This window comes from Duodenibacillus massiliensis, from assembly GCF_900128485.1.
GTDB classification, from domain to species: Bacteria; Pseudomonadota; Gammaproteobacteria; order Burkholderiales; family Burkholderiaceae_F; genus Duodenibacillus; species Duodenibacillus massiliensis.
Genome location: NZ_LT635860.1, coordinates 126,008 through 182,448 on the forward strand (window position 1 = coordinate 126,008; position 56,441 = coordinate 182,448).

54 protein-coding genes and 1 pseudogene (2 of these 55 running past the window's edge) are annotated in these 56,441 nt (G+C 56.2%); 34 read left to right on the forward strand and 21 right to left on the reverse strand.

The annotated features are described in order from the left end of the window. On the reverse strand, positions 1-9 hold the 5' end (the start) of the coding sequence (locus tag BQ7486_RS06120) for an ISL3 family transposase (protein ID WP_074009357.1). It extends 948 nt beyond the left edge of the window; the window shows 9 of its 957 coding nt (coding positions 1-9); it begins with the start codon at positions 7-9; the stop codon falls past the left edge of the window. Positions 10-196: 187 nt separating this feature from the next. Here BQ7486_RS06120 and BQ7486_RS12375 point away from each other — a divergent pair, with 187 nt between their 5' ends. Together BQ7486_RS12375 and BQ7486_RS06130 are read left to right on the forward strand one after the other, a co-directional pair. Next, on the forward strand, positions 197-331 hold the full coding sequence (locus BQ7486_RS12375) for a hypothetical protein (protein WP_268874076.1): 135 nt from the start codon (positions 197-199) through the stop codon (positions 329-331). After that, the gene (locus BQ7486_RS06130; protein WP_074009362.1) at positions 309-512 is read left to right on the forward strand and encodes a hypothetical protein; all 204 of its coding nucleotides are present in this window, start codon (positions 309-311) and stop codon (positions 510-512) included. Before BQ7486_RS12375 ends, BQ7486_RS06130 begins: the two co-directional genes overlap by 23 nt. Positions 513-1,322: 810 nt before the next feature. Here the strand turns inward: BQ7486_RS06130 and BQ7486_RS06135 are convergent. Both BQ7486_RS06135 and BQ7486_RS11660 read right to left on the reverse strand, forming a co-directional pair. After that, entirely contained in the window at positions 1,323-1,643 is a 321-nt protein-coding gene (locus tag BQ7486_RS06135) for a hypothetical protein (protein WP_084765730.1), read from the reverse strand. 174 nt (positions 1,644-1,817) lie between these two features. Continuing rightward, the gene (locus BQ7486_RS11660; RefSeq protein ID WP_143183076.1) at positions 1,818-2,015 is read right to left on the reverse strand and encodes a hypothetical protein; all 198 of its coding nucleotides are present in this window, start codon (positions 2,013-2,015) and stop codon (positions 1,818-1,820) included. Positions 2,016-2,537: 522 nt separating this feature from the next. Between BQ7486_RS11660 and BQ7486_RS06150 the strand changes: the two genes are divergently transcribed. Together BQ7486_RS06150 and BQ7486_RS12490 are read left to right on the forward strand one after the other, a co-directional pair. Continuing rightward, a complete protein-coding gene (locus BQ7486_RS06150; RefSeq protein ID WP_074009362.1) occupies positions 2,538-2,741 on the forward strand; it encodes a hypothetical protein in 204 nt (67 codons plus the stop codon). A 246-nt stretch (positions 2,742-2,987) separates the two neighbouring features. After that, complete coding sequence (locus BQ7486_RS12490) at positions 2,988-3,107, forward strand: helix-turn-helix domain-containing protein (RefSeq protein ID WP_420865541.1); 120 nt, start codon at positions 2,988-2,990, stop codon at positions 3,105-3,107. Positions 3,108-3,184: 77 nt separating this feature from the next. On the opposite strand, the gene BQ7486_RS06160 is transcribed toward BQ7486_RS12490, so the two are convergent. Both BQ7486_RS06160 and BQ7486_RS06165 read right to left on the reverse strand, forming a co-directional pair. Continuing rightward, positions 3,185-5,311 carry an IS1634 family transposase gene (locus BQ7486_RS06160; RefSeq protein WP_074009363.1) on the reverse strand — a complete coding sequence of 709 codons (2,127 nt, stop codon included), beginning with the start codon at positions 5,309-5,311 and terminating at the stop codon, positions 3,185-3,187. A gap of 271 nt (positions 5,312-5,582) precedes the next feature. Next, positions 5,583-6,734 carry a porin gene (locus BQ7486_RS06165; protein ID WP_074009364.1) on the reverse strand — a complete coding sequence of 384 codons (1,152 nt, stop codon included), beginning with the start codon at positions 6,732-6,734 and terminating at the stop codon, positions 5,583-5,585. Positions 6,735-7,337: 603 nt separating this feature from the next. Here BQ7486_RS06165 and tnpA (BQ7486_RS06170) point away from each other — a divergent pair. Together tnpA (BQ7486_RS06170) and BQ7486_RS06175 are read left to right on the forward strand one after the other, a co-directional pair. Then, positions 7,338-7,751: an IS200/IS605 family transposase gene (tnpA, locus tag BQ7486_RS06170; protein WP_074009555.1), complete on the forward strand. Its 414-nt coding sequence runs from the start codon at positions 7,338-7,340 to the stop codon at positions 7,749-7,751. A 109-nt stretch (positions 7,752-7,860) separates the two neighbouring features. After that, entirely contained in the window at positions 7,861-8,928 is a 1,068-nt protein-coding gene (locus BQ7486_RS06175) for an RNA-guided endonuclease InsQ/TnpB family protein (protein ID WP_235836747.1), read from the forward strand. A gap of 397 nt (positions 8,929-9,325) precedes the next feature. Here BQ7486_RS06175 and BQ7486_RS06180 read toward each other — a convergent pair whose 3' ends face one another. Continuing rightward, positions 9,326-10,357, reverse strand: a complete 1,032-nt coding sequence (locus BQ7486_RS06180) for an IS4 family transposase (RefSeq protein WP_074009365.1) — start codon at positions 10,355-10,357, stop codon at positions 9,326-9,328. Positions 10,358-10,464: 107 nt separating this feature from the next. Here BQ7486_RS06180 and BQ7486_RS06185 point away from each other — a divergent pair, with 107 nt between their 5' ends. The 3 genes from BQ7486_RS06185 to BQ7486_RS06200 all read left to right on the forward strand — a co-directional run bounded on the left by BQ7486_RS06185 (position 10,465) and on the right by BQ7486_RS06200 (position 13,031). Continuing rightward, complete coding sequence (locus tag BQ7486_RS06185) at positions 10,465-10,986, forward strand: hypothetical protein (RefSeq protein WP_074009366.1); 522 nt, start codon at positions 10,465-10,467, stop codon at positions 10,984-10,986. A 292-nt stretch (positions 10,987-11,278) separates the two neighbouring features. After that, on the forward strand, positions 11,279-12,052 hold the full coding sequence (locus tag BQ7486_RS06190; RefSeq protein ID WP_268874080.1) for a DDE-type integrase/transposase/recombinase: 774 nt from the start codon (positions 11,279-11,281) through the stop codon (positions 12,050-12,052). 502 nt (positions 12,053-12,554) lie between these two features. Beyond that, entirely contained in the window at positions 12,555-13,031 is a 477-nt protein-coding gene (locus tag BQ7486_RS06200; protein ID WP_074009368.1) for an FAD-binding protein, read from the forward strand. A gap of 28 nt (positions 13,032-13,059) precedes the next feature. On the opposite strand, the gene BQ7486_RS06205 is transcribed toward BQ7486_RS06200, so the two are convergent. Beyond that, a complete protein-coding gene (locus BQ7486_RS06205) occupies positions 13,060-14,328 on the reverse strand; it encodes a Y-family DNA polymerase (protein WP_074009369.1) in 1,269 nt (422 codons plus the stop codon). 429 nt (positions 14,329-14,757) lie between these two features. Here BQ7486_RS06205 and iscB point away from each other — a divergent pair, with 429 nt between their 5' ends. After that, positions 14,758-16,035: an RNA-guided endonuclease IscB gene (gene iscB / locus BQ7486_RS06210; RefSeq protein WP_204207002.1), complete on the forward strand. Its 1,278-nt coding sequence runs from the start codon at positions 14,758-14,760 to the stop codon at positions 16,033-16,035. 27 nt (positions 16,036-16,062) lie between these two features. Further along, positions 16,063-16,749 carry a LexA family protein gene (locus BQ7486_RS06215; protein ID WP_022373672.1) on the forward strand — a complete coding sequence of 229 codons (687 nt, stop codon included), beginning with the start codon at positions 16,063-16,065 and terminating at the stop codon, positions 16,747-16,749. Here BQ7486_RS06215 and BQ7486_RS06220 read toward each other — a convergent pair. Beyond that, positions 16,746-17,828, reverse strand: coding sequence for a hypothetical protein (locus tag BQ7486_RS06220; RefSeq protein WP_074009371.1), 1,083 nt, complete (start codon positions 17,826-17,828; stop codon positions 16,746-16,748). The genes BQ7486_RS06215 and BQ7486_RS06220 overlap by 4 nt on opposite strands. A 174-nt stretch (positions 17,829-18,002) precedes the next feature. On the opposite strand from BQ7486_RS06220, the gene BQ7486_RS06225 reads away from it, so the two are divergent. From BQ7486_RS06225 to BQ7486_RS06285, 14 genes are all read left to right on the forward strand, one after another. Continuing rightward, on the forward strand, positions 18,003-18,308 hold the full coding sequence (locus BQ7486_RS06225) for a hypothetical protein (protein WP_074009372.1): 306 nt from the start codon (positions 18,003-18,005) through the stop codon (positions 18,306-18,308). Beyond that, positions 18,305-18,769 carry a hypothetical protein gene (locus BQ7486_RS06230; RefSeq protein ID WP_074009373.1) on the forward strand — a complete coding sequence of 155 codons (465 nt, stop codon included), beginning with the start codon at positions 18,305-18,307 and terminating at the stop codon, positions 18,767-18,769. The genes BQ7486_RS06225 and BQ7486_RS06230 overlap by 4 nt, the downstream gene beginning before the upstream one ends. Before the next feature lie 467 nt (positions 18,770-19,236). Continuing rightward, entirely contained in the window at positions 19,237-19,644 is a 408-nt protein-coding gene (locus tag BQ7486_RS06235) for a hypothetical protein (protein WP_022373669.1), read from the forward strand. Positions 19,645-19,774: 130 nt separating this feature from the next. Next, on the forward strand, positions 19,775-19,900 hold the full coding sequence (locus BQ7486_RS12380; protein WP_022373668.1) for a hypothetical protein: 126 nt from the start codon (positions 19,775-19,777) through the stop codon (positions 19,898-19,900). Between the two features lie 206 nt (positions 19,901-20,106). Next, positions 20,107-20,415: an RtcB family protein gene (locus BQ7486_RS11445; RefSeq protein WP_084765735.1), complete on the forward strand. Its 309-nt coding sequence runs from the start codon at positions 20,107-20,109 to the stop codon at positions 20,413-20,415. Between the two features lie 146 nt (positions 20,416-20,561). After that, positions 20,562-20,924, forward strand: coding sequence for a hypothetical protein (locus tag BQ7486_RS06245; protein WP_074009376.1), 363 nt, complete (start codon positions 20,562-20,564; stop codon positions 20,922-20,924). Between the two features lie 85 nt (positions 20,925-21,009). Next, complete coding sequence (locus tag BQ7486_RS06250) at positions 21,010-24,531, forward strand: exodeoxyribonuclease V subunit gamma (RefSeq protein ID WP_074009377.1); 3,522 nt, start codon at positions 21,010-21,012, stop codon at positions 24,529-24,531. Next, complete coding sequence (locus tag BQ7486_RS06255) at positions 24,521-27,928, forward strand: UvrD-helicase domain-containing protein (protein ID WP_074009378.1); 3,408 nt, start codon at positions 24,521-24,523, stop codon at positions 27,926-27,928. The genes BQ7486_RS06250 and BQ7486_RS06255 overlap by 11 nt, the downstream gene beginning before the upstream one ends. After that, positions 27,925-29,793, forward strand: coding sequence for an exodeoxyribonuclease V subunit alpha (gene recD / locus BQ7486_RS06260; RefSeq protein ID WP_074009379.1), 1,869 nt, complete (start codon positions 27,925-27,927; stop codon positions 29,791-29,793). Before BQ7486_RS06255 ends, recD begins: the two co-directional genes overlap by 4 nt. A gap of 184 nt (positions 29,794-29,977) precedes the next feature. Then, entirely contained in the window at positions 29,978-31,042 is a 1,065-nt protein-coding gene (locus BQ7486_RS06265) for an ABC transporter substrate-binding protein (RefSeq protein ID WP_235836748.1), read from the forward strand. A gap of 5 nt (positions 31,043-31,047) precedes the next feature. After that, positions 31,048-31,899: an alkaline phosphatase family protein gene (locus tag BQ7486_RS06270; protein ID WP_074009380.1), complete on the forward strand. Its 852-nt coding sequence runs from the start codon at positions 31,048-31,050 to the stop codon at positions 31,897-31,899. 55 nt (positions 31,900-31,954) lie between these two features. Beyond that, on the forward strand, positions 31,955-32,812 hold the full coding sequence (locus BQ7486_RS06275; protein ID WP_074009381.1) for an ABC transporter permease: 858 nt from the start codon (positions 31,955-31,957) through the stop codon (positions 32,810-32,812). Beyond that, positions 32,802-33,620 (forward strand): ABC transporter permease, encoded by an 819-nt coding sequence (locus BQ7486_RS06280; protein ID WP_074009382.1) that lies wholly within the window; start codon positions 32,802-32,804, stop codon positions 33,618-33,620. Before BQ7486_RS06275 ends, BQ7486_RS06280 begins: the two co-directional genes overlap by 11 nt. 9 nt (positions 33,621-33,629) lie before the next feature. Then, positions 33,630-34,676, forward strand: a complete 1,047-nt coding sequence (locus tag BQ7486_RS06285; protein ID WP_074009383.1) for an ABC transporter ATP-binding protein — start codon at positions 33,630-33,632, stop codon at positions 34,674-34,676. Here BQ7486_RS06285 and BQ7486_RS06290 read toward each other — a convergent pair. The 3 genes from BQ7486_RS06290 to BQ7486_RS06300 are packed head-to-tail and all read right to left on the reverse strand — an operon-like array spanning position 34,673 to position 37,404. Then, positions 34,673-35,008 carry a putative signal transducing protein gene (locus BQ7486_RS06290; RefSeq protein ID WP_074009384.1) on the reverse strand — a complete coding sequence of 112 codons (336 nt, stop codon included), beginning with the start codon at positions 35,006-35,008 and terminating at the stop codon, positions 34,673-34,675. The genes BQ7486_RS06285 and BQ7486_RS06290 overlap by 4 nt on opposite strands. Beyond that, a complete protein-coding gene (gene rsgA, locus BQ7486_RS06295; protein WP_074009385.1) occupies positions 34,998-35,903 on the reverse strand; it encodes a ribosome small subunit-dependent GTPase A in 906 nt (301 codons plus the stop codon). The genes BQ7486_RS06290 and rsgA overlap by 11 nt, the downstream gene beginning before the upstream one ends. Beyond that, positions 35,896-37,404, reverse strand: a complete 1,509-nt coding sequence (locus tag BQ7486_RS06300; protein ID WP_074009386.1) for a M48 family metalloprotease — start codon at positions 37,402-37,404, stop codon at positions 35,896-35,898. Before BQ7486_RS06300 ends, rsgA begins: the two co-directional genes overlap by 8 nt. Before the next feature lie 94 nt (positions 37,405-37,498). Here BQ7486_RS06300 and orn point away from each other — a divergent pair, with 94 nt between their 5' ends. The 3 genes from orn to dcuC all read left to right on the forward strand — a co-directional run bounded on the left by orn (position 37,499) and on the right by dcuC (position 41,729). Further along, positions 37,499-38,065, forward strand: coding sequence for an oligoribonuclease (orn, locus tag BQ7486_RS06305; RefSeq protein WP_022373653.1), 567 nt, complete (start codon positions 37,499-37,501; stop codon positions 38,063-38,065). 83 nt (positions 38,066-38,148) lie between these two features. Next, a complete protein-coding gene (locus BQ7486_RS06310) occupies positions 38,149-40,122 on the forward strand; it encodes a DNA topoisomerase IV subunit B (protein ID WP_074009387.1) in 1,974 nt (657 codons plus the stop codon). 215 nt (positions 40,123-40,337) lie between these two features. Beyond that, positions 40,338-41,729 carry a C4-dicarboxylate transporter DcuC gene (gene dcuC / locus BQ7486_RS06315; protein WP_022373651.1) on the forward strand — a complete coding sequence of 464 codons (1,392 nt, stop codon included), beginning with the start codon at positions 40,338-40,340 and terminating at the stop codon, positions 41,727-41,729. 153 nt (positions 41,730-41,882) lie between these two features. Here the strand turns inward: dcuC and BQ7486_RS12495 are convergent. The 4 genes and pseudogenes from BQ7486_RS12495 to BQ7486_RS06335 all read right to left on the reverse strand — a co-directional run. Further along, a pseudogene (locus BQ7486_RS12495) lies at positions 41,883-42,026 on the reverse strand (IS256 family transposase); the annotation flags it as partial. A 175-nt stretch (positions 42,027-42,201) separates the two neighbouring features. Then, positions 42,202-42,804: a Type 1 glutamine amidotransferase-like domain-containing protein gene (locus BQ7486_RS06325; RefSeq protein ID WP_074009389.1), complete on the reverse strand. Its 603-nt coding sequence runs from the start codon at positions 42,802-42,804 to the stop codon at positions 42,202-42,204. Positions 42,805-42,935: 131 nt separating this feature from the next. Beyond that, complete coding sequence (locus BQ7486_RS06330) at positions 42,936-43,718, reverse strand: Fic family protein (protein ID WP_074009390.1); 783 nt, start codon at positions 43,716-43,718, stop codon at positions 42,936-42,938. After that, entirely contained in the window at positions 43,715-44,290 is a 576-nt protein-coding gene (locus BQ7486_RS06335; protein ID WP_074009391.1) for a recombinase family protein, read from the reverse strand. The genes BQ7486_RS06330 and BQ7486_RS06335 overlap by 4 nt, the downstream gene beginning before the upstream one ends. An 85-nt stretch (positions 44,291-44,375) precedes the next feature. Between BQ7486_RS06335 and tnpA (BQ7486_RS06340) the strand changes: the two genes are divergently transcribed. Both tnpA (BQ7486_RS06340) and BQ7486_RS06345 read left to right on the forward strand, forming a co-directional pair. After that, positions 44,376-44,789: an IS200/IS605 family transposase gene (tnpA, locus tag BQ7486_RS06340; RefSeq protein WP_074009392.1), complete on the forward strand. Its 414-nt coding sequence runs from the start codon at positions 44,376-44,378 to the stop codon at positions 44,787-44,789. Positions 44,790-44,898: 109 nt separating this feature from the next. Continuing rightward, positions 44,899-45,966, forward strand: coding sequence for an RNA-guided endonuclease InsQ/TnpB family protein (locus BQ7486_RS06345; RefSeq protein WP_235836749.1), 1,068 nt, complete (start codon positions 44,899-44,901; stop codon positions 45,964-45,966). A gap of 348 nt (positions 45,967-46,314) precedes the next feature. On the opposite strand, the gene iadA is transcribed toward BQ7486_RS06345, so the two are convergent. After that, a complete protein-coding gene (gene iadA / locus BQ7486_RS06350; RefSeq protein WP_074009393.1) occupies positions 46,315-47,457 on the reverse strand; it encodes a beta-aspartyl-peptidase in 1,143 nt (380 codons plus the stop codon). Positions 47,458-47,648: 191 nt separating this feature from the next. Here iadA and BQ7486_RS06355 point away from each other — a divergent pair, with 191 nt between their 5' ends. The 3 genes from BQ7486_RS06355 (at position 47,649) to BQ7486_RS06365 (ending at position 50,201) form a co-directional block, all read left to right on the forward strand. Continuing rightward, positions 47,649-48,059, forward strand: a complete 411-nt coding sequence (locus tag BQ7486_RS06355; RefSeq protein WP_022373641.1) for a hypothetical protein — start codon at positions 47,649-47,651, stop codon at positions 48,057-48,059. A 2-nt stretch (positions 48,060-48,061) separates the two neighbouring features. Continuing rightward, positions 48,062-48,844, forward strand: a complete 783-nt coding sequence (locus BQ7486_RS06360) for an enoyl-ACP reductase FabI (RefSeq protein ID WP_074009394.1) — start codon at positions 48,062-48,064, stop codon at positions 48,842-48,844. 97 nt (positions 48,845-48,941) lie between these two features. After that, complete coding sequence (locus BQ7486_RS06365) at positions 48,942-50,201, forward strand: P1 family peptidase (protein ID WP_074009395.1); 1,260 nt, start codon at positions 48,942-48,944, stop codon at positions 50,199-50,201. A gap of 114 nt (positions 50,202-50,315) precedes the next feature. Here BQ7486_RS06365 and BQ7486_RS06370 read toward each other — a convergent pair whose 3' ends face one another. Then, complete coding sequence (locus tag BQ7486_RS06370) at positions 50,316-51,800, reverse strand: FAD-dependent oxidoreductase (protein ID WP_235836750.1); 1,485 nt, start codon at positions 51,798-51,800, stop codon at positions 50,316-50,318. A 331-nt stretch (positions 51,801-52,131) separates the two neighbouring features. Between BQ7486_RS06370 and BQ7486_RS06375 the strand changes: the two genes are divergently transcribed. Beyond that, on the forward strand, positions 52,132-53,571 hold the full coding sequence (locus tag BQ7486_RS06375) for a DEAD/DEAH box helicase (RefSeq protein WP_074009396.1): 1,440 nt from the start codon (positions 52,132-52,134) through the stop codon (positions 53,569-53,571). Between the two features lie 57 nt (positions 53,572-53,628). Here the strand turns inward: BQ7486_RS06375 and BQ7486_RS06380 are convergent, their stop codons facing one another. The 4 genes from BQ7486_RS06380 to BQ7486_RS06395 form a co-directional block, all read right to left on the reverse strand. After that, positions 53,629-54,120: an acyl-CoA thioesterase gene (locus BQ7486_RS06380; RefSeq protein ID WP_074009397.1), complete on the reverse strand. Its 492-nt coding sequence runs from the start codon at positions 54,118-54,120 to the stop codon at positions 53,629-53,631. Positions 54,121-54,229: 109 nt separating this feature from the next. Further along, on the reverse strand, positions 54,230-54,847 hold the full coding sequence (ttdB, locus tag BQ7486_RS06385) for a L(+)-tartrate dehydratase subunit beta (protein WP_022373635.1): 618 nt from the start codon (positions 54,845-54,847) through the stop codon (positions 54,230-54,232). Then, positions 54,844-55,743 carry a L(+)-tartrate dehydratase subunit alpha gene (gene ttdA, locus BQ7486_RS06390; protein WP_022373634.1) on the reverse strand — a complete coding sequence of 300 codons (900 nt, stop codon included), beginning with the start codon at positions 55,741-55,743 and terminating at the stop codon, positions 54,844-54,846. Before ttdA ends, ttdB begins: the two co-directional genes overlap by 4 nt. A gap of 174 nt (positions 55,744-55,917) precedes the next feature. Further along, on the reverse strand, positions 55,918-56,441 hold the 3' end of the coding sequence (locus BQ7486_RS06395; protein ID WP_074009561.1) for an amino acid aminotransferase. 679 nt of this gene lie beyond the right edge of the window; 524 of the gene's 1,203 nt are visible here — the last part of the coding sequence; its start codon lies off the right edge, out of view — the gene reads right to left on this strand; its stop codon occupies positions 55,918-55,920.

Consider the following 56,441-nt stretch of genomic DNA (forward strand, 5'->3'; position numbering starts at 1 on the left):
CCTGATCATCCGCAACCGGTTCTACATCCTGCTCAAAGAGGAAATGCTCAGAACCGAGAAAAGAAAGAATTTTCTGACAGTGCCTGCGGCCCTGAAAGAGCTGGAAAAAATTGAACTTGTGAGACGGCAAAGCGGACTTTATGGGCTGGACCACGCCGTAACAAGAACGCAGAAAATCATCCTCAGTTGCTTTGGCATGAATGAAGATGATGTCCGCAGGGGGGCAGCATCGATAGCAGCGTCACTGGCCGCAGCGGCCGCCAATCAAAAAGACAACAATGAACCCGAAGAGGACGATGATGCCGAGAATGAAATCTGTGACGTCGATTGAAGCGAAAATTGCGTTGGCGCAGGAGAAGCTCCTGGCGGCGGAAGCTCGATACAACGCATGGGCTGAAAAGTTGCTTGCCCTGCAGAAAGAAAAGGAAGAGGTGCAGGCAGCCAACATCGCCGCGGCTCTCAGAACCAGCCGGAAGACCTATCAGGAGATGATGACCTTTTTGGGGAAATAATCACCCATGCCGGTGTTTGAGTGCAAATTTTTTGGGAAGTTCAGGTCCTGACAAAGCCACATTTGCCAAGAAAATGACAACTGAATAGCGAATTTGCCGCCGCCTCGGCTGAGGCCGGTGCGGCGGCCTGCCCACGCTCAAGAGTGTTAATTTCTGACGCACCACAGCGTTAGTTTTTACTGCACCTGCTGTGTCTCTTTTTATCAGACAGACGGCATCATTTTTTAACGCACTTCTGTATCTGCTATTGACGCCCTTTTGCATCTTTTTTAAGCGCACGTGCGTATCAGCTTTTAACGCCCATTTACCGTCAGAACTGACACAGTTAACGCACCAACTGTGTCAATTCCTCACGCTCCATAACAACTCAAAAGCCGGTTATCCAGAGCAATGACAGAGATCTGACCGCGCGGAGGAACACGGTCCCGTTCGTAGTAGTGGTTGACGTAATCCACGGGATCATCGTATTGCGTTGCATCCGGAACGGAGGCGCAGCCGGAAAGGATCAGAACCGGCAGGCAGAAAAGCCCGATTCTTGAAGAAAGTGTTTTCGTGGGGAGCAGCTGCTCAAAAGAAAAACAAGTTCTTACATTTTAGGACCGGCTTGTGGTTTGCGAAAGAACCCTGTTGTCGCTGAGCCGCAAGGTGGGAATCTTCCGCCATCCGGACAATACCTGTTATGTGGGCCGGTGCCTGAGCCCGTTCCGCAGGAATTGACGGAGCATCTGATTCATCCGTGTCTGGTTCGCCTTGCCTCCTGAACCAAACCCCTGAAGTAAGGCGTTGGCAATGCCTGAGATTCAGACTTCTTCAGAAGGCTTTTCGCACCATCAGGTTCCCCGAGGCGCCCTCACGGTCGCCGGCATAGCCCTTGATGCCCACCTCAAAGGACCAGTTTGACTGCGCCGTGGGTTTGACGGACACCGTGAGTTCGGCAATGCCGGTGTTGCCCTGACGTGCGGGGACGTCAAGGGACAGTCCGTTCACACGCGATTCGGCTTTGCTGCCCGCAACGTGTTCCCAGGCCAGGCCCGCACGCCAGATAAAGACCTTGCGCGTGGTGCCCGTGAGGCGTGCTCCGACGCGAAACGCACGCGCCGTTGTTTTGGAAAGCGTAAAGTCCGAGCCCATGCGGTCGTCTCCGCTCGTTCGTGCCGATCGCTTTTTTGTGGCAGACTGTCTCTCCGGTCTGCGTTGCCTGCAGATAGACAACGCCCCCGGTTCCTGAGTTTTAAAGCAGAAAATCGACAAAACCAGTAACCACAAGGACTAACGGCTGGTTTTGATTATTTTCTTGTTGTACTTCTACCGCTGTCCCAGTTCACGGAGCATGGGTACGGCGGAGCGATTGGTGGGGAAGCGGGTGCCGAGGCAGGAGGCAAGTTCCGGCCTCGAGCACACCCGAGGCGGCAGCGATAGGCCGCAGGCCTGCAGGATGTCAGCTTTGTGGTTGCGTGCTTTGCCGGCAACGTACTGAGCACCAAGTTCTTCTTCTGTCAGCAACTCATTTCCTTTGCGTAGCTTCGGGCCAAAGCCGCACCGGTAGAAGGTGATTTGGTTGTCATCGATGATTTGAGCCATCACGGTTGAGTCGTGCAGTTCACGGCACAGTGTGTCAATGCTGATTGGCGTTCCCTGCTTTTTCAGTTTGTCCTGCAGCAGCCTCAGCAGCAACAGGGCCAGTACACAAGCCGTANTTTTTCATTGAGTTTATTGCCCTGATCATCCGCAACCGGTTCTACATCCTGCTCAAAGAGGAAATGCTCAGAACCGAGAAAAGAAAGAATTTTCTGACAGTGCCTGCGGCCCTGAAAGAGCTGGAAAAAATTGAACTTGTGAGACGGCAAAGCGGACTTTATGGGCTGGACCACGCCGTAACAAGAACGCAGAAAATCATCCTCAGTTGCTTTGGCATGAATGAAGATGATGTCCGCAGGGGGGCAGCATCGATAGCAGCGTCACTGGCCGCAGCGGCCGCCAATCAAAAAGACAACAATGAACCCGAAGAGGACGATGATGCCGAGAATGAAATCTGTGACGTCGATTGAAGCGAAAATTGCGTTGGCGCAGGAGAAGCTCCTGGCGGCGGAAGCTCGATACAACGCATGGGCTGAAAAGTTGCTTGCCCTGCAGAAAGAAAAGGAAGAGGTGCAGGCAGCCAACATCGCCGCGGCTCTCAGAACCAGCCGGAAGACCTATCAGGAGATGATGACCTTTTTGGGGAAATAATCACCCGTGCCGGTGTTTGAGTGCAAATTTTTTGGGAAGTTCAGGNCAGAACGGGCAGCGGTGCGTCAATGATGACTCGGGCATATTGGGAGGCGAGTTTCGCGTTCATAACAATAGAGACGGCAGAAGCAGAAGGGTTAACTGCTAGCCACGGATAATTTATCCAAAGCTGTCCATTTACGGAACAATGAGACGTGTAACCTCACCAACGGAGGTTGCGATGCAAAACTCCACAGCCTGCTCAGTATAGGACAACTTGCCGCTGTTTTAGGCGTCAGCGTGAGCACAGTACGCCGCTGGTGCCGTGAGGGGCGTCTGAAAGAACTTTGCGCACGGCAGGCAACCATCGCCACTTTGCTCACCTGAGTTTTAAAGCAGAAAATCGACAAAACCAGTAACCACAAGGTCTAACGGCTGGTTTTGATTATTTTCTTGTTGTACTTCTACCGCTGTCCCAGTTCACGGAGCATGGGTACGGCGGAGCGATTGGTGGGGAAGCGGGTGCCGAGGCAGGAGGCAAGTTCCGGCCTCGAGCACACCCGAGGCGGCAGCGACAGGCCGCAGGCCTGCAGGATGTCAGCTTTGTGGTTGCGTGCTTTGCCGGCAACGTACTGAGCACCAAGTTCTTCTTCTGTCAGCAACTCATTTCCTTTGCGCAGCTTCGGACCAAAGCCGCACCGGTAGAAGGTGATTTGGTTGTCATCGATGATTTGAGCCATCACGGTTGAGTCGTGCAGTTCACGGCACAGTGTGTCAATGCTGATTGGCGTTCCCTGCTTTTTCAGTTTGTCCTGCAGCAGCCTCAGCAGCAACAGGGCCAGTACACAAGCCGTAATATGGCCGTAAATATGGCTGGAAGTCCAGACGTACATCGGGCGCAAGCCGATGTTGGATTTCATGATCCGGAAGCACGTTTCAATCTGATTCAGGCAGTGGTACATCGAGGCGATTTCCTTGCCCGTTTTCAGTATCCGTTCTCCCTTGTCAACCGGCTGATTTACCTCGGCACCTGATGCTGCTTCCCTTGCTTTGTTCTCCTGCTCGTCAGCCATTTCCGTCCGCTCAATGCAGTACTCGTCATAAACAACAGCAGCAAACCCGCAGAGCGCTTTGCGCTCTGCCAAGGCGCTTTCGTCAATACCGGTGATCACCTGCTTCTTTTCCTTAGTATCGGTGGTGGCGATACCTGCCCAAGCCGGCTTTCTTGTTTTAAGTTCCTGCCCGCTTCTTTTGCGGATCAAATCAGCCCAGATCTCAAGCAATTTTTCATCGCGGCGCTTACGTTTTTCGCTCCAGGTCAGAACCAGTGAACATTTGACTGAGCCGCTCTTGCCGGTGCGCTCCCAGTCCTCAATAACGCGGTATTTGTTGCTTTCAGGATCTTTGTCGTTAATCGATTGATAGGCCGACAGATCAAGCATCTGCTTGAGTGTTTCGTCATTGAGATTACTCACTTTTTGGGCCACCAGGTAGCCCAGCTCAAGCCGCTGGAGCATCAACAGATTTTCAGCTGAATTGAGTCCTCTGTCGGCAACAACAATGGCATGACCGATGTTGTATTTATCCTTGAGTTTTCTGATGGTGGATTCCATGGTTCTGTACTCGGAGCTGTTGCCTTTGAAAACCTCAAAGTCCATCGGAAAACCATTCTTGTCAATGACCAGAGCAATGGATACCAGCGGCAGATCCGAGCGGTGTTCCTTTGAGGGACCGCGCATTCTCAAAAATTCAGGATTGTGATCATCAGCCACGGCATCGATGAAGTCCTGCGGCAGAGTGTCCGGCAGAACGGAGCCGTCATCGTCAAAACACTCTTCCGGAAGTTCTTTTTCTGCGCGGGCCTGCTCAGCAGCAGCCTTCAGTTTGTCCAGAAAATCCTGGTGGTAGTTTTCCATCTCGGCATCTGTCAGAGGTGCCTCAAAATACGCATTGGTGACGTCATAAAAAACAAGCGTGGCTCTGTCAGTACCGTAGTGCTTGTCCATCTGACGGTTGACCCAGTTGAAAATCTCATCCTTGTTCTCTTTCAGAAAATCAAGCGTCCTGTAGCAGGCCTGCAGAGAGATTCCCTGCAGCGGAGCGCCGAGATACTCATCCTGATCATGGAAACCGGCCAACACAGAACTCGGTCTCATGGCTTTTCTGAAAATCATGAAAGAAGCGGCGGCATTGAAGCTGAACTGCACTTTCTGATTGAGCTCGCTTTGCAGGTAATCAAATTTGCGGGGCAAGCACAAGGTCTTATTCCAGATTTGCTTTAGTGCATAGTGACCATACCGAAGCAGAGGAAAGTCCTCTGCCGGACTCTCACTTTGCCCAAGGACCTGCGCCACCGCTTCGGCCGTCTGGGCCCGAAGGGCTGCAACGGCCTGCTTTTTGCTCGCACGTTCACTGCCGGACTGCTGTTTGAGATTTTCCAGATAGTCGGGATCGTTGGCTGTCAGTTCATCAAGGCGTCCCAGGGTTTTGACGGTGCGGTGCCGCACCCGGCCTTTCTCGTCCCGATACCCTTCCACGAGTTTCACATAGGAGAACTTGCCGTTGCCGCTTTTGGTGATTTTTACGAACATAGTCCTTCCCCATAGAGACCTTGATTTTCTAATGAAATTATATCAGGAAAGACAACGGAATACAACAAGAAAATAATTCAGAAAAAGGCGCAAAAATAAGAGCCCGTGCGGCTTTACGGGCTCTCAAAAAGTTAGTTTGCTTTAAAAGTCAGGTTTTGTGGCAGACTGTCTCTCCGGTCTGCGTTGCCTGCAGATAGACAACGCCCCCGGTTCTTTCGAACCGAGGGCGCTGCCTTCTAGCTAAGTCAAGCTTTTGGAGAGAACTCGACTTTTAGAAGCGGTGACGCAGACCAACCATGACCGTGGTGGCCGTGGGCTTGACGTCTTTATCGCCTGCGGCGGAAGGTTCAAGCTTGTCCTGCATGTAGGAAGCCACACCGTAGAGGTTGGTGCGCTTGCTCAGGTTGTAGGTGTAACCGGCAGAAACAACCCAGCGGGAGAGGTCGAAGTCATGAGCGGAATTGCCGTTGTCGGTCACGCTGTCAGCAGCGCTGGCGTCCGTGTAGCCGACACCGAGCATTGCATTGCCGCCGGCAACAGGAGCGCTGGCGGAAACCGTGGCGGCCCAGCCCTTAACCTTGCCCGGCTTGTTGGCGGAAGCGCCGATCCACTTGCCGGCCACTTCGTCGAAGTACTGAACACCGGCGTAGAGCTTGGCGACGTTGAAGTCGTAGTTACCGCCGAGGGTAACGGTCAGGCTGTCATCGGTATCCTTGGCGCTGTACTCACCGGTAGCATCGGGCGTCCAGGAAGCGTAGTTCGTGGAGTCAACAGCGAAGAAGAGCTTGGCAGGGCCGTTAGCGTATTCAGCGCCGATAGCGTAGTAACGATCCGTGGAGGATTCGTTTTCAACCATCGTGGGCTCAGACTGAGACTTACCCATGCTGTACTGAGCGTAAACCGTGACGCCGCCGAAGGACGGAGTCGAGTAAGCGATCATGTTGTCGTAAACGGTCGACGTTGCGAAGATCGCACCGGCCTGAGCGGCGTAGTTGCCGAAGGACGTGCCGAAGGCGGAAACAGAACCAACCTTACCCCAGGAAGACACACCCTGGACGATCGAGCCGAGCTTACCGAAAGCAACCTTACCGAAGCTGCCCTGAACGAACAGAGATGCTTCACGATCAAAGAGCGTGTCGGCGGTACGGAAAGAACCGTCGTCAACGTTGAAGCCGCTTTCAAGGATGAAGCCGACCTGGACGCCGTTGCCCAGATCTTCAACGCCCTTGAGGCCCCAGCGGGAACCGGCCTGGTTGCCGGACTTCATTTCAAACTTATCGGTGGCGTCAACGCCCTGGACGTCCTGGTCAAGATGCGTGTAGACCAAACCGGCATCGACCACACCATAGAGCGTGACATCAGCAGCGAGAGCAGAACCGGCGAAAGCGCCGAGAACAGCGACTGCAGCAACTGTCTTTTTCATAATGAGGAGATCTCCAAACTAAATTCTTTTGTGCCGCCGGTGTAGTCATGTTCCTTAAAACTCTTGCGGAATGAAAAAGGAACCGCCGGCGGGCCTTTCAACTCAGGCAACCTCATTATCGGTTTAGTTAATTTGCCTTAACAAGAAAACCGCAAAAATCAATAGCCTGGGGGGGGGTTATCCCTGAGAATAAAAAGGAACAAGACCGGAAAACCAAGGTGCCAGAAGAGGTCCGGAACGCCCGCCGTTCATGACTTTGCGGGTGTCTGCGCGTGGTTTTCGCTGGTTTGCTGTTTTGAAAAGGAATGCTTATTGATTGGCTGTCCGGGGCCGGTTCGGCCATGGTTTATACTTTCCGCCAACTGAAGTTCTTTCCTGTGCTCCTTTGTGAGTGCACGTTGATAAGCCTGTAACCAACGTTAAGTTCAGGCGGGACTGAAGTACCCGGCGCGATGCCGCAACACTTCAACCAAAGCGGTCGCAGCCGCTGAATAAATGTGCCGTATCCGGGGTTTCATAGAATTTCCGCGAGGAAACCTGCGGCTTGAGCCGCAGGAGGAATCGCGGCTGTTTTTATTTTAAAAAATTGGTACCATACGCACTATGCTAAACATCGTTCACAGCAGAAACTGCGTCTATCAGACAGCTTACCATATGGTATGGTGCCCCCGGTACAGGAAATCCGTTCTCAGGGGTGGTGTTGCGCAGTCTCTGCGTGAGTTGCTTGAAAGCATATGCGCTGAAAGAAAGTATGAGATTCTTTCTTTGGAGATTCAGCCGGATCACCTGCACCTGTTTGTCAGTTTTCCGCCGTCCGTCAGCATTGCCGTCGCGGTGAGAGTATTGAAGGGTGCCAGTGCAAGGATGCTTCTGATGCGGCATCCGGAACTCAAAAATGAACTTTGGGTAGGCCATCTTTGGTCGCTTTCTTACTACGTCGGAACAGCTGGCAGTGTCAGTGCAGAAACGATCAAAAGCTACATCGAAAGGACTGAACACATCCGCGGACGGCGTTAGACGCGTTGAGGGGAGCGGCAAGTGTGTCCGCACAGCCTGCGTTCGGCTGGAACTACTCGATCCGGCAGCACACGAAAAGCTCGTAGCGACGCAGAGACTCTATGCGCAGGTGTGTAACTTTGTAGTTCCGACAGTAGCGGCGGACCGCACGAAGAGGCTCTGGCAGCGTTTCACACTGCATCACGCAGTTTATGACAAGATCAAGGCAAAATTTCCGGATCTCGGCAGCCAGTATGCCTGTAACGTCATCCGCTCGGTGTCGGCAGCCTACAAGACGGAGCTTGCCAATCATCCGGCGCAGCTCAAAAGTAAGGACAAGAAGCTCAAGACGCTGGTGTTCAGGCACCCCTCGGTTCACGTCGACAAGAACACGCTGACATTTTTCCCTGACGGCACTGTTTCAATTTCAACCATCAGCGGTCGGATTCGGGCACGTCTGTTCCCCGGCCCTTTTCAAAAAGAGTTGCTGGCTTCGGGAAAGCGTAAGGAGTGCAACCTTGTTCTGCATCCCCGGAGAGGCCGGAAAGAAGCGTTTTGGGAGCTTCACATCGCTGTGGAGTCCCAAGGTTGTTCGGGCGAAGAGCATTTAAAGAATCTGAAAGCCGACGAGATCATGGGTATTGATGTCGGCGAGAACAATATTGCGGCCGTCAGCACGGGCCGTATTTGGAAAGCAGGAGCATTAAAGGATAAAAGAGACCGATATATGAGTCAGAGAAAGCGTCTTCAGCGCAACGGCTCTCAGAGTGCCAGACAGCACCTGAAAAAAGCCTCAGGCCGAGAAAGACGCCATGTGACGCATGTCAATAACGTTGTAAGCAAAGAGATTGTGCAGGAAGCCGCAAAGCGGGGTATCAAGTTAATCGCCCTGGAAGACCTGACGCATATCCGGGATCACATCAAGGCCGGGAAACGCATCAGAAGCCGACTGCACCGCTGGTCTTTCCGTGAGTTGCAGGAGATGATTGTTTACAAAGCGGCAGCCGCTGGAATCCGGTGTGTTTTCCTGGATCCGCGCTATACAAGCCAGACATGCTCACAGTGCGGGGCACCGGGCAAACGCCATAAGCACGGGTTCCGATGCAGCCAATGTGGTCACCTTGCGCACAGCGACTTGAATGCGAGCCGCAACCTGCAGGGTCTGTGCCGACAGCTGTCAGCACAGGGGCTGATGTAAACCAGCCTTATGTTGGGCCGTGTGATGCGGTTACAATAAAGCCCCCGTCTTCAGACGGGGTGTTGTTTACAAAACCCTGCAAAGCTTTTTACCCCGCCTTCCTTAACCAGGGCAAGGCAATAAATCCGACGGGAAGAAGTAAATTCTTTCACTACTGTCCAAAACGGATTTGTGCATCAAAAAATAGTTTGTTGATTTAAAAGAGAAAACGCAAATTTTCGGTTTTAGGGGGCCTACTTTTCCGAATGGAAGCTCCATCTGCGGAGATTCCTCACAGGAAGCCTCTGGCTCATCTCGGCCGAGGATTGACGGATTCAGGATTTGTTCCAAGCGGATGTATTTCCAAAGACTCTGCCTCACAACCCAGTTAAAAGTGCTGAAATACCTGTGGTCACGGCTACGCTGAAACAAGATTTGCAGCAACAATGTCGCAATCAAAGCAATCCACACCTGACTGTGGACAGCGTTTTCCGTTGTTCCGAAGTATGCCTTGACCACCGTGTTTTGCTTGAGCTTTTTTCAAGAAGAGCTCCACCTTCCATCTCTCGCGGTAAAGCTCTGCAATCGTTTCAGCAGGGCTGTCGAAATCATTCGTAATGAATTCAAACCAACGATCTTCGATCGTATTGAAGTACCGAACCACCCGCCACTTCTTTTCGCCGCAGACTTCCTTGGCGGCCTCGCCGGTAAAGGTAATGTGATAGTCGGACCAGTAGTTGCCTTCTCCGACCATGGTGCTTTCATCGATCGGTGTATGAGCAGCGTTCTTTTTTAGCCGGGTAACAAACACCGTATTTCTTTTGTCAATCCAGTTGAACAGGCGGTAATCGTTATATCCCCGATCCATTACGATAATGGCCTCCTGAGGCAGTTGCTCGATGACGGCTTCGGCGCACCTGACGTCCGCTTTCTTGGCCACCGTCATAACAACGACTTCGGGGAGTCCCAGCTCATTGGACAGTCCGGTATGGACTTTGATTCCCTTCTTGTGCCGCCGAAAGTTCGCCCAGCCATAAAGCTTGCAGCCGAGGCTGATTGTTGAGGACTCAATCGAGAAGAGCGGCTTATCAAATTGAGCTTGTTTTTTATGGCCAAGTTCGCAGCGAAACTGCTCCAGAACAGCAAAATAGAAGTCCTTGAAGATCAGGGGATTGGAGTGATTGTTGTTATAAGCCAAGGTGGTTCTTTTCATGAACTTAGCCCCGGTGTGAACAATCTTTTCACCGGCTATTGCCATGCCGAGCACCACTTCCCGCAAGGAACTGGCTCCTGACAGTTGTCCAAACAACATGGCCGTGAAATAATCCCGTGGCGTAAACTTCCGCGAGTTACAAGGCTTGAGCGGATACTTTGCCGCAATGGCTTCAAATGTGTCCATGGGCAACACCTTCAGTAGTTGCGCAAAGACATGCAGTCCGACCGAATTCATGGTGGCGCGCTAATTTGTAGTGTGGAAGCTTCAAATATACGCGACCACCCCATTAGATGTCATACTACCTTTCGCCACCCCTTCAACCTTTCACGGAGTGGCAAAACATGCGATATTCGCAGGAGTTCAAAGACAACGTCGTAGCGCGCCTGCTGAGCAAGGAGCTCAGCATCTCTGAAGCCGTGAAGCGGTACTCGATCGGCAAATCAACGATCTCGTACTGGCTCAAGATTGCCAGAGAGCAAGCAGTCTGCGGCACGCTGCCCAACAAAGGAAATCCCAAGCTCATGACCAGCCTCAAGCTCCCTAAAGGAGTGACCTACCTTCAAGCCCACACCGCAGTCGTTGCCAAAGAAATCATGAGCGAGACTGCCTTCGGCCAGTTCTGCCGCAAGCATGGCTACCTCGCCTCCACAGTCGATGCCTGGGCCGAATGGTTTAACAATCATCCGGATGCGGTTGACAAGAAGCTCCATGATGCTCAGATGTCGGCCATGTCTGAACTCAAGAAGGAAAATGCCAGGAAGGACCGAGAAATCGCCAGAAAAGACAAAACATTAGCCGATGCTGCAACGATGCTGATGTTGTCAAAAAAAGCCGAGGCGATCTGGGGGGTAAAGGAAAGTTGATCAGTGCCCATGATCGCCAGGAAATCGTTTCGCTGGTCGAACTCGGTCAATCGAAAGGACTGTCGCAGAGGCAATCCTGCGAGGCAGTCGGCATTACCCCACGGACGCTGCAGAACTGGCGGCATGCACCGGATGGTGATGGCCGGCTAGACCGCAGCAACTTTACGAGCCCACGGCAAATCCCTGAGGACCTGCGTGAGCAGATCGTAGATCGCTTCTGCAAAGCCGATGTGCGGGATCTTAGTCTGACGCAGGCCTTCTACAAGCTGCTCGATGAAAACAAGGAGTACTGGTGCTCTCTCTCAACGCTTTACCGTCTCTTCAGGGCACGGGGATTGAACGCACGCCGTGCGCCTACCCGGGAAGCCCGCCGGCGCAGCAAGCCGACTGCCTACAGGCAGAGAAGCCAAACGAGGTGTGGACCTGGGACATCACCTATCTGCGCTCGAGCAAGTACACAGGCAGGTTCTACTACGCGTATGTCATTGTCGACGTCTACAGCCGCATGGTTGTGAGCGCCAGGGTATTCGAGGCTGATAATGCCGACTTCGCCGCGCGCTTTCTCGGGGATGCCTTCAGGCGGTACGGAATCAAGCCTGGACAGCTTGTCGTGCACTCAGACAATGGTGCGAGCATGAAGGCCGCTCCCACTTTGGCTTTGCTTGAGAAGAACGGAATTACCTTCTCGCACAGTCGTCCGCGAGTCAGCAACGACAATCCGTATTCGGAGTCCTTCTTCCGTACGCTCAAGTACAGCGGCGATTACCTGTACCCTCGTGACGGCTTCGACAATGCTGAGGAAGCTGAGCAATGGGTGCAGGGCTTTGTAGACCACTACAACGAGCACCACAGACACCGCGGCATCCGCATGGTAACGCCGGGGCAGCGCTATCGCGGCGAGGACGCGGAGGTGCTGCGCCGACGCAGGGAGACGATGCTGGAGGCTCGCAGACGCCATCCGGAGCGCTGGATCACCAGGAGAGTGCTGAACTGTACGCCGATCAAAGAGGTGTGGCTTAACCCCGAAAATGGGCAGTTGGAGGAAAAGCATGCCAAGGCAGCTTGAACAAACGCCCCGCTGTTGCTGCAACAGGGCGTTCAACGGTTTCCCGCGGGCCTCAGGCTCGGACTCCTCCTGCCTGAGGAGGCTCATTCTGCCGGCCTGCCGACCTCTCCGAGCGAACGGTGCAGCACAGCTGCATCAAAGGTTTTTCTACGGGCCAAAAAACTCTGGGTGAATCCGCCGAAGGCGGAGAGGGCAAAGCCCTCACTGAGCTCAGACTACAACCTACTTTTTAAGAACAAAATCGGCGAAAGATCACTTGACATTCACCGCCACCATGATTCTTTTCAGCGCACCTTTCCCATTGAGATCCGATTTTTTCTTACCCTAAAAAATTGGCCCCAGTTGTTAGCTGAGGCCTCGCGCGCGCTTTTAACTTGTTTTCGTTTTGGACAGCAGTGTTTTTTTAAAATAAAAACAGCCGCGATTCCTCCTGCGGCTCAAGCCGCAGGTTTCCTCGTGGAAATTCTATGAAAATGTCATCTACACCCAGACCAACATCGATATGCTCAAGCAAAAGACGGTCTGGGAAATTGTGACGCCCGAGCTGCACCCTGTGGTCGCGAAGATGATCGAAGCGGGCGTAGCCGCAAAGTGCGATTCCTACGAGGCGCTTGCCAAACACATCGGCTGTCCGGTAGATGGGCTTAAGGCCGATATCGAAGAGCACAACGCCGTTACGCGGCTGCCGGCAGAGAAGCGCCGCGACCGCTTCGGCCGCACGGTCTATCAGAAAGAACTCAAGGCGCCGTTTTACGCTCTGCAGGTTAAGCCCGTGATGATCGAAACCGTGGGCGGCATTACGATTAACGAAAAGAGCGAAGTGACGCCGCTTGGCCGACCTATTGCCAAGGGCATTTTTGCGGGGGGTGCCGTTGCCTTCGGTGAACATTTCGGCACCGGATGCCGCTCGGGCGAAGCCTATGTCTACGCGGGTGTTACCGGCATGGTGGCGGGAGAGCAGGCTGCTAAGCTGAAGTAAGACAAAAGCGGGCAACGTGCCGGCGTGCTTAATTTGCCGTGAGCACGTCGGCAATACGCGTCGTGTAGCAGCGTGAGAGCCGCTCACGGCGCATGGCGGCGCCCGAGGAGAGGGTGCTGACGGCGGTTTTAAGGGGACTTACGCCGTAGCGCGACGTCAGGCTGTCTAATACCTGCATGAGTTTTTCCCGCCGCTCCTGCTCCGGGGACGGTGTGTCAAAGAGATCGAGGGGCTCAGGTGTGCCCTCGGGCATAAGTTCGGAGAGAATAATCCCTGCCTTTTTGTACCCCACGCCGCGCACAAAACGAGCGCGCATCATCTCGCACGCGGCGTGCGTGATGCGCGCGGTGTCGGCGGTGGCGTACTTAAACACCGTCGTTGCGTGAATCACGTGTTGCTTCTGGCGGGGGTTAAAGGTGTTGGAAAGGACAAACACACTGACGGCCAAAGCCCGGCAGTGCTGCTGCCTTAAGCACCTTGCGGCCTGAGCGGCGTGAACCGCAAGCGCCGAGGCAACGGCATCGGCGTCACTGCAGTTTTGTGCAAAAGAGCGTGAGCAGCAGATCTGTTTGCGGTCGGCGGCAACGGGTTCAAAGCCGATGCAGGGCGTGCCCGCAAGTTCCTTTTGGGTTCTTATAAGCGTCACCCCGAAGCGCCTGCGGATGAGGGCTTCATCGGCGTTTTTAAGATCAAGGGCGGTGGTGATGCCCATCGTTTCAAGTGCCGCGGAAATCTGACGGCCCACGCCCCAGACGTCGCCCGCGGGGATCGTGGAGAGCGCTTTTTCCTGCCGCTCGGGCGTGAGTTCCGTCCAGTTAAAAACACCCTCAAAGATGCGGTAACGTTTGGCGATGTGGTTACTGAGTTTGGCGAGTGTCTTGGTGGGGGCAATCCCCACGCAGGTGGGAATGCCCACCCACTTTAAAACGCGGCTGCGGATCATCCGCCCGAGTTCGGTCACGGATTCAATGCCGGTGACGTCGGCAAAACATTCGTCAATAGAGTAGACCTCAATGGCGGGCACAAGCGATGCGATCGTGCGCATCATGCGCGAGGACATGTCGCCGTAAAGCTCGTAGTTACTCGAAAAGACTTCGACCGCATTTTTCTCGATGACGTCTCTGACCTTAAAAAGCGGTGTGCCGCGTTTGAGCCCCAGGGCCTTCGCTTCTGCGGTGAGCGTCACGATGCAGCCGTCGTTGTTGCTTAAAACCACGACGGGCCGGCCTCTGAGCGCCGGGTTAAAGACGCGCTCGCAGGAGGCGTAGAAGGTGTTGCCGTCAATGAGCGCGTACACGGTTGCTTCTGTCCTTACGGTTAATCTTTTTCAAGTTTACCTCCGGAAGGTTGTTTTGAAAAGGTAGTGCATGGATGCAAAGGACTGAAAATTCGGATATTATTTGAAAGTTAAGGGCTTATTCAAAAATCGACGGGCAGATTACTGTCAACTACCCCTGACTGAAGTCAGAGGCTTGGCAACAAGTCTTGGTTGACTAGCCTCAGTCCGTTTTCGGACGGACTCCGCTGGTTGGGAATCCGTTCCGTCGCAAGACGGGACGCAAACAGGCACCGCGGGATGTCGATCCTAGTCCCGCGCTCTGCGGTCTGCGGTTAAAAGCTCTGAGAGGTAGGAGCGGTGCTTCAGACAACAAACCCCTTCCAACATTGGCGAAGGATCAGCACCGACCGCAAGGTCGAGCAGACGGAGCCCGTGAGGTATCCGTCAATGGAGAACACTTTGAAAGTTTTTGTGTTGAATATGCGCGGGCAACCGCTCATGCCGTGCTCCCCGCCCAAGGCGCGTAAGCTCCTTCGGGCCGGGAAGGCCGTGCCTGTGCGCCGAACGCCCTTTGTGATTCAACTGACGGTGCCGACGGGCGAAACCAAGCAGCCGATCACCTTGGGTGTGGATGCGGGCTACAAGCACGTCGGCCTGAGCGCAACGACCGCCAAGGAAGAGTTGTTGGCTTCCGAGGTCGAGCTGCGGCAGGACGTGACGGGCTTGCTCTCGAATCGCTTGACACTTCGCCGCGCCCGACGCAACCGCAAGACCCGCTGCTGTGCGCCGCGTTTTGATAATCGCGTTCGATCGAAGCACAAGGGGTGGCTTGCGCCATCCGTGGAGAACCGCATTCAGGCGCACATATCGCGCATTGAAGCGGTTTGCCGAGTGCTTCCGATCACCAAAATCGTGATTGAAACCGCATCCTTCGACATTCAGAAGATCAAGAATCCCGAAGTCGAAGGCACGGACTATCAGCAGGGCGAGCAGCTTGGCTTTTGGAACGTGCGCGAATATGTGCTGTTCCGCGACGGTCACGTTTGCCAAGCCTGCAAAGGCAGATCGAAAGATCTGATTCTCAACGTGCATCACATTGAGAGTCGGAAAACGGGAGGCGACGCGCCGGGTAACCTCATCACGCTCTGTGAAGCGTGCCACAAGGCGTATCACGCAGGCAAGTTGAAGCAGTTCAGTCCCCGGCGCGGCGCTTCTTTCAGGGCAGAGACTTTCATGGGCATCATGCGTTGGACGGTGCTCAACCGCCTGCGCGAGCGCCATCCCGAATTGCCTGTCACGAATACCTACGGGTATCTGACCAAACACAAGCGCATCGTCGAGGGCTTGCCGAAGACGCATTGCGCGGGCGGTTTCTGCATTGCTGGCGTCCTCGACGCAAAACGTCGGGGCGAATACCTGTTTCAGAAACAGACGCGCCGCCACAATCGCAAGATCCACAAGCAGACGATTCTCAAAGGCGGTGTGCGCAAGCGCCATCAGGCTCCGTACCTAGTGCACGGCTTCAGGCTCTTTGACAAGGTGCTGTGCAAAGGGGAAGGCGGCTTTATTTTTGGCAGACGCTCCTCGGGTGCATTCGATGTGCGCTATCTGGACGGTACAAAGATTTCTGCTGGTATTTCCTACAAGAAACTTTCGCTTCTTGAGAAGCGAAAGATGTTTTTAACTGAACTGAGAAAGGAGGGCCGCGATTCCTCCCGCGTCTGAAGACGCGGGTTTCCTCGCGGAATTTCTATGAAACAGACAACCGCAAAGGCGCAGGCCAAAACGATCAGCAAGACAACCGGACGCGTGAAGGGGACCTGGGGCGGACGCCGTCCCGGCGCAGGCCGCAAGCCCATGTGCGACAAGGCCATGACCGAAACCGCGACGGTGCGTTTAAGTGTTGAGCAGGTTACGAGTTTCAGGGCACTGGGCGGCGCCATCTGGTTCCGTGATGTGCTTAATCAGGCAATGGCAGCTGATCCCAAGCTCGCCTCAGGCGTCTCTAAGCCTGACGGTCTGATTCCGGTGAAGGTGAAGACTCATGTGAAGGTGCCTTCGGGGTACTCCGCGGTGCAGGCCGGTTTCCCGTCGCCGGCCGAACAGTATCAGGGTGAGAGTATCGACTTTAACGATCTTCTGATCACCAATGCCGCCTCGACCTTTGTACTGAAGGCCAAGGGCGAATCGATGATTGAAGCGGGAATCGATGAAGGGGATCTGCTTGTCGTGGACCGCAGCGTCACGGAAAAGCCCGGTGACATCGTGATCATGCAGGTCAACAACGAATTCACCGTGAAGCGCTTCATGAAGAAAAGAGGAAAGATTTACCTGCACCCGGAAAACAGCTCCGGTCTGTACGACGACATCTTCCCCGGTGACGGTGACGAATGGGTCTGCTTCGGGGTTGTGAAGCACGTCATCAAGTCGATCGGCTAACTGCTTTTTTCGGTTGCTTTTTCGGGCCGCCTTCTTATCAATCGGAAGGCGGCTTTTGTTATCCAGAGAATCCCTGTGAGCGCTGAGAAAAGCCAGGAGGCCACGGACAAAATGAGTCCGAGCGTTTTCCAGGCGGCCTTCGTGGTGATTTTCGTGTAGTGCGCGGCGTCTTTCATAAGCCGAGCGGCGGGCACTTTGTCAAGAAGCCTCACGGCGCCGTCGCCGTAGACCGCCGCCTCTTTGACGGCCGTCTTTCCGCAGCGGTTGACGGCCGCAAAAACGTCGGGCCCGCCGAATTTAAGAAGGCCCGGCATATCTTCGCCCAAGCTCAGCGCCGAGCGGATCGCGCGCGGCGCGTCTTCAAGCCTCGGCGTACGGGCGAGAACTTCCAGTGCCGGCGCAACGCCGTACTTTCGGGTAAAGGCCGCGATTTCCGCTAAAGGCCCTGCCAGTGTTTTGAGAACAGCCGGTTTGGCTGCGGCAGCGGAAAGCTCCCGGATAAAGCCCGCCGAGAGTTTGCGGGCGCGGTTGGCGACCTTTAAAACCGCAATCCCGCCTTTGGCGGCGGTTCCTGCAGTTGCCTGTGGGCCGATACTGGCTGCGGCAACGGCAAGGCTGACTGCTGAAAGCGCGGCCGTAAAGCTCTCAGGTTCCGTAAGGCTTTGGTTGCCGGCGAGTTTAGTACCGGCCGTGTAAATGTCGCGGATGTCGCCCACAAGGAAAAATTCGCTGGCGGCCTGAGCCGCTCTCCCGTAGTCCTCATGACTTTCTCCCAGGAAAAAGCCGGCCGCTGTTTCTTTGGCGATATAGGACGGATCACTGCGGATCGCTTGGGCTTCTTCCGCGAGTTTTTCCATTGCGGGTGTCGGGGTGAGGCCCGGCACCGAGGCGTAAAACGCCACGTAGTCAGCGAAATCCCTGTAATTCTTTTCCGTAAAAAGCGTCTGACAGTAGTTTTCCGGATCACGCACGGCAGCCTCCGCCAAATAGTCATAGCGGTCAAAAAGCACGTAATGCGCGCCGACGACCGCGAGGGCTGTGGCCGGAGAAGCAATGAAAAGAAATTTCAGAAGGCGCATGACGGGCTGTTAGTGCGGGAAAAACCGGGACGGCTGCAGTGTAGCCAAAGCCCGGTGCAGGCGTTACAGAGTCCTTGAGCCCGCTTCAAAATTTTCCGCGTTTTCACGCGACATTTTGTGTCGCAGTCCTTCAGATAATGATTGTCCATAGAAAGGAAAAAAGTGACACATTGAATGACGACAGACAAGCGTTTGAAAACGGGGTTTGATACCCGTGCGGTTTTGGCGGGCCTCTCGCTTCTCGCGTGTATCGGCGCAACAGAGGTGCAAAAGCGCGTGCTCGCTGCTTTTCTGCCGGGCATGAGCACAGACGCGGAGACTGAGAAAGACGCCCGGGCCGTGAAAGCAGCACTGACCTCAGGTGACGTAAAAGCTGCACAAAACCTTCCGGAGCAGTCCTGCGTCGTTGCCTTTGTGCTCGATTACTTTGAGACGGCTTACCGGCCCGGGCCGAGGCAGCGGATGCCTTCGGCTTTTTGACGCGCGTATCGGACGAAAAGCAGGCGTTATGGAAGAGACTCGCCTCAAAAAGCGGGTTTTATTTTGACGGCCTGATTACGGACAGGGCGAGGAGCCAGCGCTGGCGCGTGCGCTCAACGTATTTTGCGGAAGTACGGTTGCTGCGGAGGTTTCTGGCGCATTTCGGTTTTTCATTCCCGGGGACCACGGATACGAAAGGGATCTTTCTGGTTGAAGACACCGGGGATGCCGGAGGCAATGCGGTTGCCGTGATGGCCTCGTTGGCGGCACATACGGCCGGCATTTTTCAGATTGAACGGGTGAACGGCGCAACGACTGGCCCTGAGTCCGGCAGGGAACCTTTGTGCAATGAAGCGCCGGATCCTCTGGCGGCATATTTTCTGCCGGAAAACGACCGTCGCGGCACGGACTTTGTCTCGGTTTTGACGGTGGTCGGCTGGGCGGTGACGGTCATTACATGAGAAGAACAGCCGGACGATGCAAAGAGAGCGGCTGCTGCGGCATGCCGCTGCGATTTCCGGGCGGAGGATCAGTCTTACGACTGGGAAGCTGTGACGGAAGCCCTGTTCTCCCGGCCCGGAAAGAAGCAGGACGCGCATTTTGCAGCGCTTGAAGTGCTTTTGTCAGAGCAGGATGCAGACGAGCGGATTCCCGCTTACTGTCGGGCCGCCGGCCTCATTGACGGAGCAGAGGATTCCTGGCGGGAGGCGTTTGAAAGTCTCATTGCCGCGAAATCCTTTGCCGCGGACGCCGTGGCGGTTGAAAGCGTGCCGGCAACTGTGCTTGAAGCGTATGCCGCGTATTTTTGGGCAGGATCGTCTGCAGTGAAAGAGCGCGCTGCAGGCTCGGTGCAAAAAGCAGAAATGCCGTTCCTTTTGCTGCGGATGAGGCGGTTTGGGTTGCCCGTTTTTTTGAAGAAACCGCAAAGATGCATGATGCCCCGTGTGCTGGCAAGGTTGCCGGTTATGCCCGCTCCCTTGCTGCAGTTTGCTGCGGCGTTCCCTATGAGGTTCAGTGCAGCAGCGAAACGGATGCGGCGCTTGTCTCTGAGATTCTGCGAAAGTTTCTGTTTCATTATGAATGCCCGGAGAAGAACCTCTTTGTATTTTGGGTGAGAACCGCTGACAAGTGGATTCTTGCGGCGCTTGCGGCACATCTCTCGGGAGCTGCCTTCGTCCGCCGTGACCGGGCTTCCGACACGAAGAAAGTGCCCCGGCACCCCTTCCTGTCCATGGGGCAGGGCCAGGTGCTCACCCTCAGGGCGCAGGCGCTAAGACGCACGGTCGACGCTGATCCCCTGGCGTCCTTTTTCCCGTTGCCCGCGGGCTTGAGCTGATTTTGCTCAGAGTGCGGCTTTGTTGTGTTATGCAGTGTTTGTCGGAAAGAATGATGCAGACAATGATCGTTAAGGGGGCTCAGACATCGGCCCTCATTTATCGGGCGCAGTCAGAACGGACGGCTATGAGATGCCGGAAGCTTCCGTTCTCGGGCAGGTGGGCTGGATCTGTGATCAGTTGCCGCATCACGGAGCGCGTGTGCGGATGATGCCCGATATGCACCCGGGGAAAATCGGTCCGTGGGCCTCACAATGACGGTGAATGACGCCGTCATCCCCGGGCTTGTTGGCGTGGATATCGGCTGCGGTGTAACCTGTGCTCAAGTAACCGGCGTGAGGGCTGAATGCGGAAAACTTGACCGTATCGTTTCGGAAAGAATCCCCGCGGGAACGTGGATAAGGGATAAAGCACTGCCTCAGGCTGCGTCGGTCGATTTGTCAGCCCTCAGATGAGCCGGACACATCACGGCAGATGTTGAGCGGGCCTTCGGAACGCTCGGCGGAGGCAACCACTTCATCGAGCTCGGCCGTGACGGTGAGGGGCGGTTCTGGCTGACGGTTCACAGCGGCAGCCGCTCATTGGGTTTTCAGACTGCGCAGTGGTACATGCGGCTTGCCACTGAAGAAGGTAAGGCTCAGGGCCGGGCTATTCCCTTTGAAGCGGCGTGGCTTACCGGTGAGAACCCTGAGAATTACCTTGCAGATACCTCGCTCGTCTCAGCCTGGGCTGCTGCAAACCGCCGGGCGTTGGGAGGCGGTATGTCCGACTGATTTCTGAAGGGGGCGAAAGTCCCGTGACCGCCTTCTTTGAGGCGGTTTTTTAACGCCTGAAAAGAACATGGAAAACCGTCCGTAAGCGACGTTAAATGATGCAGTGTGCCTCACAATAACACTTGTACAAAACGTGAGGTAACCGGATGAAAAAGACAGAAGAAACCAAAAAGAACAAGCCGGCAGACGAAGCCGTACAGGCTCCGTATGTGCCTGCCTCCGTCATTCTTTTCGGCAATGAGCACGATCCCTTGACCGAAAACGAGGAAGCTCAGGCCGGTAAAGACGAAGAAAAGTTCCATGAGGACGAAGAAAAACCCGATGACGATGAGGAAACGTTCGATGACGGCGGGGATGACGTCTTCGACCCATGGAAGGACGATGATGAGGATGAGGACGAGGACCTCCCCTGGGCGTATGGGGAAGACGATGACGAAGATTGTGACGCGGCTTTTGGCTCAGGGCGTGGTGGACGGCGTTTTTGTCCCGGAACTCGTCATGATCCGTGAAAAGCAACCCTAAACCATTCAAAGCGCGGGAAACCTTCGTAGAATCGGATGTTTCCCGCTTTTGTTTTTGCTTCTGGTCGCCGACATGCTTTATACCGTTTTCAGTAATTCTTTTGAGGTCCTCAGGGAAAGCCTGGCCGTGAACCTCGCGGCAGACAATAAAAAAGACACCGGATTTGTCTTTAAGGACACAACGGTCGTGGTCCCCTCGCAGGCCGCGGGCGACATGCTGCGGCGTTTTTTCGCCGATCGCACGGGCGTGTGCGCGGGGCTTTCCTTTAAAACGCTCGGCCAGTGGTTTATTAAGTTCGGCAGACCCTTGATCGGCCTCGGGGAAGCGGGAACGGAACTTGAGTTTCTGATCTGGGATATCTGTCATTCGGATCTCCCCGAAAGGCATCCGCGGCTTAAAAAATTTCTGGACGGCAAAACCCCGGCGGAGCGCTTTGAGTTTGCGATGCACTGCGCGGCCGTGTTTTCGCGCTATGCAACATACCGCCTTGACTGGGTATTGCGCTGGATGGGGAAACCACCCCGGGCGCATGCTGAAAATGATCCCCGCTATGCCGCGGAGGAAGCGGCTTTAAACCGGCATCCCGACTATGCCTGGCAGAAGGATATGTGGCGGGAGCTTGCGCGGCGCGTCACCGACATGCCCGAGGCCCGTGAGTTAAATGACCTTTTTGAGATAGAAGACCGCATGGTGCGCGCGTGGCACGAAAAGCGTGAGGAGCGCGTGCATATCTTCATGCCCTTTACGGTGCCGCCCCTCGTGCTGCCCCTTATTAAGCAGATGGCAGAAGACGCCGAAAGCGACATTTATCTCTACGTCTTAAATCCGTCGTCGGAATACTGGTATGAGGCACTGCCGCAGGCGGCCTTTGACTGGGATTACGGCTCAGAAGACAACGCGGTGTATCAGTACTTAAGGCGCAACGCCGCCTCAAGCCGCGCGATGATTGAGCGTGTCTGGACCTTTTTAAATCTGGAAGGGGGAACGGACTTTGTGGGGATGGAACCGGAAACCAAACCGGACGATCCGGTCGCGGTAACCCACACCAGGCACTTTTTTGATCCGGTCACGGAGCGCCTGCAGGACTTAAAGCTTGAGAGCCCCCAGGACGCGGACGCTTACTTTGTGGATCCCGGAAAAGACACCTTTTTAAAGGCACTGCAGCGCTCGGTCTTGACGCTTAAGACCGCGCAAGGGGAGATGCCCGATCCCGCGGATGGCTCGGTGATCGTGGGGCGGTCGCCGTCGCTCATTCGTGAGGTTGAGACTCTCGTTGACTGGCTGCAGTACATTTTCCGCACGCAAAAGGACGTAACACCCGCAGACGTTCTTGTCGTCACCCCGGACATTGAAGGGGCGGCAGGCGTGATTGAAGCCGTGATGAATGCGCAGCCCGAGAGCCGGAAAATTGCCTGGACGATAGCGGACGACCGGGTGAGCGACCGCGCGATGGCGCTTGAGACATGGAAGGCCTTGATCGAACTTCTCTTTTCCAGAGCGGATGCCTCAGACCTGGAAGCGTGGCTTGAGATGCCGCAGGCGCAGAAGCGCTGGCAGATGACCGCAGACGACCTCGCGCTCATTCACGCGTGGCTTGTGGCCGGGGGCTACCGCTTTGGGTTCTCTGAAGCACATATTGAGCGGTTGGTGTCTGAGGGTGAAGCCGATGCGGCGGACACAGACGGGTCGCTCACGCGGGCTCTGGAGCGCCTCACCGCGGGGCTTTTTTTCGGCGAAAGCCGGGAGCGCGTCTTCGGAGACGTGCGGCCCGCGCCGGGCGCGGAGCGCCGCTGGGAGTCGGTGCTCGAGAACGAAGAACTCTTTGCGCGGCTTACCGAAGTTGCTGCACTGCTTGAAACCAAACGCGCGGAACTCGCGGCAATGGGTGAGGCAGCCGACCCGGAGGTACTTAAGAATTTCTTTGTGTCGCTTACAACGGAACTCACGGACTTTACGGAAGACGAAGAAGCCGCCCAGGCGATCCGGGGAAGCCTTGAAACGGCCGCGCGGGCGCTTGAGGCAACCATGAAGGGGCGGCCGGTGAACCCCCGCGTGTTTGCCAAGGCCGCAACAACGCACGTGGCGGACGCGCTTTTTCACAGAACCGGTAACGGCCTTGCCTTTGCCGGCATGAAGGAATTCCGGGGGCTGCCTTATAAAGTCATTGCGGTCGTGGGGCTTAACCGTGACAGCGCTTTTCCGGGTACCAATACCGCTGAAGAGTTTGACCTCATGGCGCCCGGTACGAGCGCGGGTATGCGCGCGCGGCGCGGTGACCGCGACAGCCGCAGCGACAACCGCAATATTTTCCTCGACCTCTTTCTTGCGGCACGGCGCTTCTTTTACGTCTCCTACGCCGAGGGGTTTGAACGTACGCAGTTAAAGCCGCCCTCCGTGGTGCTGGAGGATTTCCTCAGGTTTGCGGCGGCCGCAAGCGGGATCAGGGATGTGGCCGGGCAGGTGACGGTGCCTGCGGCTTTAACGCCCACGGGGCGCGCGAACTTTGTAACGGGCAAACTTAAACGCTGGAAGACCGTGAATACGGCAGCGGGTGACGCCTTAAACGCTGCCTGCGCCGTGCATTTCCGGGGGGAGGTGCCCCGTTTTGCCGATGCCCGCTCGGTGCTTACTCCTGAGCAGAACACGGTGACCGTCAACGATATCGCGCAGTACTTCACCAAGCCCTCAGATTTTGTTTTAAGAAAGTTCGGGGTGGTGCTGCCTGATGCCGGTGAAGCCGAAACCGTGCCCTTAAGTCCTTCTGACGACGGGCTGGGGCGCTATCAGGCGTTAAACGCCGTGCGCGGGCCCATTGCTCAAGGCGTCTCGCCCGTGAGGCTCGCCGCAGCCGAGGCCCTTGATCCCTTAAACGGGGCGCCGGGCGTGCGGGAGTGGATCCGGCGCGGGATGATTGAGCAGACGGCCGCTTTTTACGCACAGATCCGGGATATGAGGATCGTGCAGGAATTCCCGGAAGAAACCGTGGAGATTCCGGCGGACTGGGGGCTGACGTATCTTAAAAAACTGGTCTTGCCGGCTCTCACGCTGTACGAAAACCCGGACGGAGGGGAACCCTTGGCGGTTCTTGTTGCTGTGAGCGGCTCTGAAGTCCGTCGTAAGCGTATCGAGTCGACGATGATGAATGCGTTCGGGCGGACTTTTTCGCTTCGGGTGATGTACGTGATGAAGGGTAATGCCCCGCATGACGCGATAGCGCCGGGTTACTTCGGGACGATTCCGGGGATGGAGACACCGGTTTGCGACACGATTGCGAGAAGTCTTTTATCCCTTTACGAGTGCCTCTTTACGTCGGTGACAGTCGTTGCCGACAACAATGAAAACGGTTTTTCCGGAGGCGATGCTATTTTGTGGCGTGGGTATGAAGGCAGTGAGAGGCTTGCTGCCGCCGAGCGCTTCAGTAAGCCCTTGGATTTTCTGTTTGCCCCGGATCTGTACGTTGGTAAAAAAGACAAGAAAAAGAGGAAGGGGGACATTCCTGTTCACGTAACAGCATTGAAAACCTACGCTGACGCGCTCGTTGCAGCGGTTAAAAATGAGGCTGGTGACGTAAGCGGAGAAAGCCATGGCAACTGAAACGATTTTTGACGCTGCGTCCACCGACCTCAGAGGGCGCCTTGTGATTGAGGCGAGTGCCGGTACCGGCAAAACCTGGTCGCTTTCGCGCATCGTGATGCGGCTCGTCGCAGAAGAAGGTTTCCCGATCGGGAGCATCCTTTTGGTGACCTTCACCAAGGCTGCCACCGAGGAACTGAAAAGCCGCGTGAAGGAACTGCTTGCCGAAGCCTCCGACGCGTTGTCGGGGCTTGAGGACTGGCCTGATAATGACGCTTCGGATCTTGCGCCCTTTATGAAACGCTGGAAAGCCGCGGGCCTCACGGTAAGTGACTGTGCCAAGCGCCTCACGGCCGCCGTGGACAATTTTGATGATGCATCGGTTTACACCATTCACGGTTTCTGCCGTGAGATGCTCGATAAATGCCTTTTCTCGCAGGGCGGTCAGTTTGACTGTGAGTTTGGGGCGGATGATGAACTGCGCGCACAGGTCGTCGATGAATTCATGCGCCGGGAACTCTTAAACCCGGATTTTGATCCGGCGTTTAAAACACGCATCCTTGAAAAGTCGGACTTTGACGCGGTTTTAAAGACCGTCGTCACGCTCTCGCGCCGGAGCAAGCGGACGCAGTGGGAGCTTCTGGATGCGGAACGCTCACAATGTTCGCCCGAAGAGGAGGCCCTTTTGCGGCGCTTTATCGACTGGGCGCCTGCGCGCCTGGCCGAACTCAAGCACCGCGCCGGTATCCGTACGTTTGACGACCTCTTGGTTGATATGGATTCAGCGCTCACGGATCCTGATTTTGCCCGGGCTGTACGAAGCCGCTTTAACGCCGTTTTAATTGACGAGTTTCAGGACACCGACCCCCTGCAGTACGCGGTCTTTAAAACACTTTTTATGAGTGGAACGGGCGACCCCGCATCACTCGTTTTTGTGGGAGACCCCAAGCAGAGTATTTATGCCTTCCGAAACGCTGATCTGCAGACTTACCAGCAGGCGGTAAAGGATATCGGACGGACGCTGAGGCTTGCCACCAACTTTCGTTCCTCTCAGGCGCTTGTCGCAGGCGTCAACGCCTTTTTCTCGGGCAATCAGTCTGACGGTGAGGACGACCGCCGCCGGACGTTTCTCACCGACACAATCGCCTACAGCCGCGTGGGAGCCGCAGGGCGCGCCGAGCCCCTTATGCGTGACGGAAAAGAAGTGCCCGTGTTTGAAGTCTGGATGATGGCTAAAGACAATGTGTACCCGGATACGGGGTCGGCTGACGGCGCGGAAGCCGCCTTTATCGCCGAAGACATTGCACGGCTTTTGGACGGCAAAACGACACTCAAGGGTAAATCCTTAAAGCCCCGCGATATTGCGCTTTTGGTGTCAAAAAAGACGGACGCCGACGCAACGGTGGCAGCGCTTGCGGCGCGCGGCATCCGCGTGCTTAAAACAGGCGAGGACACGGACGTCTTTCAGACCGAAGCCGCAAGCGAAGTTCTCTCGGTGTTAAAGGCCCTTGAAATGCCGCAGAACCGTGCGCTTTTTGCGGCGGCTCAGGCAACGAAACTTTTCGGACGCACGCTCAAGGTGATCCGGGCGGGCTTTGACGAGCGCATCGCCGACACGCTTTTAATGAAAACCATGACGGAGCGCTGGGAGAAGGGGGCGCTTGCCGCGGCCTTTGCGCACCTTTTTACTGAGCGAAATGTTGAAAACCGCCTCCTGCCGCAGGCGGGGGGTGAACGTTATCTCTCGGACGCCCGTCAGGTGGTGGAGCTGCTTCACAAAGAATCCCGCCGCTACCGAACGCTCTCGGGGCTCGTAAGGCGCTTTGAAACGCTCAAAAGCCGCACGATGAGCGAAGACAATACGGACCGTAAGTGCCGTGTTGAGAGCGACGAGGATCTCGTCATCGTGCAGACGATTCACTCGAGTAAAGGGCTTGAGTATCCTGTTGTTTATCTCCCCGGCGCGGCGAAGATGCAGATCTCGTCGAGCGGCAACACCGACGGCTACGCCGTTTTCCGCGTAAGAGGCCCTTCAGGGAGCGTGCGGCTTTTTTCGCCCTGCCGCGTAAGCCGCACCACTGTGAAAGAGTGCTTTGCTGATGAGCAGGAGGAAGGCGTCAGAAAGGCTTATGTGGCTTTGACCCGCGCTTCAAGCCGCGTGGTACTGCCGCAAATTTACTGCCAAAGCAAGGGAAAAATTAACCATTACCGTACCAACAACCTCTATTTGCGGGCTCTGGCAGGTCTTACGCGTTGTCCTGAAGAGGCCACGAAGGGTGCCTTTAATGAAAAGGCCTGCGATCTGCTTGCAGAACTTCAGCATCGTTTTGAAGACGAAGCCGGGACCTTGTGCCGGGTCGTCACCAAAACGAAGGGCGAAGCGGAAAACCTGACCCTGCCGGCAGAAATCACAAAAGAAGCGGCCGGCGTGATGGAGGCGGATAAGTCAGCTGCCTATCCTCTCACAAGTCGGGTTTCAAGTTTTACTTCCATCGTAAGAAGAAGCCTCACGCCCGCACGCATGCCCGTATTGGCCTGCGAAGAAACCCCGGTTTTTGATGCCGCTGACGACGTGATTGACTTTGATGCCGACACGCAAGAAGCGCCCCAGGCGGGTCTTGCCTTATTTAACGCCTGCACGATGAGGGGACCCGATGTCGGCACGTTTCTGCACGAAATCATGCAGCGCGCGGACTTCACGGACGACACGGGCCGCGCGCGTCTGATTGACGCGATGATCCGCAAGTACGCCTATCTTTTCCCGGACGAAAACCGCGAAGAAGCCCAGACGCAGTGGGCGGCCTACATTGAAAGGATGATGAAAGCGGTGCTCTCAGCGCATCTGACGGATGGTGATGCGCCTTTAAAGCTTTCTGATGTGCCTTTTGCGGCCCGTTACTCCGAGTGGCCCTTCACGATGAGCGTTGCCCGGGGCGCCGGGGGGAAGAAGGCTCCGAGGGCAAAGACTCTTGCGGCGCTTTTAAAAGCGTTCGGGCCCGAGTACGCGATTGATGAGCTCGACGATACGGCGCTCACCGGTTACCTCACCGGTACCGCCGACCTCGTTTTTAAGGCGCAGGGCAAATACTGGCTCGTTGACTGGAAGAGTAATTTCATCGGGTCGGGCACGCCCGCAGACTACACGGAAAAAGCCGTTCACGACGAAATGCGGCGGCATAACTACAGACTGCAGTACCTGATTTACCTCACCGCCATGAAGCGCTTCCTGGAAGTCAAAACGGGTGTTGCCGACGGCTGCGATCTGATCGGCGGCGTTTTTTACGTCTTTTTGCGCGGCGCGGGCGAGGGCTCTCCCACGCAGGGAATTTTCCGCGACAGGCCGCCCGCGGAATTGATCCGCGCGCTCGATACATTTTTTAAAACGGGTGAGCGTCCCGTGAAGGAGGCCCGCAAATGACGGACGTGACGGTTGAAGCGGCCTGGAAGGCCTACGGCGAACGGCTGCTGGCGGTTGCGGAGCGCTCCAAAAGGACGCTTGCTGAGACGGACTGCACGGCATTTGCCGCTGTGATTGAAGCGCTCGCGGCTGCGGACGCGCAAAAAAGCAGTTGCGCGGAGCTTCCTTCGTCGGTGACTTCAGAGATGCTTGACGCCTGGGAGGCCGCAGGGCTCCTCGTTTCCTACACGGGCGCCGAGGATCCCCTGAAACTTGCGGACGCGCCGCTTGTTGCGGACACCGTGCGCGGGGGCTTTGTTTATCAGTTAAGGCGCTTTGAGGAAGAAGCCGAACTCGGGCGGCTGCTCGCGCGGGCCGCGCAGTACGTGACGCCTGAAGCCAAACTCGCGCCGGCACTCAAAACAGCGTTTCAGGCAACGGACACGTCGCTCTGGCAAAAACACAACGCCTGCGCAACGGCTGAGCGCACGGCTCTTTGGCGCGAAGGCGCGGGACACCAGTATGAGGCCGTGGAAAATGCTCTGAAGCGGCGCCTTTCCGTCATCACCGGGGGACCGGGCACGGGGAAAACCTCAACGGTGGTGCGTCTTTTAACCGCGCTTCTGGCACGAAACGGAGCGCTTACGGTGGCGCTCGTCGCACCCACGGGTAAGGCCGCAGGGCGCCTTAAGGAGTCGCTGCAGAAGGAATGCCTGCGTGAGCCCGGGCTCTATGCCCTCGTGGATAAGGGCGTAAAGGAAAAGCGCATCACGGCGCAGACCATTCATCGGCTCTTGAGCACCCCCAACACCTCGGGCGTGCGGCCCGGCCCTCAGGCCCCCGTGGAAGCCGATGTCCTCATTGCTGACGAAGCCTCCATGATTGATGTATCGCTTGCCTTAAAACTCATGCGGTCCGTGGATCCTGCAAAGACGCGGCTGATTTTCTTAGGCGACAAATACCAGTTGGCAGCCGTTGGTCCGGGCTCGGTCTTTGCCGATATGACGGCTTCGGGTGGAGCGCTTTCTGAGGCCGTGACAGAACTTACCTACAGTTTCCGCTTTGGCGCGGACTCTCCGGTGGGAAGCCTTTCGCGGGCGGTGAATGCCGGGGATGAAGCAACCGTACGCACGCTTCTTGCGCACGATAAAAAGTTTGACGCTTCTTACACGGACGATCAGAACGAAGAAATTTCGCTCTCGTTGCCTAAGCGATTTAAGTTCGGGGTGAATGAGGACTTGAGACAGTGGATACGGCTTGAAATGAAGCCCTATCTGGAGCTCGTTAAAAAACGCACGAAAAAAATTGCCAGGAGGGAAGAATCCGACAAACTCAATGATGAAATGCTTGCGGCCTTTAACGCGTTTCGTGTTTTGTGTGCCCAGCGCCGGGGCCCGGACAGCGTGAGTGCCGTAAACCGCCTTGTTGAGGAGCATGTCAGAAACACGGCGGGGGCAGAAACGGACGCCGTCTTTTACCCTGGGCGCGTCATCATCGTGCGCGTGAACGATCAGCAGACGGAGCTTTACAACGGTGACGTCGGCATTGTCGTGCCGAACCCGCAAGACTGTACGGACGGGACCTTCTGGGTGTATTTCGGTGAGGGTAAGTACGTGCCTGCGGCGCTTTTACCGGGGCACGAAACAGCCTATGCGCTCACAATCCATCAGTCCCAGGGCTCGCAGTTTGAGCGTGTGGCGGTGGTGCTTCCGGTTTCAGGGGACTCTGAACTCATCACCCGTGAGCTTGTCTACACGGGGATTACCCGTGCCGTGAAAAAGGCGGCGGTCTTTGCCAATATTGAGGTACTCAAAAAAGCGGTCGCTTCGCCCGTGCGGCGCATGAGCGGGCTGGGAGCGCGGCTTAAAGAGGCGACGCTACCGTAATTTGTCATCGGTGTGTCATCGACGCAGCGCAAAATCGCGGTAATTAAGGAGAGCGCCGGTGCGCGGAAATACAGACTTTTGCGCATTTTCGATAAACTGCGTTTTATCCGGCCGTCCGGAAGGAGACTTCCGGGCGGTGCCGAGGCCGGCTCACAGCCGGCCCAACCAACCTAGGAGCTGCGAATTGAATACGATTTCCAAGTACGCTGTTGCCGCGTGTGCCGTTGCCGCCACGGGACTTTCTGCCGCCGTCTGGGCCGCTGACGCCAATGTTGATGCGCTTTTAAAGGCCGCGCAGAAAGAAGGTCAGGTAAATTCCGTCGGTATGCCCGACACCTGGGCCAACTGGGTCGGTACCTGGAAGGATCTGCAGAAACTCGGCATCAAGACCCAGGACTCGGATATGAGTTCGGCCGAGCAGATCTCCAAAATCATGGCCGAAGGTGAAAACGCCACGGCGGACATCGGTGACGTCGGTTTTGAATTCGGTGAGTTCTCCCGCAAAAAGGGTATCACGATGCCCTACAAGCCCTCGACTTGGGATCAGATTCCCGCCTGGGCCAAGGATAAGGACGGTCACTGGTGTCTCGGCTACACCGGTACCGTGGCCTTCATCATCAATAAGGAACTCGTCAAAAATCCCCCGAAGAGCTGGAATGATCTTCTGACCGGCACCTACCGTGTGTCCGTGGGCGCTGTGGGGTCGGCTGCGCAGGCCAATTACGCGGTGCTCGCTGCAGCAATCGCCATGGGCGGCAACGAAAAGAATCTGAACCCTGCCTATGAGTTCTTTGCGAAGATCGCCAAGCAAGGCCGTCTCTCGATGGTTGACCCGGTGGTCGCCAACCTCGAAAAGGGTGAAGTCGAAGTCGGTATGCTCTGGGACTTTAATGCTCTGAACTACCGCGATCAGATCGACCGCAACCGCTTTGAGGTGTTGATCCCCGCCGAAGGGTCGGTCACGAGCGGCTACACGACGATTTTGAATAAGTGGGCCAAGCACCCCAATGCCGCTAAGTACGCCCGCGAGTTCATTTTGTCGGATCGGGGCCAGATTAATCTTGCCAACGGCTACGCCCGCCCGATCCGCGCGGCCTACGTGAAGATGCCTGCGGAAACGGCCGCGAAGATGCTGCCGGAATCGCAGTACGCCAAGGCCCGTCCGATCTCTGACTTTGACGCCTGGGCAAAGACGAGCAGCCGCATTTCGCGTCACTGGCAGAGCAAAGTCTCGATCTACATGAAGTAAGACGCATGGCTTTTTCGTCCAAACTCATCGTGGTTTTGGTCGACGGCCTGAAGGAATCCACAGCCCGCAAGTGCTGTGGATTTCTTATGGGGCTTGTTGAAGAAAAGAGGGGAACACTTTTTTCCGTCGTCTCAGAACTGCCGAGCCTCTCAAGGCCCCTCTATGAAACGCTTTTCACCGGGCGCGTCCCGGTCATGGGCGGCTTTGTCACAAACAGCAGCCAAAGAAAAGCCGGAGCCGCATCTGTCTTCGATCTTGCGAAGGCCGCGGGTGGCGTCACGGCGCTCGCCGGTTACGGCTGGATGTGTGAACTTTTTGCTCATACTCCCTACTGTGCCGCCAAACATAAGCACCTTGCCCCCGGCAACGGTTCCGCGGTGGACGCCGGGTGGTTTTATACGCGCGACGATTTGCCCGACACCGAGCTTTTTGCCGAGGGAGACTGGTTGATTGCCAATTACAGTCCGGACTTCTGCGTGATTCATCCGATGGGTGTTGACGAAGCAGGGCACGTTTCGGACATGGGCGGGGCAGACGCCGACTACGACCGAGCCGCACGCAACGTTGACTGGCTTCTTGCGGAAAGGATCCCCGCTTGGCTTGCGGCCGGTTACCGCGTCATCGTGACGGCGGATCATGGGATGGGTGAAGACCGCTCTCACGGCGGAACGGACGCCGCTGAACGGCGCGTGCCCTGTTTTTGTTTCGGGGAGGGGATGAACGGACTTGCCGTTACCGAAGAACCCGTAAAGCAGCGGTACCTCGCGGCCTTTTTCGCGCGCACCCTGGGGCTTACGCCCGCGTTGACCATGGCCGACGGTGCAGAGCGCATTAAGTTTGCGCCCGTGTGCGGTTAAAATCCCCATGAACCGACACAAGAAACAACGGACAGACAAAGGAGCCGATAAGTAAATGCATTCCACGCAGGCACAAAACCAAGGCGGCCTTGTACGGCACGGCCTGCTCGTTCTGCCTTTTGCCGTTGTGTTTTTATTGTTCCAGATCCTTCCGATGATCTGGGTCATCATCAATTCCCTTTACGTTGAGGAAGAGGAAGTCTGGGGGTTCGGCAACTACCTCGAGATTTTTGCCGATCCCTTCTTCATGCAGTCCTTTTCGAACTCCCTGTGGCTGTCGTTCTGGAGTTCTCTGGTGGGCCTCGTGATCGCATCCTTTGCCGCGGCAAGCCTCAATAAGGTGCCCGGGCGCGTCAGAGACTGGATGGTGAGTTTCACCAACATGACGAGTAACTTCTCGGGCGTGCCGCTTGCGTTTGCCTTCATCATCATCCTGGGCTTTAACGGCGCGATTACGCTGCTATTAAAGGACCTCGGGCTCATTGAAAAATTTAATGTCTACGGCATCGAAGGCCTTTTTCTCATCTACACGTACTTTCAGATTCCCCTGGGGATCCTTCTTCTTTTTCCGGCCTTTACAGCGCTTAAGCCCGAATGGGAAGAGGCCGCTCGCACGATGGGCGCCTCGCGCTTTGACTACTGGCGGCGTGTGGCTGTGCCGGTTTTGGCGCCCGCACTTCTCGGCACCTTTACGATTCAGTACGCCAACGCCATGGGAGCGTACGCAAGCGCCTATGCGCTCACGGTCGGTAACTACAACCTTGTGACGATCCGCATCGGGCAGCTGGTGGTGGGGGATATTTTCTTTCAGCCCAATCTTGCAGCAGCCCTTTCCGTGCTTCTCATTGTGATTCTTGCGTTTGTCGTTGCCGTCTACCGGTGGCTTTTGAGGAGGTCTTACCATGTCGCGTAACGCTGCGGGGCTGATGACCTACCATAAGGCGGTGATCGGGGTTGTGGCCTTTATTCTGGCGCTTCCGATTGTGGCGACCGTTTTATATGCCTTTTCCTCGTCCTGGGGCGCAACGATTCTCCCGGACGGCCTGACCTTCAGGTGGTTTGCGCAACTTCTGACCGACCCCCGGTTTCTTGCAGCGTTGGGAAGAAGCCTTCTCATTTGCTTTGCAACGCTCATCGTCTCGACGTTACTCGTGCTGCCGATGATCTTTGCGGTCTTTTATTACTTCCCGAAACTTAAGGGCATCATGGAAGTGCTCATCATCCTTCCGTTTGCCGTGCCCCCGGTGGTCTCGAGCGTCGGGCTTCTTCAGATGTTTGCCGGTGACCCCCTTCCGATCGTGGGTACGCCTTGGATTCTGATCGGAACGTACTTTACGATTACGGTGCCCTTTATGTACCGGGCGCTTGCAAACGGTCTTGCGGGCATCAACCTGAGGGACTTGATCGATGCCGCGCACCTTTTGGGCGTGGGAACGTTTTCCGCGTTTATGCGCATTATTCTGCCGAACCTGAACCGCGCGCTGTTGGCGTCGCTTTTCATCAGCTTTTCATTTCTGATGGGCGAATTCGTTTTTGCCAACATGCTCGTCGGAACGCGCTATGAAACGCTGCAGGTTTACCTTTACACCAAACGCATGACAAGCGGGCACTTGAATGCCGCGATTGTGAGCACGTACTTCTTCCTGACGCTCATCATGACATGGGCTGCGATGCGCTTTTCCAGAAGCCGCCGTGAGGAAGCCGTGGCCGAAGAAGAATAGGAAAACACGATGTCAGAAACTGAATCTTTTGTCCGGGTTGAAAAACTTGCCAAGCACTTTGGTGCCACACGGGTTTTTGATGACCTGAGTTTCGGCATTGACCGCGGGGAGTTCATCACGCTTCTGGGGCCCTCGGGCTGCGGGAAGTCAACGCTTCTGCGGTGCCTCGCGGGCCTTGAAACGCCGGACGCCGGGACGATTTATGTCGGCGGTGCCGACATCACCAACGTCAAGGCCCAGAAGCGCGGCATCGGCATGGTGTTTCAGAGCTATGCGCTTTTTCCCAACATGACGGCCGCGGAAAACATCGCTTTCGGCCTCAAAATGAACGGGGTGCCGGCCGCGGAAACCGCGAAAAAGGTCAGTGACGCCGTCGCTTTGGTGGAATTGACGGGGAACGAAAAGAAGTACCCCCATCAGCTCTCGGGCGGCCAAAAGCAGCGCGTGGCCCTGGCGCGCGCCCTCGTGACCGAACCCCGGATTCTCCTGCTTGATGAACCGCTCTCTGCTTTGGACGCCCGCATCCGCCGCAACCTCAGGGAGCAGATCCGCTCGATTCAGAAGGACCTGCATCTGACCACCGTCTTTGTGACGCACGATCAGGAAGAGGCGATGACGGTAAGCGACCGGATTTTCCTTATGAACCGCGGCGCGATTGTGCAGCAGGGAACTCCTGAAGAGGTGTACCTCAATCCCGCTGACGAATTTGCCGCGCGCTTTATCGGGTCCTACAACCTTCTTACCAAGGCCGAAGCCAAAGTGCTTTTGGAGTTTGACTCGCCCGAGGACTTGGTGGCCGTGCGCCCGGAATCGGTGTTTGTGCGGGAAGAGGGCGGCAAGTACCCCGAGACTTGCTCAGAACCCGTGGACGGGCGCGTGGTGAGCCATCAGCTCTTGGGTAACGTCATCCGCTACCGCATTGCCGCGGCTGACACGGTTTTAACCGTTGATGTGATGAACCGGTCAAGCTCCAGGCTTTATGCGCCGGAAAGCGCGGTGAAACTCCTTTTTAACCTCGCGGAACTGAGGCCTCTTGCGGCACAGACGCAGCATTAGGGCTTTGCGGGCTTCACGGTTGCGCACTTCCAGCACTGACCGAACTGCGCTTCAATGGTTTCGCCGCAGTTCGGGCACACCCAGGCGGGGGCCTCGGCGTTTTCGGCAATTTCTTTGAGAATTGCCCGGGCGCGCGCCATGTCGCGCGCGTCGGTAAGCCAGATTTCCGGCGCGCAGATATCAGGCGGCAGTTCGCCCGCCGCCGACCAGAGAAGCGTGTTTCTCACCTCGCAGTCAATGCCGCTTGCCTTAAGCGTTCCTGCGGCAATGTCAGCTGTGACCGGATCGGGCCAGGTACCGAGTTTTCGCGTCGTGTCCTTCTTAGAAAACATCGTCTTTGGCTTCCTCGGTGACGGCACGGAAAAAGGCGTAGCGCTCGGGACTCACTTTCCCGGCCTCAGCCGCCGCACGCACCGAGCAGCCCGGTTCATGGGTGTGGGTGCAGTTGTAAAAGCGGCAGCCCTGGGCGTATTGCGCAATATCGGGCATGGCTTCGAGAATATTGCGCCGCGTGATGTGCGCGAGGCCGAACTCCTGAAAGCCCGGGGAGTCAATAAGCGACGCTTTGCTGCCGGCAAACTGCGTGCGGTATAGGCGCGTAGCCGTCGTGGTTTGTTTTCCGAGGTCAAGGGCCTCGGAAAACTCGCGGGTTTTCGCCTGCGCTTCAGGGCAGAGGACGTTAATGAGCGTGCTTTTGCCCATCCCCGACTGACCGATTAAAAGGGTGGTTTTGTTTTCTAAAAGCGGCGTGAGTTTGGTGAGCACGTCGTCCGCATCGTAAGCGGAAAGCGTGAGGTACGGGCAGCCCGCCGCGGGAAGCGACGCCGCAAAGGCGTCACAGGCTTCGCGCCCCTCCGTGAGATCGGCCTTATTGCGGATCGCGACAACGTCGATCCCGGCGGTTTTGGCGGCAACTACTGCTTTCCACACAAACCACGGGTTAAACGTGGGGCGGGAGGCAAAGACGACGGCAACGAGGTCGACGTTCGCGGCCAATTCTTTCACGCGCCACTCATCGCTTCGGAAAAGAAGGGTTTTACGGGGGAGGACCGCTTCCACCGCCACGGTCTCAGAATCGGCCTGACGGCACTCGACGTAGTCTCCGACCGTCACGTCGTTTTTTTTACCGCGCCGGCGGGCTTCAAAAAGATGCCCCGCGTCATCTTCCACGTAGTGATGCCGGCCATGTCCGGCCGTGACGCGCGCTTTAAAAAGAGAATCAGTCATAAGGAGGCCTTTCGCGCTGGGCGGTGCCGGTTACGGGCGCAAGACACAGGCGCCTTGCGGCAAGGGCCTGTCTTTCAAGAAGCGCTTCTTTGCGCAGAAGGAGTTTTTGCGCGAGGAGCCTTGCGCGGGCGCGGCGTCTTGCTTCAAGCACGGTGCTGAAGCGGTCGGCAAGGTCGCCTTCAACGGCCCGGTGGGAATTGGTGAGGTCGTTATGAATGCGGATGTCGGCCAAAATCGCGTGCTCGATGCGCTGCGTCACGTGCGGATGGCGGTGGTTGGCAAGCGAAAACAAAAGGCTCGGCGTAAGCGTGTTGCGGTAGTCCTCGTGCATCTTCACCAAAGACCGGATGACGGGCTTAACACCCGTCTTATCCACGCCGTAGGCGTCGGCCTCAAAGTCCATGAGGCGCGTAAAGCCGTGGATGAGAAAGACAAAGGGGTAAAGAACAATGGGGACGACCGTGAGCGCAATAACGATTAAAAGCCCGGGGTTCACAGCCCCCTTAACGAGCGCGAGGGTCGGCTCAATATTTAACGCCTCATAAAAGGAGGGCGTGAGGGCCGCAAGCGAAAAAAGGTACCAGAAGGCAGTCGAGAGCCCGGCAAAAAAGACAAAAAGCGCGGTGTTGTGCCAGCGGCCCGAGCGCCCTGCGGCGCACGCGACAACGGCCGTGATCTCTTCCGGGGTGAGTTTTTCGAGGCTGCGGCTGAAAACCACAAGACGCGCGCGGCCCCAGGGGCGGCGAAACACAAAGGCGCTGCCGATTAAGCGGTCGCGGGGCCGCTCACCCACAAGGATTTCGGCGCCCGCAAGGCCCACTTCCGGCAGAAACGCTTCAATTCTTGAGCGCATGGGGCCAAACGGCATCTCGCGCACGCCGCCGTTAAAGGCAGCGGTAAGGGGCGGCTTAATAAAGATGCGCCAGGCAAACCACGCGACCGTCACCACGGCCGCGGCAAGCCACCAGGCATAAGAAAGCGCGTTTAAAAACGCAAGAACAATGAAAATAAGCGGCACTTCAACGGCCAAGCCCGTCGCAATGTCGGTGATGAGGCGCTTAAACCAGAGGCCCCGCTCCGTTTTTTCGTACCCGTAGCGCTCGTTGATGCGGAATTGTTTCCACCAGGCAACCGGAATGTCGATGACGGTGAGAATGAGAGACACCGTAAAGACGATGAAAAACTGGGAGATGATCCCGGTTCCCCAAAGCGCACTGAAACCGGCCGTGATGAGGTTAAAGCCGTTACCGAAGGTGAGCGTGAGGCACACGAGCGCCCCCAGAATGGCATTTACGAGATCGGCCTGCACGATTTCGCCCGTGTAGTCTGCGGCCTTACGGTGCACCCTGAGGTCCACGGCGCTGCGGAAGGCCGGCGGAAGCCCTACCGCAGCGTGCTCGGCGGCTTTGACCTGCAAAATGGCAAGCGCCGTCTGCATGCACACGTAAAACGCGGCTGCCGCGACAAAAAGGGTGTTAAGCAGTGCTGCGGTATCGGACATAAATCGGGTTAGAGTACAATCGGCTTAACCTTTAAGCTTAGCCGCTTCAGCCCGGTTTGTGTGAGCTCGGGCGGCGTGAACCGGAATATTTTAAATGACCAACATTTTGCGCGATCCGTCTTTCAGCGACTCCAACCTCATCTGGATCGATATGGAAATGACGGGGCTGCAGCCGGAGGTGAACCGCGTGATTGAAATCGCGGCGATCATCACCGACGCTCAGTTAAATATCCTGCATGAGGGCCCGGTGATTGCCGTGCATCAGAGCCCCTGCGTGATGAGCCACATGGACAGCTGGAACACGCAGACGCACACGAAGTCAGGGCTCGTGGATCGGGTCCTGGCAAGTACCGTGGACGAAGAGGAGGCGACCGACATGTGCCTGGAAGTCTTCCGTCGCTTTGTGGGCCCTCAGAAGTCGCCTTTGTGCGGCAACACCGTGGGGCAAGACCGGCGCTTCATGGCGCGCTGGATGCCGAGGCTTGAAAGCTTTTTCCACTACCGCACGATTGACGTCTCAAGCATCAAAGAGTTGGCCAGGCGCTGGAAGCCCGAGGCGGTGACATCCTTTCAGAAATCCACGCGCCACGAGGCTTTAAGCGACATTCAGGAAAGTATTGATGAACTGAAGCATTACCGTAAGACCGTTCTCAATATGTAGGAATCCGATTGACCGGGTTTGGTGCAGGCGGCGTCAGCTAAAATGACGCCGCTTTGATTTTTACCGTTTTTTCGTTTGTTTTTATGGCAGTCCGCAAGCGCAGTTCCGAATACAACGACTCTTCCATCCGTGTCTTAAAGGGGCTTGAACCCGTCCGGCAGAGGCCTGGTATGTACACCCTCACCGATAACCCCCTGCACATCATTCAGGAAGTGCTCGATAACGCAAGCGACGAAATCCTTGCGGGCTACGGAACGAAGATCACCCTTACGCGTCACACGGACGGCTCGATCACGGTTGAAGACGACGGACGCGGTATTCCCACCGGCATTCACCCCACCGAAGGGGTGCCCACGGTGGAACTTGTGTTTACGCAGCTGCATGCGGGCGGTAAGTTCGATAAGACGGCAGGCGGCGCCTACACCTTCTCCGGGGGCCTTCACGGTGTGGGTGTGTCGGTCACAAACGCCCTGAGCCTCAGGATGGACGTCACCGTCTGGCGTGACGGGCAGGAATTTGACATCGGCTTTGAGGGCGGAAACGTTGTGCGGCCGCTGACAAGCAAAAAAAGCCCGCGCCCCAAAAGCGCCACCGGCACGCGCGTCACGTGCCTTCCCGATCCCAAGTACTTTGACAGCGCAGAAATCCCTGAAGCGTCGCTCGTGCGGCTTTTAAAAAGTAAAGCCGTGCTTCTGCCCGGGGCGTCCGTTACCTACATTAACGAAGTGAAGGGGACGCAGCAGCACTGGAAGTACGAAGGGGGCCTTAAAGAGTATCTTCTCGCCGAAGTCACCGACCCCTTGACGGTCCCCGCTTTTGAAGCCGAAGGCTGGGCTGATGAAACGACGGAAGGCTTTGCCGCAGGCGAAGGCGCCGCTTGGGTTGTGGTCTGGACCGAGGACGGGCTTTTAACGCGCGAAAGTTTCGTAAACCTCATTCCGACGCCTGCGGGCGGCACGCATGAAGCGGGACTCAGAGACGGCCTTTACGGCGCCATGAAGGCCTTTATGGAAGCCCACGGCCTGATGACCAAGGGCGTGAAGCTTCTCGCGGAAGACGTTTTTGCACGCGCGAGTTTCGTCCTTTCCTGCAAGGCCCTCGATCCCCAGTTTCAGGGGCAGACCAAGGAAAAGCTCACAAGCCGCGATGCCCTGCGGCTTGTCGCGGGTTTTGTGCGCCCGCAGTTTGAGTTTTGGCTGAACGACCATATTGAAGAGGGTAAGAAACTCGCCGAGCTTGTGATCCGCCAGGCCCAAAAGCGCCAGCGGCAGGCGCAGAAGGTGGAAAAGAAAAAGGGCTCGGCCGTTGCGGTGCTCCCCGGTAAACTCACCGACTGCGAAACCGACGACATCACCCGCAACGAACTCTTTCTCGTGGAAGGTGACAGTGCAGGCGGCACCGCGAAGCAAGGCCGTGACAAGGAATGCCAGGCGATTCTGCCCCTGCGCGGCAAGGTACTGAACACCTGGGAAGTGGACAGCGATCGCATTTTTGCCTCCCAGATCATCCACGACATCGCGGTGGCGGTGGGGGTGGATCCCCATAAGCCCGGGGAAGACGCAGATTTAAAGGGCCTCAGATACGGCAAGATCTGCATTCTCGCGGACGCTGACGTGGACGGTAGCCACATTCAGGTGCTCCTTCTCACGCTTTTTTACCGGCATTTCCCGACGCTTGTGGAAAAAGGCCACGTCTACATCGTGCAGCCGCCGCTTTTCCGCGTGGATGTCCCCAAACTCAGAAATAAGCCCGCCAAGAACATTTACTGCCTTGACGACAAGGAACTCGCCAGAACCCTTGCCAAACTCAAAAAAGACGGTTTTGCCGAAGATAAGCTCGTTGTCTCCCGCTTTAAGGGCCTGGGCGAAATGATGTCGGAACAGCTGCACGAAACGGCTTTTGCGCCGGACACCCGCAGACTGCTTCCCGTTACGATGGGAGACGTCAACAAGGCGGAAACCGATGCCGTCATGGGGTTGCTCATGGCCAAGGGCGAAGCCGCGGGGCGACGCAGCTGGATGGAACTGCACGGCGACGATGTGGAAGTTGACGTGTAGGCTTTTCTGTCAGAAAAGAGCCGGTGTCCGCCTAAAGTGCGTCACCGGCTTTTTTGTGCTCTTTGATTTTTGTCAGGCCCGCTTAACGATTTTTGCCTTTCAGTTCGATTGTATCTCTTTGTAAACCGCGACTCTGTCGGTAGACTGCGGACGAAATCCGAAAAAGAAGAAGACGCGGATTTCGTCTTGTCCGACAAACAAAGGGAACATTACAAATGCTGGGGATCTTTCTTGTCATCGCGGGCGTTGTGCTCGCGGCCTACCTTGTCATCAAACGCTATTACGCACCGTGGGCGCTGCTCATGGTGGGTATTCTGCTGCTTATCTGCGTGACGCTCATTTCAGGCGATCCGCTTGTGACCGGCAAAAAGGCCACGCACAGCGCGGTCTTTGACATCGTTCAGGTTTTCACAAACCTGCTGCAGAGCCGTGCCGCCGGCATCGGCATGAACATCATCTGCGTGGGCGGCTTTGCCTACTACATGGACAAAATCGGCGCAACGAAAGCGCTGGTGAGAATCTGCATCAAGCCCCTTTCCTATGTGCATGCACCGTATCTGCTCCTGGGGTTCGCCTACCTGGTCGGGCAGCTGCTCAATGTCTTTATTCCCTCGGCTGTGGGCCTGGGGATGCTGCTGATGGTGACGATCTATCCGCTTTTGGTTGCCGTGGGTGTTTCGCGTCTTTCGGCTGCAGCGGTTGTCGCAACGGCAAGCTGCCTGGATCTGGGGCCGGCTTCAGGTAACTCGCTTCTCGCGGCAGAAATCTCCAACTTGCACGTGATGGAATTCTTTATCCAGAGCCAGCTTCCTGTGGGCGTTGTGGCGGCAGTTGTGATTGCCGCCGGCCACGTGCTTCTCGGAAAGTTCTTCGATAAACGGGACCTCGCAAGCGGCCGTCTGACGGCAGATGACTTTAAGCTCAGAACGGAGGTGAAGCAGGAAGGCGCCGCGGCGCAGCCCGATGCGCCGGTCTATTACGCGATTCTGCCGATTCTGCCGGTGGTGCTCCTTTTTGTGTTCAGTAAGCTTGTTTATGCGGGAGTGCGCCTTGAAGTGGTGACGGCAATTCTCTCCTGCGCCTTCATTGCCTTCATCGTGGATCTTCTGACGGTAAGAAGCCTCAGAGCCTGCACGGACCGCACGAAAGCCATGTTTAACGGCATGGGCAAGATCTTTTCCTCGACCGTGCTTTTGATTGTCTGCGCCGAAGTTTTTGCCGAGGGCCTCAAGCGCTCGGGCGGCATCGACACAATTTTGCAGAGCGTGGCGCAGATGCAGGGTGCGGGCGGCGTCACGATGCTTCTCGTTATGTTCCTCATCATGGCGCTTGCAGCCTTTGTGACGGGGTCGGGTAACGCCGCGTTCTTTGCGTTTTCTCCGCTTCTGCCGCAGGCCGCGGGCTCTGTGGGCTGGGCCACTGTCACGATGGCCGTGCCCGTGCAGCTTGCAAGCGGCATCGCACGCTCGATGTCGCCGATTGCGGGCGTTGTGATGGCGGTCTCTGGTATTGCGGAAGTCTCGCCCTTTGAACTTGTGCGGCGCACGATTCCGGTGATGGCGGGAGGCCTTATCGCTACCTTTATCGCTTCACTTCTCATTCTCTGATCAGAACGCAGATTGAAGTAAAAAAAGGCCGCAGACAGTCATTTGCCTGCGGCCTTTGCTTTGGGTGCGCTCGGCATGAGGGCGTTCTAACGGGTGAAAGTCCCGAGTGCAGGGGGTAGCACCAAGCACATAGCCAAGAGCAAGGGTGTCTGCCATGAAGCGTTGGGCTACGATCTTCATCGCTTCGTTGAAATGAGCCTGCGTTAAGGCCGTTAAGCCGCCGGCTTCCATCAGCTGCTCTGCGGCATCGTTCAGAATGGCCTGCTGCTTGTCGGTAAATTTTACGGTGTCGTTTATTTTGGGTGTACGGTGTGCCACGGTGATTCCTTTCGCGCCCTACGGGAGCGCTATTATCGCCTGGACACAAAAAACCTTACATCCTCCAGCCAACCGGTCCGAGATTCTGGGTATAGAAGTGCGCCCTTTAGTTCCTAAAGGGATTTTATCAGTTCGACAAACTTGAATTTTCAAATTAGTCTTTGCAAATAACCTTTGAACCTTCACCATCAATTACAATTCCCTGACGGTTGTTAATTGGGCATAGATTCAAATCAGAAAACTCAGTCATTATTTTCACGGTAACTTTCTTAAATGGTGCTGTAAGATAATGTGGAAGAACATAGAAATCAATCAAATCAAGCCCTGCATCATCTTCTTGTGAGTAGTCCTCCGGCTTTTCATCCATTTGTTCAATATATTGGATGGTAGGAGCGCATATAATCGCACCTGCCGATTCACCGATCATCAGTTTTCCCTTTGCCAATTCTTTCTTCAACAGCTCATCCGTTCCCGTTTTACGGAGCTGGTCCATAAGGAAAAAAGAATTTCCACCAGTAAAATATATCACGTCCGTATCTTCAAAAACAGATTGTATCGTTGAATAAGCCTCCGTTGAAATATCAATTTCAGTTACGGCTGCTCCCAGTTTATTAAATAGCTTTCGAGCCGAGCCGACATAACCGGTGTAGCCTTCACGCAGCGATGCTGTTGGAATAAATGCGACTTTTTTGTTATCAATTTCTTCTTTTATCAAACTTCCTACACTTGAAAAGTGCGAACATAAAAACAGCTTCATCCATATTCTCCTTTATAAATTTGTTGCTCAATTTCGTGTTCAACTTATACCATAAAGCTTGTGAACAATACTACCGTCATTTTTAATATATGAGAAAAGTCCGAACAGTTTTCTGCCCGGACTTTCTCGCTTTAAAATGGGTCAGACTTCAGTTCGTCTTTCGGCAGATCGCTGTAAAGATCTGTGACGATGTCGGCGAAGAAAGCGAACATGCCGTCGGCGTTGCTGGTTTCATAAAACGTTTTCAATTCGCTGTGAAACCGTTCCGACTGCTTGTTGAGCACCGAGATCGGCAAATAGCCGTTGCTCATCAGCACACCGTTCATCATGAGAGACGCCGTGCGTTTGTTGGCGTCGTAAAAGAACTGCGAGCGCGACATAAAGAGGAACGCCGCGATAGCGCGTTCCTTGGGATTGGCGACGGCGGTGTTGAGCCAGCCGAGCCCGGTTTTGGCGAGGGAGTCCAAGGAGGAAGCTTCCGGCGGCAGGTATTCCACGCCTTCGATGGATACGCTGCCGGTTCTGAACGTGCCCCAGACGAGGGCGTCTTCGAGGGCGGACAGATTGTGAATCGCGCAGGCCGTGGCCTTATCCAGCGCAAAGGTGTTGGAGCGCACTTTGTCGATGAGAAGTTTCGAGGCGTCGCCGTAGTTTTTGACCTGCAGCAGGTCAAAAACACTGATGCCGCCTACGGATTGCCCTGCCAGGATGGTTCGGGTCTGCGGTAGCGACGTGGGGTTGTTCTCCAGCGTCCGCATGCAGTTCCAGGTGATTTCGGCAAGATTCTGTTTGAAGACCATGGCACTCTTGAAGGCGCTGCCGAAATAGGGGATCGCCAGCGGCGATTTCCCCGGTGTCCAATACATGCCGCAGAGATGAGTCTTCATCTCATCGACGTAAATGAGGGAGGTCATTGCGTTTTGTCCTTCGGATTGAGATAGCGGTAAACGGTGGCGCGACTGATACCGACCTTCTTTGCGGCCACTGAAAGCGGCACGCCCAAAGCCATCTGCTTTTCGACGGTTTCGATCTGCTCCGGTTTGACGGTGCGCTTTCGCCCTTGGTAAACCCCGCGGGCTTTGGCGAGCTCAATGCCTTCCCGCTGTCGGGCTTTAATCATGGAGCGTTCAAACTCGGCAAAGGCTCCCACCTGCTGCAGCATGAGTTTGGCGGTGGGGGATGCGTCTTTCCCCACGTCAAATTCGAGTTTTTCTTTGAGAAAGTGAATAGAGACACCTTTCTGGGTGAGTGCCTCTACGGTTTTCAGAAGGTCGGAGAGGTTGCGGGAGAGGCGATCTAGGCTGTGCACGATGATGGTGTCGCCCTTACGGATGAACGCCAGCATTTCTTGCAATTGCGGCCGGTCGAGGTTCTTACCGGACACGCGGTCTTCGTAGATTTCCTCCACGCCGACCGCTTCGAGCTCGGTGCGCTGCCGTTCGGGGTTCTGGTCAGCGGTGCTGACTCGGATATAGCCGATTTTCATAGAATTTGCGCGAGGAAACCCGCGTCTTCAGACGCGGGAGGAATCGCGGCTGTTTTTATTTTAAAAAATTGGTACCATACGCACTATGCTAAACATCGTTTACAGCAGAAACTGCGTCTATCAGACAGCTTACCATATGGTATGGTGCCCCCAGTACAGGAAATCCGTTCTCAGGGGTGGTGTTGCGCAGTCTCTGCGTGAGTTGCTTGAAAGCATATGCGCTGAAAGAAAGTATGAGATACTTTCTTTGGAAATTCAGCCGGATCACCTGCACCTGTTTGTCAGTTTTCCGCCGTCCGTCAGCATTGCCGACGCGGTGAGAGTATTGAAGGGTGCCAGTGCAAGGATGCTGCTGATGCGGCATCCGGAACTCAAAAATGAACTTTGGGCAGGCCATCTTTGGTCGCCTTCTTACTACGTCGGAACAGCAGGCAGTGTCAGTGCAGAAACGATCAAAAGCTACATCGAAAGGACTGAACACATCCGCGGACGGCGTTAGGCGCGTTGAAGGGAGCGGCAAGTGTGTCCGCACAGCCTGCGTTCGGCTGGAACTACTCGATCCGGCAGCACACGAAAAGCTCGCAGCGACGCAGAGACTCTATGCGCAGGTGTGTAACTTTGTAGTTCCGACAGTAGCGGCGGACCGCACGAAGAGGCTCTGGCAGCGTTTCACGCTGCATCACGCAGTTTATGACAAGATCAAGGCAAAATTTCCGGATCTCGGCAGCCAGTATGCCTGTAACGTCATCCGCTCGGTGTCGGCAGCCTACAAGACGGAGCTTGCCAAGCATCCGGCACAGCTCAAAAGTGAGGACAAGAAGCTCAAGACGCTGGTGTTCAGGCACCCCTCGGTTCACGTCGACAAGAACACGCTGACATTTTTCCCTGACGGCACTGTTTCAATTTCAACCATCAGCGGTCGGATTCGGGCACGTCTGTGCCCCGGCCCTTTTCAAAAAGAGTTGCTGGCTTCGGGAAAGCGTAAGGAGTGCAACCTTGTTCTGCATCCCCGGAGAGGCCGGAAAGAAGCGTTTTGGGAGCTTCACATCGCAGTGGAGACCCAAGGTTGTTCGGGCGAAGAGCATTTAAAGAATCTGAAAGCCGACGAGATCATGGGTATTGATGTCGGCGAGAACAATATTGCGGCCGTCAGCACGGGCCGTATTTGGAAAGCAGGAGCATTAAAGGATAAAAGAGACCGATATATGAGTCAGAGAAAGCGTCTTCAGCGCAACGGCTCTCAGAGTGCCAGACAGCACCTGAAAAAAGCCTCAGGCCGAGAAAGACGCCATGTGACGCATGTCAATAACGTTGTAAGCAAAGAGATTGTGCAGGAAGCCGCAAAGCGGGGTATCAAGTTAATCGCCCTGGAAGACCTGACGCATATCCGGGATCACATCAAGGCCGGGAAACGCATCAGAAGCCGACTGCACCGCTGGTCTTTCCGTGAGTTGCAGGAGATGATTGTTTACAAAGCGGCAGCCGCTGGAATCCGGTGTGTTTTCCTGGATCCGCGCTATACAAGCCAGACATGCTCACAGTGCGGGGCACCGGGCAAACGCCATAAGCACGGGTTCCGATGCAGCCAATGTGGTCACCTTGCGCACAGCGACTTGAATGCGAGCCGCAACCTGCAGGGTCTGTGCCGACAGCTGTCAGCACAGGGGCTGATGTAAACCAGCCTTATGTTGGGCCGTGTGATGCGGTTACAATAAAGCCCCCGTCTTCAGACGGGGTGTTGTTTACGTCTCATTAACTGGTCGTGAAACAAAAGTGCATTTTATGGCACAAAACCATTTAAATGAAACGATGAAAGGCGTTGTCTTTGCTGTTTCGCGGGGGTGTACGGTGTGCCACGGTGATTCTTTTCGCGCCCTACGGGAGCGCTATATCGCCTGGACACAAAAAACCTTACATCCTCAGCGGTACTGATGCGTGAGTCGGGATTCTGAGGTTTGGAGGACCAAAAAAGGCGCCGTGAGGAGATAATCCTTCGGCGCCTCAATCATTCCTGCCGGAGAGGATTACTTTTCGTACATCCCCTTGGCAACGACGGTGCTCGCACGCATCATGCTGCGGCCGCGGGCAAACATATCGGTGATTTCACAGGCGTCGTTTACAAGCAGCAGGTCGGCGTCCATGCCGTCCTTGATTTGCCCCTTGCCCGCGAGGTTGAGGCCCTTCGCGAGGTTCGTGGAAACAAAGCCGATTGCCTTTTCAAAGCCCAGTTTTTCCACGAGCTTCTGAAATTCGGGCCATGCGCCGTTAATGGGGCAGACGTCAAGTCCGATCATCTCGCCCTTATCGTCAAAGCGCGGGAAGGAGCCGTGCGCATCCGTGGAGAGCGTGAGCTTGTCGGCCGCGACGCCGTCTTCGAGTGCACAGAAAACGGCGTCAGCGGCCGTACCGCAGATACAGGGGCCGGCCGTGAGGTCGATCATGCCGCCGCGGCGGGCAAACGCAAGCGACCGCTCCCAGGTGACGTCTTTACGGGCACAGTGTGTCGGGCGGATGTGTTTGATGGGCATGCCGGCGTCGCAGCAGGCATCGATGATGTCGTAGGCGGTGTTGCCGAGGTCTCCGAGGTGCACGTGCAGGAACCCGGTCTTACCGGAAATCATGCCTCCCACGCGGATGTCGGAGAGAAGGTGCAGGATGTCCTGCTCGGTGGGGAAACTCGAGCGGTGGTCACCGAGCGCAATCTTTACGCCGATCACTTCGGGAATCGTCAGTAGTTCACGGCGCACGGTGCCGGTGATGGTCGTCACGGGAAACGCGTAGTTTGAGGTCCACATGTAGGTTGTGAGACCTTCGGTTTTCAGTGCCCGGACTTTCGCGAGGAGGTTTTCGATGCTGCGGGTTTCGCTGTCGGTGCCGGAGACGCCCACTACGGTGGTGATACCGGCTTCAATGAATTCATGAAGGCTTGCTTCCGGGCAGCGGGAGACCGGGCCGGCTTCGCCGCCGCCACCGGTGACGTGGATGTGCTGGTCAATGACGCCCGGCATCATCACGCGTCCCTTGGCGTCCACGGTTTCCATGCCGGGGACGTTCACCGTGAGGTCTTTGCCGACGGCAACAATCTTGTCGTTGACGATAAAGACGTCGGCGGTGCCCAGATGTTCGGGCGCGTAAACGTCCGCGTTTTTAATGAGAACGGCTGTCATAAAAACCTCTGAAAATGTGGTCGGTGCCGCTTTGGCGGCGCATATTCTGAAATTCTAATCCGGCCGTTCGGATGATCGGGCGCACTTTTCGGCATTACCGGGTAGTTTCGCGCTCCGCATCCCGATATAATCGCCGCGTTTCAGACCTCGGGTACGTTCCTGCGGTCATTTTGTTTTTGGGGGAGCCGTCAGTGCGTCCTGTTTTTGTGCTCGATGTTGCCGAGCGTTCGATCGATCTTCTGACGCGTGAGCGTTTCATTGACGATTACTGCAATGTTCTCACCGCCAACGGCCGGACCGTCAAGGACGATCCGGACTTAACGCCCGAGGAAAATGAGCACAAGCTCTTTTTGGCGGCGGTGACCGAAATCCAGAAGGATAACGACATCCGCATTGCGGATACGGCGGCCAGTCTCACGACCGTTATTGCGCAGTTTTACGAGCAGGCTTTAAAGAAAGCCGTGACGGTTGAGGACTACCAGAAACTCGCCAAGACTCATCTGGAGCTTCTTGCGGAACTCTCTGCGGTTTTGCAGAAACTCTCGCTTGAACGCGCTAAAGAGCGCCGCGAAAAAGAAACCCCGAAGGAAGGAGCACTTTGAAAATGCCGATGCTTAACAACAAACGGTTTGTCATCACGGGCGTTTCCTCCGAGCGCTCCATTGCGCACGGCATTGCCTGCGTGGCGCACGCCGAAGGTGCCGAACTGATCCTCACCTACAACAACGCGCGCTTTGAATGCCGTGTGAGAGCCCTTGCTGAGGAACTCAATGCCAAGGTGATCCGGCTTGATGCCTCGGACGATGCTTCCGTGGCGGCCTGTGCTGAAAGCGTGAAAGCCGTTTGGCCCGACGGCATGGACGGTTTTGTTCATTCCATTGCCTGGGCGCCCCGGGAGGCCATTCAGGGGTCCTTTTTGGAAGGTATCAGCCGCGACGGGTTTCTTGCGGCAATGAGTATTTCGGTTTATTCCTTTGCGGCGCTTGCCAAAGCCTTTTTGCCTCAGATGGAAGGGCGGCGCGCCGCAATGCTCACGGTTTCCTATTTGGGGGCAGAAAAGGTGCTTCCGAACTACAACACCATGGGTGTTGCTAAGGCAGCGCTTGAATCCATGACGCGCTACATGGCAGCGGACCTGGGCCCCAGGGGAATGCGCGTCAACGCCCTTTCCTGCGGACCGGTGAGAACGCTTGCGGCCTCAGGCATCAAGGACTTCAGCCGGATGCTTGCGGCAAGCGAAACGTTAAGCCCCATGCGCGAAAACATCACCACGACGGATGCGGGTAACGCCGCGGCGTTTCTCCTTTCAGACCTCGCCCGCATGACAACGGGCCAGACCGTCTACGTTGACGGCGGGTTTGAAATTTTGGCGCCGGGCGCTCTGTAAAATACCGCAGCCTTTTTTTGTTAAGACCGCCTGTCTTTTTCCCGTAGGGTGAAAGGTTGCAGGCGGTTTTCGTTTTTAACGCACAACGAACGACATCATGCCTTCAGCTTCGTCCCGTAAACCCCGTCTGCCGCAGCCCTCGGAAATCAAGAATTTTCCGGATGATCCGGCGATGAAGGTGTTTGAATCCAACGGCACGCTTTACGGGGGCTACCGTATCCGTAAGCGTGACCCGATTACGCACAAGCAGCACGAGCAGAAGGTTTATTCGGGCCGTATCGTCGACGGCGTCTACTACACGATGGACGAATTTAAGGAGCGCTTTACCCGCACCGGTGAACCCCGGCAGTCGGGCGCGGTGCTGCCTCAGGGGTTAACGCCTGCGGCAGAAGAGGCTGTGCGTAAAAAGGCGGATCAGAACCAAAAGCTCCTTGCGGACATCGCGGGTGTTCTTGAGGACTTTGACGGGACGCTCGGCGACGGTGTTGCGGACGAGGAACCCAAGAAGGCACCGGCCCTGAAAAAGGGGCGTAAGTCCGCGGCAGCGGCTTCAGACGCTGCTCAAGCCCGGCCGCGTGCCTTCGGGCGCTTTACGCCGGGCGAGAAAAACGATCTCACGGACGTCTCGGGCGTCACGGTAAAGCACTACACGTTTGAGGCTGACAAGGGTAAGACCGGGTGCGGTCTGACGATGGTCGGGTTTGAGGGAAGGGAAGTCAAAGCCGCCTTCGTGCGCTTCGGTGAAGTCCGTGCCTGGGGGCTTGAGGCGCTTGTGGAATCGCACCGTATTAAAGGTTCGGTGGTGATGACAAGCCAGACGGCCTTTCAGAAGGTGCTCGCGCTTTTGCCGGACACTGAAAAGGATGTGCTTCTTGCGCAGCCCGTGGAAGGCGTCAACCTGGAGATGTTGCCGGCTGATTTGTCCGGTGCGCGGTTCACAGTGAAAGACGGCGCGCTCGGAGCCGGTGTCGGTTTGGAGGCCTTCGGATTTGCTGGCGGCGTCGGATCGTCTTCGCGCACCGCTGTGAGGGGCTACAAGGTTGCCGTCATGGCGCTTGCGGCGTGCGAAGGGATGCTTCAGGCGGTTGAAACGGGAAAGACCGAGGCGCCGCAGGGCGCGGGCGGATCAGTCCTGCTTCTGACTGTAACGGATGCTCCGCTTTCGGTGACGGCTCTGACGCGACTTGCCAGAGCTTCCGTTGCGGGGCTTTTCCGCACGGGGGCAATGCCCTTTGCGGTGACGTCCTTGGCTCTTACGACGGACACGGGTGAAGTCAATGACACGGCTGCGGGGACGGTGATGCTGGCTGCGGCGGATGCGGCTTTAGAAGCCGTAGTCCGAAGCTTCAGATCCTGACATTCATAAGAGGGGTCTGAGGGGGTACAAAAAAGGGAGCGGCTCGTGTGGGTTTCCGCTCCCTTTGCGTCAGAAGCTCAAAGAAGAACTTCTGACGCGGACGTCAATGGGCAATTAAGCCTTCTTGCCGCCCTTAAGGCCCTTTACGTACTCAGCAACCGTCATACCGAAGACGCCGGCGCTCGTGAGCTGAGCGCCGCCCACGTAGTTGTCGTAGAAGAGGCCGCCTGCAGCGTTGCCGATGCAGAAGAGACCCGGGATCACCTGGTTTTCGGTGTCAAGCACCTGACCGTTGGTGTTGATGAGCGGACCACCGAACGTGGCCGTCATACCGCCCTGGAACGGAACGATGTAGAAGGGAGCCTTCTTCACGACCGGGGGCTTCGGAAGGGTATTGACCGGGCTCATCTTCATGGCTTCGCCGTCTTCGATCGCTTCGTTGTAGTCTTCGATCGTTTCCTTCAGAGCCTTCGGATCAATGCCCGCAGCCTTAGCGGCTTCTTCAAGGGTGTTGCCGGTGTAAACCGGGGCCTTGGTGCGGGCGTAGCTTGCCCAGTCGTTCTTCAAAATCGGAATGTCGTGCGCTGTCTGGTCGCACACCATGAAGGCCCAGTTGTCAGGCGTATTGGCTGCCACTTCGCGGGACATCTGAACGTAGGTCTTGCCTTCATCGATGAAGCGCTTGCCCTGGCGGTTCACGCACACACCGTTGTTGACAATGTTCAAGGGGTTGGCGCCGGTCGGGCCGTAAATCGGGCCGCAGTGGAACTGGTCAACGTTCACAACCTTGGGCATGAAGGGGGCCGTCAAAACAATGTTTTCACCGGCAATGATGCGGGAACCGCGGATCGGCATCTTAGCGCCGGCGCTGCCGATAAACTGCGTGACCAATTCCTGGTTGGCAGAGTAGCCGCCGGTGGAAAGAACCACACCGTACTTCGCATAGACTTCAGAAAGGCCGTTTTCGTTCTTCACGCGCACGCCGTTGACGTTGCCTTTCTTCGGATCGCTCAAAAGCGCGACAACCTTGTTGCCGGTGCGGACTTCCACGCCCAGGGACTCAGCCTTCTTCATGAGCGTCATCGCAAGATAAGCGCCGCCCGGCTGAACGTCACCGGTCACGAGGTGAGAGCGGGTGAGCTGCGGCCACACAAGGCGGGCACCGGTCTTAAAGTTAATGCCGCAGTCGCTGTGCAGCCACTCAAGCAAACGGGTGCAGTTATCGACAACCTTGTGCGTCAGAGCCGGATCAGCCTTGCCCTGAGACACCTTCATCATGTCGTTGAAGAACGCTTCATTGGTGTCGTTGGCGGTACCGGCGGCCTTCTGGAATGACGTGTTGAGGCCCAAGAGGAACCCAGCCGCGTAAATGGTGTTGCCGAAAGGCATATCCATCTTTTCCAGCAGCAGGGGCTTTAAGCCCAGCTGCGCGGCACGGACGGCGCACACGAGGCCGCCGCAGCCGGCGCCCACAATGATCAGATCGTACTTGGCGCGGGCGGGACGGGCTTCAGCCGTGGCGGAGACACCGGCCAGAACACCGGCGGTTCCGAGAGCACCGACGGTGGCCGTCTTAAAGAAGTCGCGACGCGATTCCATTGTCATTTTCTTTTCCTTCTCTGTAATGCTGTTCCGATGCCGGGTTTTGTCTGCCGGCAACGGCAAAAACACAGTACTTACGACTGCTTCGGCGGCAACTTTACGCCGTGCAGAAAACTGTGTTCTAAGGTGTTTGTCTCAGAGCAGTGCAAAGAATTTGCTGAACAGTGCTTCAAATCAAATGCGAGGTTTGCCCGAATGTAACGGAATCTGAACAAAATGCGGAAAACGCCCCTGATATAATTTCAGTTTACGTGTCCGCGTTAAGAAAACGAGCGGATTATCCTTTTTCTGATTTGTTAAGACGCGCCCCTGAAAGGCGCAAGCCGGAATGCCACAACAGCAGCCTGCCATTACTTCATTTTCCGATTTCAATCTCGATTCCCGTATCCAGACCGCGATTGCGGCGATGGGTTATGTGAATCCGACACCGATTCAGCAGAAAGCCATTCCCGCCGTTTTGGAGGGCAGGGACGTGATGGGTGCTGCGCAGACCGGTACCGGAAAGACGGCGGGTTACGGGTTGCCCTCGCTGCAGCGGATTCTGCGGACGGCAAACACCTCCGCTTCTCCGGCGCGCCACCCCGTGCGTATGCTCGTTTTGGCGCCCACGCGGGAACTTGCCGATCAGGTTAACGACAATCTGAAGCTTTACGCCGCGAACACCCCCCTGCGGGTCGGCGTTGTCTACGGCGGCGTTGACATTAAGCCGCAGTCAGACCAGCTGCGCCGCGGCATTGAAGTGCTCACCGCAACGCCCGGGCGCCTTCTGGATCATATTGAGGGCAAGGCTGTCAATCTCTCGCAGGTGCAGATCGTCATTCTTGACGAAGCCGACCGGATGCTCGACATGGGGTTTTTACCCGATATCAGCCGCATTCTCAATCACCTGCCGAAAAACCGGCAGAGCCTGATGTTTTCGGCAACCTTTTCGCCGGAAATCAAAAAGCTTGCCGCAAACTTTCTCAATGACCCCGTCTTGATTGAGGTCGCGCGCCGCAATGCGACCGCAGACACCGTCCGCCAGGTCTTTTACCGCGTCGAAGACCGTCAGAAGACGGCGTCCCTTATTGAAATTCTCAAAACCCAGGGTGAGGGGGCGACCGCCTTAAAGCAGGTCCTGGTGTTCGTGAACGCCAAGATCACATGCCGGCGTCTCACGCGGACCCTCACGCAGGCGGGCATCAAGGCCGACTCCATTCACGGGGACAAAACGCAGGAAGAACGCACGGCCGCGCTTGAAGCCTTCAAAAAGGGCGAGTGCGAAGTTCTCGTGGCAACCGACGTTGCCGCGCGCGGTCTTGATATTGAAGAGCTTCCCGTCGTCATCAATTACGACGTGCCCTACGTGGCGGAAGACTATGTGCACCGCATCGGCCGCACGGGCCGCGCGGGAGCGCAGGGGCTTGCCATCATGCTCATTACGGCAACGGACGACCGTTCTGTGGCCGCCATTGAAAAGCTCACCAAGCAGACCTTTAAGCCGGTCGACTACCGGCCCGTGGAACGGTTCCGTCCGCGGCGTGACGGGGACCGTAACGGGTATTCGGATCGTCCGCGGCGCGAGCACTGCCGCGACAATGATCACGAAGGGCGTGCGCGTCCGGAGTACGGCACCTACCGTAAGGCCGTTTACGATCCGATCTTTGATAAGCCCTACGAGCCGAGCAACACGCCGCCGCGGCCTATTGCCGCAACACCGGTGCAGCCTCTGAGAAGCACCAAGAAAAAAGCGCCCGTGGCAGCGCTTTTGGGCGGCCGGGGCCGATAAACAAAAAGGCTCTCTTTCGAAAACGAAGGAGAGCCTTTTTAAATCAGCCGTCAGGATTTAATTTGAGGATCCCAGGGGTGCGACGCCCTGATCATCCGTTTCCTTGGGGTGCGCTTCAAAGTAGCGCTTTCGGCTTTCTTCAATGGGAATGGGACGGCCGTCCGGGCCCAGGCACACATAAACGAGCGTTGCCTGCGTCACCAGATCGATGGTGTTGTGAGCTTTGGTAAGGCGCTCGGCATAGACCTCAACCTTAATTGTGATGCTTGAGGTCCCTACCTTCACGATGTCGGTGTAAACCGAGACCACGTCACCCACCCGGATCGGGTTTTCAAACGTAAAGGAGGAGACGGCGCGCGTCACTACTTTGCGCGAGAGGCAGTAGCGCATGGCGGTGATGCCGCCCGCTAAGTCCACCTGGCTCATCACCCAGCCGCCGAAGACGTCACCGTGCTGGTTGGTGTCTTTGGGAAGCGGTTCCACTCGTAAAGCCGGCATCTTGCCCTCGGGGAGCCTCACGCGGCGCGTTTCGCGGACAGTGTCTGTCATTTCTTTATCCCTGTTTGTCCTTTTTATAAGAGTGCGGGATTTTAGCGCAACGCGAAAAAAAGCCGTCCGGTAAATAAAGTCTGCCGGACGGCTTTTGGGGGAGGATTTTTTAGTCGGTGTAACCGATCTTCGGAAGGATGTCTTTGACGATCCCGCCCTTCTTTTCGTTAAAGAGCGCTTTGTTCTGCGCAATGAGGTTGCGGCCTTCGGTGTCGATACTGACAATCAAAGGTCCGAATTCCTTGACCTTCATGCACCAGAGCGATTCCGGCATCCCGAGTTCGGGCCACTTCACGTCCTCGACGACTTCAACGTGTTCAGCACCGATCACGGCGCAGCCCGCGGGGAAGATGCAGTGAATGGCCTTATGCGCTTTGCAGCCGGCTTCGGTGTTGGGGCCCATGCCGCCCTTACCAATGATGAGGCGCACGCCTGTTTCATCGATAAATTCCTTTTCAAAAAGTTCCATGCGCATGGAAGTCGTGGGGCCGATTGCGACCACACGCCAGCCGCTCGGGCTCGTCGGATCCTGCGTCATGATGGGACCGCCGTGGAAAATGGCGCGGTCACGGATGTTCACGGGGAGCTTGCGGCCGTGCTTGACGACACGGGTGTGGGCGCAGTCGCGCGCCGTCACGAGCGTTCCGGTGAGATAAACGATATCCCCGATTTTGAGGTCTTTGACGTCTTCTTCTTTAATCGGCGTCGTCAGGATTTTCTTGCTCACAGCGTGACTCCTTTATGCGTGAAGACTTCGTAGCTCAGATCGGCCTTAAAGCGGATGCCGGCGCGGCGGTGTGCCCAGCAGCCGACGTTGACGGCAGCGGCAAGGCAGGAGGGGTGGCGCGCGGCCTGTTCGACGTTCACACCCATCACGGTCTTGGTGCCCCCGAGGCCGTTGGGGCCGATGTTGAGCTTATCGAGTCCCTCGGCGATGATTTGCTCGAATTCGGCGCCGCGGGTGTTGCTGTTGTGTGATCCCACCGGACGCATGAGCGCCTTTTTGGAAAGCACAGCCGCGACTTCAGCCGAGCCTGCGATGCCGATACCGACCAAAAGCGGCGGGCAGGCATTGATGCCGCGCTCGCAGATCAGGTCAAAAATGAACTTCACGACGCCTTCGTAGCCTTCAACAGGCATGAAGACTTTGGCGGTTCCGGGAAGCGAGCAGCCGCCGCCCGCGAGATAGCAGTAGATCGTGCATTCGTCACTGTCAGGAATAATTTCCCAGTCGGTGTAGGGAATGCGCACACCGGTGTTGTTGCCGGTGTTTTTCTCGTCGAAAATCTGCACGGCGTTGTGGCGCAGCGGAGCTTTCTTGGTTGCGCGCTTGGCGGCTTCAGGCAGGCACTGCGGAATGTCTCCTAAAAGCGGAAACTTTGAGCCGCACTGAATGAAGTACTGAATGACGCCGGTGTCCTGGCAGCTCGGGACGTTGCGGCGCAGCGCGGCGTCCTGATTGGCAAACATCGTATCGTAGATGATGTTGGCGAGTTCGCTTTTCTGCTCCTTGCGGAGTTCTTCGAGCTTTGTGACAACATCGTCCGGAAGACGCTTGGCCGTGAGTTCGGTGAACCGGGCCATGGTCTCGGTGAAGCGTTCGCAGAGGTTCTGATCTGACATAGCTGGGAAGTGGGATCGTTAATCAAAAAAACGCAGTGGTGTTCCTCACTGTTGAGCGGCAGTTTATATAGTTGTTTAGTGATAATCACGATTAGTTCTATTGGGTAATGCAATAGAACTGCATAAAACAAAACCGCCCGAAGGCGGCTTTGTCTATTAAAACGTGCGCGCGTTTTAAAGGACCGTGGCAATTGCCTTTGCAACGTAGGCGACGTTCTTCTTGTTGAGCCCGCAGATACAGATGCGGCCGTTACGTACGGCGTAGACGCCGAATTCGGTCGCAAGGCGGTCAACCTGTTCGGGGGTAAGACCCGTGAAGGAGAACATGCCGGACTGACGCGTTACAAAGCTGAAGTCGCGCTTGGCACCGATTCTTGCCATTTCTTCGGCAAGTGCCGCGCGCATCGTGCGGATGCGGTCGCGCATGCCGGCGAGTTCCTGTTCCCAGTGCGCGTAGTTCTTGGCGTCGGAAAGTACGTGCGAGACGATGCGGGCGCCGTGAGCGGGCGGGTTGGAGTAGTTGGCGCGGATCACGGCCTTAAGCTGCGTCATCACGACCTGGGCTTCGGTCGCATTCGGAGTGACAACCGTGAGCGCACCGATGCGTTCGCCGTAGAGGTTAAAGCTCTTGGAGTAGGAGGTGGAGACGAGGAAATTCATGCCGCTTTCGGCAAAACGGCGGATGGACCACGCGTCTT

Excerpts from the sequence above, each read along its gene's own strand:
- BQ7486_RS06335 (WP_074009391.1), bottom strand. The coding sequence starts at position 44,290 with ATGAAAATCGGCTATATCCGAGTCAGCACCGCTGACCAGAACCCCGAA.
- BQ7486_RS06270 (WP_074009380.1), top strand. The coding sequence starts at position 31,048 with ATGGCTTTTTCGTCCAAACTCATCGTGGTTTTGGTCGACGGCCTGAAG.
- BQ7486_RS06275 (WP_074009381.1), top strand. The coding sequence starts at position 31,955 with ATGCATTCCACGCAGGCACAAAACCAAGGCGGCCTTGTACGGCACGGC.
- ttdA (WP_022373634.1), bottom strand. The coding sequence starts at position 55,743 with ATGTCAGATCAGAACCTCTGCGAACGCTTCACCGAGACCATGGCCCGG.
- iscB (WP_204207002.1), top strand. The coding sequence starts at position 14,758 with ATGGAGAACACTTTGAAAGTTTTTGTGTTGAATATGCGCGGGCAACCG.
- BQ7486_RS06180 (WP_074009365.1), bottom strand. The coding sequence starts at position 10,357 with ATGAATTCGGTCGGACTGCATGTCTTTGCGCAACTACTGAAGGTGTTG.
- rsgA (WP_074009385.1), bottom strand. The coding sequence starts at position 35,903 with ATGACTGATTCTCTTTTTAAAGCGCGCGTCACGGCCGGACATGGCCGG.
- orn (WP_022373653.1), top strand. The coding sequence starts at position 37,499 with ATGACCAACATTTTGCGCGATCCGTCTTTCAGCGACTCCAACCTCATC.
- BQ7486_RS06215 (WP_022373672.1), top strand. The coding sequence starts at position 16,063 with ATGAAACAGACAACCGCAAAGGCGCAGGCCAAAACGATCAGCAAGACA.
- BQ7486_RS06245 (WP_074009376.1), top strand. The coding sequence starts at position 20,562 with ATGAAAAAGACAGAAGAAACCAAAAAGAACAAGCCGGCAGACGAAGCC.
- BQ7486_RS06220 (WP_074009371.1), bottom strand. The coding sequence starts at position 17,828 with ATGCGCCTTCTGAAATTTCTTTTCATTGCTTCTCCGGCCACAGCCCTC.
- BQ7486_RS06200 (WP_074009368.1), top strand. The coding sequence starts at position 12,555 with ATGCTCAAGCAAAAGACGGTCTGGGAAATTGTGACGCCCGAGCTGCAC.
- BQ7486_RS06185 (WP_074009366.1), top strand. The coding sequence starts at position 10,465 with ATGCGATATTCGCAGGAGTTCAAAGACAACGTCGTAGCGCGCCTGCTG.
- BQ7486_RS06370 (WP_235836750.1), bottom strand. The coding sequence starts at position 51,800 with ATGGAATCGCGTCGCGACTTCTTTAAGACGGCCACCGTCGGTGCTCTC.
- BQ7486_RS06160 (WP_074009363.1), bottom strand. The coding sequence starts at position 5,311 with ATGTTCGTAAAAATCACCAAAAGCGGCAACGGCAAGTTCTCCTATGTG.
- dcuC (WP_022373651.1), top strand. The coding sequence starts at position 40,338 with ATGCTGGGGATCTTTCTTGTCATCGCGGGCGTTGTGCTCGCGGCCTAC.
- recD (WP_074009379.1), top strand. The coding sequence starts at position 27,925 with ATGACGGACGTGACGGTTGAAGCGGCCTGGAAGGCCTACGGCGAACGG.
- BQ7486_RS06310 (WP_074009387.1), top strand. The coding sequence starts at position 38,149 with ATGGCAGTCCGCAAGCGCAGTTCCGAATACAACGACTCTTCCATCCGT.
- BQ7486_RS06360 (WP_074009394.1), top strand. The coding sequence starts at position 48,062 with ATGCCGATGCTTAACAACAAACGGTTTGTCATCACGGGCGTTTCCTCC.
- BQ7486_RS12375 (WP_268874076.1), top strand. The coding sequence starts at position 197 with ATGAATGAAGATGATGTCCGCAGGGGGGCAGCATCGATAGCAGCGTCA.
- BQ7486_RS06225 (WP_074009372.1), top strand. The coding sequence starts at position 18,003 with ATGACGACAGACAAGCGTTTGAAAACGGGGTTTGATACCCGTGCGGTT.
- BQ7486_RS06235 (WP_022373669.1), top strand. The coding sequence starts at position 19,237 with ATGCATGATGCCCCGTGTGCTGGCAAGGTTGCCGGTTATGCCCGCTCC.
- tnpA (WP_074009392.1), top strand. The coding sequence starts at position 44,376 with ATGCTAAACATCGTTTACAGCAGAAACTGCGTCTATCAGACAGCTTAC.
- BQ7486_RS06365 (WP_074009395.1), top strand. The coding sequence starts at position 48,942 with ATGCCTTCAGCTTCGTCCCGTAAACCCCGTCTGCCGCAGCCCTCGGAA.
- BQ7486_RS06285 (WP_074009383.1), top strand. The coding sequence starts at position 33,630 with ATGTCAGAAACTGAATCTTTTGTCCGGGTTGAAAAACTTGCCAAGCAC.
- BQ7486_RS06255 (WP_074009378.1), top strand. The coding sequence starts at position 24,521 with ATGGCAACTGAAACGATTTTTGACGCTGCGTCCACCGACCTCAGAGGG.
- BQ7486_RS06300 (WP_074009386.1), bottom strand. The coding sequence starts at position 37,404 with ATGTCCGATACCGCAGCACTGCTTAACACCCTTTTTGTCGCGGCAGCC.
- tnpA (WP_074009555.1), top strand. The coding sequence starts at position 7,338 with ATGCTAAACATCGTTCACAGCAGAAACTGCGTCTATCAGACAGCTTAC.
- BQ7486_RS06165 (WP_074009364.1), bottom strand. The coding sequence starts at position 6,734 with ATGAAAAAGACAGTTGCTGCAGTCGCTGTTCTCGGCGCTTTCGCCGGT.
- BQ7486_RS06280 (WP_074009382.1), top strand. The coding sequence starts at position 32,802 with ATGTCGCGTAACGCTGCGGGGCTGATGACCTACCATAAGGCGGTGATC.
- BQ7486_RS06325 (WP_074009389.1), bottom strand. The coding sequence starts at position 42,804 with ATGAAGCTGTTTTTATGTTCGCACTTTTCAAGTGTAGGAAGTTTGATA.
- BQ7486_RS06135 (WP_084765730.1), bottom strand. The coding sequence starts at position 1,643 with ATGGGCTCGGACTTTACGCTTTCCAAAACAACGGCGCGTGCGTTTCGC.
- iadA (WP_074009393.1), bottom strand. The coding sequence starts at position 47,457 with ATGACAGCCGTTCTCATTAAAAACGCGGACGTTTACGCGCCCGAACAT.
- BQ7486_RS06290 (WP_074009384.1), bottom strand. The coding sequence starts at position 35,008 with ATGTTTTCTAAGAAGGACACGACGCGAAAACTCGGTACCTGGCCCGAT.
- BQ7486_RS06330 (WP_074009390.1), bottom strand. The coding sequence starts at position 43,718 with ATGACCTCCCTCATTTACGTCGATGAGATGAAGACTCATCTCTGCGGC.
- BQ7486_RS06380 (WP_074009397.1), bottom strand. The coding sequence starts at position 54,120 with ATGACAGACACTGTCCGCGAAACGCGCCGCGTGAGGCTCCCCGAGGGC.
- BQ7486_RS06375 (WP_074009396.1), top strand. The coding sequence starts at position 52,132 with ATGCCACAACAGCAGCCTGCCATTACTTCATTTTCCGATTTCAATCTC.
- BQ7486_RS06130 (WP_074009362.1), top strand. The coding sequence starts at position 309 with ATGAAATCTGTGACGTCGATTGAAGCGAAAATTGCGTTGGCGCAGGAG.
- BQ7486_RS06150 (WP_074009362.1), top strand. The coding sequence starts at position 2,538 with ATGAAATCTGTGACGTCGATTGAAGCGAAAATTGCGTTGGCGCAGGAG.
- BQ7486_RS12380 (WP_022373668.1), top strand. The coding sequence starts at position 19,775 with ATGCCGGAAGCTTCCGTTCTCGGGCAGGTGGGCTGGATCTGTGATCAG.
- BQ7486_RS06250 (WP_074009377.1), top strand. The coding sequence starts at position 21,010 with ATGCTTTATACCGTTTTCAGTAATTCTTTTGAGGTCCTCAGGGAAAGC.